Annotated in this window: 58 protein-coding genes and 4 pseudogenes (2 of these 62 running past the window's edge); 33 read left to right on the forward strand and 29 right to left on the reverse strand. The window is 73.0% G+C overall.

Going from position 1 to position 55,061, the window contains the following annotated elements; genetic code table 11:
* Together LN042_RS12055 and LN042_RS12060 are read right to left on the reverse strand one after the other, a co-directional pair.
* Nucleotides 1-1,459, reverse strand: partial view of a transketolase gene (locus tag LN042_RS12055; protein ID WP_230051143.1) — the 5' portion only. Its footprint begins 410 nt before the window's first position; only the first 1,459 of its 1,869 coding nucleotides appear in the window; it begins with the start codon at nt 1,457-1,459; its stop codon lies beyond the left edge, outside the window.
* A 238-nt stretch (nt 1,460-1,697) separates the two neighbouring features.
* Nucleotides 1,698-2,561 carry a universal stress protein gene (locus LN042_RS12060; RefSeq protein WP_230051144.1) on the reverse strand — a complete coding sequence of 288 codons (864 nt, stop codon included), beginning with the start codon at nt 2,559-2,561 and terminating at the stop codon, nt 1,698-1,700.
* Between the two features lie 233 nt (nt 2,562-2,794).
* Between LN042_RS12060 and LN042_RS12065 the strand changes: the two genes are divergently transcribed.
* Nucleotides 2,795-3,409 (forward strand): hypothetical protein, encoded by a 615-nt coding sequence (locus tag LN042_RS12065; RefSeq protein ID WP_230051145.1) that lies wholly within the window; start codon nt 2,795-2,797, stop codon nt 3,407-3,409.
* A 13-nt stretch (nt 3,410-3,422) separates the two neighbouring features.
* Here LN042_RS12065 and LN042_RS12070 read toward each other — a convergent pair whose 3' ends face one another.
* On the reverse strand, nt 3,423-4,589 hold the full coding sequence (locus LN042_RS12070) for a Rossmann-fold NAD(P)-binding domain-containing protein (protein ID WP_230051146.1): 1,167 nt from the start codon (nt 4,587-4,589) through the stop codon (nt 3,423-3,425).
* Between the two features lie 215 nt (nt 4,590-4,804).
* Between LN042_RS12070 and LN042_RS12075 the strand changes: the two genes are divergently transcribed.
* The 13 genes and pseudogenes from LN042_RS12075 to LN042_RS12135 all read left to right on the forward strand — a co-directional run bounded on the left by LN042_RS12075 (nt 4,805) and on the right by LN042_RS12135 (nt 17,208).
* Nucleotides 4,805-8,431: a hydantoinase B/oxoprolinase family protein gene (locus tag LN042_RS12075; protein ID WP_230051147.1), complete on the forward strand. Its 3,627-nt coding sequence runs from the start codon at nt 4,805-4,807 to the stop codon at nt 8,429-8,431.
* Nucleotides 8,432-8,878: 447 nt separating this feature from the next.
* Nucleotides 8,879-9,718: a histone protein gene (locus LN042_RS12080; protein ID WP_230051148.1), complete on the forward strand. Its 840-nt coding sequence runs from the start codon at nt 8,879-8,881 to the stop codon at nt 9,716-9,718.
* A 5-nt stretch (nt 9,719-9,723) separates the two neighbouring features.
* Nucleotides 9,724-10,980, forward strand: coding sequence for an SRPBCC family protein (locus LN042_RS12085; RefSeq protein WP_283843684.1), 1,257 nt, complete (start codon nt 9,724-9,726; stop codon nt 10,978-10,980).
* Nucleotides 10,981-10,985: 5 nt separating this feature from the next.
* The gene (gene gvpJ / locus LN042_RS12090; protein WP_230051150.1) at nt 10,986-11,447 is read left to right on the forward strand and encodes a gas vesicle protein GvpJ; all 462 of its coding nucleotides are present in this window, start codon (nt 10,986-10,988) and stop codon (nt 11,445-11,447) included.
* On the forward strand, nt 11,444-12,253 hold the full coding sequence (locus tag LN042_RS12095) for a GvpL/GvpF family gas vesicle protein (RefSeq protein ID WP_230051151.1): 810 nt from the start codon (nt 11,444-11,446) through the stop codon (nt 12,251-12,253). The genes gvpJ and LN042_RS12095 overlap by 4 nt, the downstream gene beginning before the upstream one ends.
* On the forward strand, nt 12,244-12,495 hold the full coding sequence (locus LN042_RS12100; protein WP_230051152.1) for a gas vesicle protein GvpG: 252 nt from the start codon (nt 12,244-12,246) through the stop codon (nt 12,493-12,495). The genes LN042_RS12095 and LN042_RS12100 overlap by 10 nt, the downstream gene beginning before the upstream one ends.
* A 3-nt stretch (nt 12,496-12,498) precedes the next feature.
* On the forward strand, nt 12,499-13,176 hold the full coding sequence (gene gvpO, locus LN042_RS37685) for a gas vesicle protein GvpO (protein WP_230051153.1): 678 nt from the start codon (nt 12,499-12,501) through the stop codon (nt 13,174-13,176).
* Nucleotides 13,176-13,508 (forward strand): annotated as a pseudogene (locus LN042_RS12110) (gas vesicle protein); the annotation flags it as partial. The gene gvpO and the pseudogene LN042_RS12110, both read left to right, overlap by 1 nt.
* A 242-nt stretch (nt 13,509-13,750) precedes the next feature.
* On the forward strand, nt 13,751-14,557 hold the full coding sequence (locus LN042_RS12115; RefSeq protein ID WP_230051154.1) for a GvpL/GvpF family gas vesicle protein: 807 nt from the start codon (nt 13,751-13,753) through the stop codon (nt 14,555-14,557).
* Between the two features lie 5 nt (nt 14,558-14,562).
* Entirely contained in the window at nt 14,563-14,763 is a 201-nt protein-coding gene (locus LN042_RS12120; RefSeq protein ID WP_230051155.1) for a gas vesicle protein, read from the forward strand.
* Between the two features lie 149 nt (nt 14,764-14,912).
* Nucleotides 14,913-15,170 carry a gas vesicle protein K gene (locus LN042_RS37990; RefSeq protein WP_249800958.1) on the forward strand — a complete coding sequence of 86 codons (258 nt, stop codon included), beginning with the start codon at nt 14,913-14,915 and terminating at the stop codon, nt 15,168-15,170.
* A gap of 153 nt (nt 15,171-15,323) precedes the next feature.
* Nucleotides 15,324-15,497, forward strand: coding sequence for a CsbD family protein (locus tag LN042_RS12130; RefSeq protein WP_230051157.1), 174 nt, complete (start codon nt 15,324-15,326; stop codon nt 15,495-15,497).
* Between the two features lie 760 nt (nt 15,498-16,257).
* Nucleotides 16,258-17,208 (forward strand): DUF3048 domain-containing protein, encoded by a 951-nt coding sequence (locus LN042_RS12135; protein ID WP_230051158.1) that lies wholly within the window; start codon nt 16,258-16,260, stop codon nt 17,206-17,208.
* Nucleotides 17,209-17,705: 497 nt separating this feature from the next.
* On the opposite strand, the gene LN042_RS12140 is transcribed toward LN042_RS12135, so the two are convergent.
* Together LN042_RS12140 and LN042_RS12145 are read right to left on the reverse strand one after the other, a co-directional pair.
* A complete protein-coding gene (locus LN042_RS12140; protein ID WP_230051159.1) occupies nt 17,706-18,470 on the reverse strand; it encodes a maleylpyruvate isomerase family mycothiol-dependent enzyme in 765 nt (254 codons plus the stop codon).
* A gap of 174 nt (nt 18,471-18,644) precedes the next feature.
* The gene (locus LN042_RS12145; protein WP_230051160.1) at nt 18,645-19,631 is read right to left on the reverse strand and encodes an SGNH/GDSL hydrolase family protein; all 987 of its coding nucleotides are present in this window, start codon (nt 19,629-19,631) and stop codon (nt 18,645-18,647) included.
* Nucleotides 19,632-20,140: 509 nt separating this feature from the next.
* Between LN042_RS12145 and LN042_RS12150 the strand changes: the two genes are divergently transcribed.
* Nucleotides 20,141-20,314: a hypothetical protein gene (locus tag LN042_RS12150; protein WP_230051161.1), complete on the forward strand. Its 174-nt coding sequence runs from the start codon at nt 20,141-20,143 to the stop codon at nt 20,312-20,314.
* 38 nt (nt 20,315-20,352) lie between these two features.
* On the opposite strand, the gene LN042_RS12155 is transcribed toward LN042_RS12150, so the two are convergent.
* Nucleotides 20,353-21,396 (reverse strand): NAD(P)-dependent alcohol dehydrogenase, encoded by a 1,044-nt coding sequence (locus tag LN042_RS12155; RefSeq protein WP_230051162.1) that lies wholly within the window; start codon nt 21,394-21,396, stop codon nt 20,353-20,355.
* Between the two features lie 250 nt (nt 21,397-21,646).
* Between LN042_RS12155 and LN042_RS12160 the strand changes: the two genes are divergently transcribed.
* Both LN042_RS12160 and nadE read left to right on the forward strand, forming a co-directional pair.
* On the forward strand, nt 21,647-22,567 hold the full coding sequence (locus tag LN042_RS12160) for an NADP-dependent oxidoreductase (protein WP_230051163.1): 921 nt from the start codon (nt 21,647-21,649) through the stop codon (nt 22,565-22,567).
* A 210-nt stretch (nt 22,568-22,777) separates the two neighbouring features.
* Nucleotides 22,778-23,608, forward strand: a complete 831-nt coding sequence (gene nadE, locus LN042_RS12165; RefSeq protein WP_308191795.1) for an NAD(+) synthase — start codon at nt 22,778-22,780, stop codon at nt 23,606-23,608.
* A 123-nt stretch (nt 23,609-23,731) separates the two neighbouring features.
* Here nadE and LN042_RS12170 read toward each other — a convergent pair whose 3' ends face one another.
* Nucleotides 23,732-24,154, reverse strand: coding sequence for a carboxymuconolactone decarboxylase family protein (locus LN042_RS12170; protein WP_230051164.1), 423 nt, complete (start codon nt 24,152-24,154; stop codon nt 23,732-23,734).
* Between the two features lie 294 nt (nt 24,155-24,448).
* Entirely contained in the window at nt 24,449-24,583 is a 135-nt protein-coding gene (locus tag LN042_RS37235) for a hypothetical protein (RefSeq protein ID WP_283843685.1), read from the reverse strand.
* 279 nt (nt 24,584-24,862) lie between these two features.
* Here LN042_RS37235 and LN042_RS12175 point away from each other — a divergent pair, with 279 nt between their 5' ends.
* A complete protein-coding gene (locus LN042_RS12175; RefSeq protein ID WP_230051165.1) occupies nt 24,863-25,294 on the forward strand; it encodes a nuclear transport factor 2 family protein in 432 nt (143 codons plus the stop codon).
* Here LN042_RS12175 and cpt read toward each other — a convergent pair whose 3' ends face one another.
* On the reverse strand, nt 25,295-25,831 hold the full coding sequence (gene cpt, locus LN042_RS12180; protein ID WP_230051166.1) for a chloramphenicol phosphotransferase CPT: 537 nt from the start codon (nt 25,829-25,831) through the stop codon (nt 25,295-25,297).
* A gap of 89 nt (nt 25,832-25,920) precedes the next feature.
* Nucleotides 25,921-26,865 (reverse strand): AraC family transcriptional regulator, encoded by a 945-nt coding sequence (locus LN042_RS12185; protein ID WP_230051167.1) that lies wholly within the window; start codon nt 26,863-26,865, stop codon nt 25,921-25,923.
* Nucleotides 26,866-26,947: 82 nt separating this feature from the next.
* Here LN042_RS12185 and LN042_RS12190 point away from each other — a divergent pair, with 82 nt between their 5' ends.
* The gene (locus tag LN042_RS12190) at nt 26,948-27,784 is read left to right on the forward strand and encodes an NmrA family NAD(P)-binding protein (RefSeq protein WP_230051168.1); all 837 of its coding nucleotides are present in this window, start codon (nt 26,948-26,950) and stop codon (nt 27,782-27,784) included.
* A gap of 309 nt (nt 27,785-28,093) precedes the next feature.
* Here LN042_RS12190 and LN042_RS12195 read toward each other — a convergent pair whose 3' ends face one another.
* The 3 genes and pseudogenes from LN042_RS12195 to LN042_RS37995 all read right to left on the reverse strand — a co-directional run.
* Nucleotides 28,094-28,483, reverse strand: coding sequence for a DUF2267 domain-containing protein (locus LN042_RS12195; protein ID WP_230051169.1), 390 nt, complete (start codon nt 28,481-28,483; stop codon nt 28,094-28,096).
* 51 nt (nt 28,484-28,534) lie between these two features.
* Nucleotides 28,535-28,939, reverse strand: coding sequence for a DUF2267 domain-containing protein (locus LN042_RS12200; protein ID WP_230051170.1), 405 nt, complete (start codon nt 28,937-28,939; stop codon nt 28,535-28,537).
* A 133-nt stretch (nt 28,940-29,072) separates the two neighbouring features.
* A pseudogene (locus tag LN042_RS37995) lies at nt 29,073-29,357 on the reverse strand (STAS domain-containing protein); the annotation flags it as partial.
* A 323-nt stretch (nt 29,358-29,680) separates the two neighbouring features.
* Between LN042_RS37995 and LN042_RS12205 the strand changes: the two are divergent.
* Together LN042_RS12205 and LN042_RS12210 are read left to right on the forward strand one after the other, a co-directional pair.
* Nucleotides 29,681-30,772, forward strand: a complete 1,092-nt coding sequence (locus LN042_RS12205; protein ID WP_230051171.1) for a baeRF2 domain-containing protein — start codon at nt 29,681-29,683, stop codon at nt 30,770-30,772.
* An 883-nt stretch (nt 30,773-31,655) separates the two neighbouring features.
* On the forward strand, nt 31,656-32,114 hold the full coding sequence (locus tag LN042_RS12210; protein ID WP_230051172.1) for a nuclear transport factor 2 family protein: 459 nt from the start codon (nt 31,656-31,658) through the stop codon (nt 32,112-32,114).
* A 48-nt stretch (nt 32,115-32,162) separates the two neighbouring features.
* Here the strand turns inward: LN042_RS12210 and LN042_RS12215 are convergent, their stop codons facing one another.
* Together LN042_RS12215 and LN042_RS12220 are read right to left on the reverse strand one after the other, a co-directional pair.
* Nucleotides 32,163-33,734 carry a multicopper oxidase family protein gene (locus LN042_RS12215; protein WP_230051173.1) on the reverse strand — a complete coding sequence of 524 codons (1,572 nt, stop codon included), beginning with the start codon at nt 33,732-33,734 and terminating at the stop codon, nt 32,163-32,165.
* Entirely contained in the window at nt 33,731-34,171 is a 441-nt protein-coding gene (locus LN042_RS12220; protein WP_230051174.1) for a hypothetical protein, read from the reverse strand. The genes LN042_RS12215 and LN042_RS12220 overlap by 4 nt, the downstream gene beginning before the upstream one ends.
* 86 nt (nt 34,172-34,257) lie before the next feature.
* On the opposite strand from LN042_RS12220, the gene LN042_RS12225 reads away from it, so the two are divergent.
* Nucleotides 34,258-34,704: a MarR family winged helix-turn-helix transcriptional regulator gene (locus LN042_RS12225; protein WP_230051175.1), complete on the forward strand. Its 447-nt coding sequence runs from the start codon at nt 34,258-34,260 to the stop codon at nt 34,702-34,704.
* A 73-nt stretch (nt 34,705-34,777) separates the two neighbouring features.
* Here LN042_RS12225 and LN042_RS12230 read toward each other — a convergent pair whose 3' ends face one another.
* Nucleotides 34,778-35,491, reverse strand: coding sequence for a rhomboid-like protein (locus LN042_RS12230; protein ID WP_230051176.1), 714 nt, complete (start codon nt 35,489-35,491; stop codon nt 34,778-34,780).
* A 379-nt stretch (nt 35,492-35,870) separates the two neighbouring features.
* On the opposite strand from LN042_RS12230, the gene LN042_RS12235 reads away from it, so the two are divergent.
* Complete coding sequence (locus tag LN042_RS12235; RefSeq protein ID WP_230051177.1) at nt 35,871-37,028, forward strand: DUF5954 family protein; 1,158 nt, start codon at nt 35,871-35,873, stop codon at nt 37,026-37,028.
* Nucleotides 37,029-37,048: 20 nt separating this feature from the next.
* Here the strand turns inward: LN042_RS12235 and LN042_RS12240 are convergent, their stop codons facing one another.
* A complete protein-coding gene (locus LN042_RS12240) occupies nt 37,049-37,501 on the reverse strand; it encodes a MarR family winged helix-turn-helix transcriptional regulator (protein ID WP_230051178.1) in 453 nt (150 codons plus the stop codon).
* Between the two features lie 115 nt (nt 37,502-37,616).
* Between LN042_RS12240 and LN042_RS12245 the strand changes: the two genes are divergently transcribed.
* Nucleotides 37,617-38,456, forward strand: a complete 840-nt coding sequence (locus LN042_RS12245) for an alpha/beta fold hydrolase (RefSeq protein WP_230051179.1) — start codon at nt 37,617-37,619, stop codon at nt 38,454-38,456.
* On the opposite strand, the gene LN042_RS12250 is transcribed toward LN042_RS12245, so the two are convergent.
* Nucleotides 38,428-38,688, reverse strand: a complete 261-nt coding sequence (locus LN042_RS12250) for an SDR family NAD(P)-dependent oxidoreductase (RefSeq protein WP_230051180.1) — start codon at nt 38,686-38,688, stop codon at nt 38,428-38,430. The genes LN042_RS12245 and LN042_RS12250 overlap by 29 nt on opposite strands.
* A gap of 281 nt (nt 38,689-38,969) precedes the next feature.
* Here LN042_RS12250 and LN042_RS12255 point away from each other — a divergent pair, with 281 nt between their 5' ends.
* Both LN042_RS12255 and LN042_RS12260 read left to right on the forward strand, forming a co-directional pair.
* Nucleotides 38,970-39,725 carry an MBL fold metallo-hydrolase gene (locus LN042_RS12255; RefSeq protein WP_230051181.1) on the forward strand — a complete coding sequence of 252 codons (756 nt, stop codon included), beginning with the start codon at nt 38,970-38,972 and terminating at the stop codon, nt 39,723-39,725.
* A gap of 368 nt (nt 39,726-40,093) precedes the next feature.
* Nucleotides 40,094-40,687 (forward strand): isochorismatase family protein, encoded by a 594-nt coding sequence (locus LN042_RS12260; protein WP_308191796.1) that lies wholly within the window; start codon nt 40,094-40,096, stop codon nt 40,685-40,687.
* A 184-nt stretch (nt 40,688-40,871) separates the two neighbouring features.
* On the opposite strand, the gene LN042_RS12265 is transcribed toward LN042_RS12260, so the two are convergent.
* The 3 genes from LN042_RS12265 to LN042_RS12275 form a co-directional block, all read right to left on the reverse strand.
* The gene (locus LN042_RS12265; RefSeq protein ID WP_230051183.1) at nt 40,872-41,681 is read right to left on the reverse strand and encodes a phosphatase PAP2 family protein; all 810 of its coding nucleotides are present in this window, start codon (nt 41,679-41,681) and stop codon (nt 40,872-40,874) included.
* A gap of 269 nt (nt 41,682-41,950) precedes the next feature.
* Complete coding sequence (locus LN042_RS12270) at nt 41,951-42,904, reverse strand: M56 family metallopeptidase (protein WP_230051184.1); 954 nt, start codon at nt 42,902-42,904, stop codon at nt 41,951-41,953.
* A gap of 3 nt (nt 42,905-42,907) precedes the next feature.
* Nucleotides 42,908-43,366, reverse strand: coding sequence for a BlaI/MecI/CopY family transcriptional regulator (locus LN042_RS12275; protein ID WP_372495719.1), 459 nt, complete (start codon nt 43,364-43,366; stop codon nt 42,908-42,910).
* A gap of 158 nt (nt 43,367-43,524) precedes the next feature.
* On the opposite strand from LN042_RS12275, the gene LN042_RS12280 reads away from it, so the two are divergent.
* Nucleotides 43,525-43,671 carry a hypothetical protein gene (locus LN042_RS12280; RefSeq protein ID WP_230051186.1) on the forward strand — a complete coding sequence of 49 codons (147 nt, stop codon included), beginning with the start codon at nt 43,525-43,527 and terminating at the stop codon, nt 43,669-43,671.
* A 106-nt stretch (nt 43,672-43,777) separates the two neighbouring features.
* Here the strand turns inward: LN042_RS12280 and tnpA are convergent.
* Nucleotides 43,778-44,194 (reverse strand): annotated as a pseudogene (tnpA, locus tag LN042_RS12285) (IS200/IS605 family transposase).
* Between the two features lie 26 nt (nt 44,195-44,220).
* On the opposite strand from tnpA, the pseudogene LN042_RS12290 reads away from it, so the two are divergent.
* Nucleotides 44,221-44,491, forward strand: a pseudogene (locus tag LN042_RS12290) (helix-turn-helix domain-containing protein); the annotation flags it as partial.
* A gap of 175 nt (nt 44,492-44,666) precedes the next feature.
* On the opposite strand, the gene LN042_RS12295 reads toward LN042_RS12290, so the two are convergent.
* Nucleotides 44,667-45,056 (reverse strand): DUF302 domain-containing protein, encoded by a 390-nt coding sequence (locus tag LN042_RS12295; RefSeq protein ID WP_230051187.1) that lies wholly within the window; start codon nt 45,054-45,056, stop codon nt 44,667-44,669.
* A gap of 81 nt (nt 45,057-45,137) precedes the next feature.
* Here LN042_RS12295 and LN042_RS12300 point away from each other — a divergent pair, with 81 nt between their 5' ends.
* Nucleotides 45,138-45,275 carry a hypothetical protein gene (locus tag LN042_RS12300; protein WP_230051188.1) on the forward strand — a complete coding sequence of 46 codons (138 nt, stop codon included), beginning with the start codon at nt 45,138-45,140 and terminating at the stop codon, nt 45,273-45,275.
* A 149-nt stretch (nt 45,276-45,424) separates the two neighbouring features.
* Here LN042_RS12300 and LN042_RS12305 read toward each other — a convergent pair whose 3' ends face one another.
* Nucleotides 45,425-46,510 carry a prephenate dehydrogenase gene (locus tag LN042_RS12305; RefSeq protein WP_230051189.1) on the reverse strand — a complete coding sequence of 362 codons (1,086 nt, stop codon included), beginning with the start codon at nt 46,508-46,510 and terminating at the stop codon, nt 45,425-45,427.
* On the reverse strand, nt 46,507-46,710 hold the full coding sequence (locus LN042_RS12310; protein WP_230051190.1) for a hypothetical protein: 204 nt from the start codon (nt 46,708-46,710) through the stop codon (nt 46,507-46,509). Before LN042_RS12310 ends, LN042_RS12305 begins: the two co-directional genes overlap by 4 nt.
* 862 nt (nt 46,711-47,572) lie before the next feature.
* Here LN042_RS12310 and LN042_RS37240 point away from each other — a divergent pair.
* A complete protein-coding gene (locus LN042_RS37240) occupies nt 47,573-48,382 on the forward strand; it encodes a transcriptional regulator (RefSeq protein ID WP_308191797.1) in 810 nt (269 codons plus the stop codon).
* Between the two features lie 518 nt (nt 48,383-48,900).
* On the opposite strand, the gene LN042_RS12330 is transcribed toward LN042_RS37240, so the two are convergent.
* Complete coding sequence (locus tag LN042_RS12330; RefSeq protein ID WP_230051193.1) at nt 48,901-49,719, reverse strand: inositol monophosphatase family protein; 819 nt, start codon at nt 49,717-49,719, stop codon at nt 48,901-48,903.
* Nucleotides 49,720-49,872: 153 nt separating this feature from the next.
* The gene (locus tag LN042_RS12335) at nt 49,873-50,034 is read right to left on the reverse strand and encodes a serine hydrolase (RefSeq protein ID WP_230051194.1); all 162 of its coding nucleotides are present in this window, start codon (nt 50,032-50,034) and stop codon (nt 49,873-49,875) included.
* Nucleotides 50,035-50,527: 493 nt separating this feature from the next.
* On the opposite strand from LN042_RS12335, the gene LN042_RS12340 reads away from it, so the two are divergent.
* Complete coding sequence (locus tag LN042_RS12340) at nt 50,528-51,478, forward strand: LysR family transcriptional regulator (protein WP_230051195.1); 951 nt, start codon at nt 50,528-50,530, stop codon at nt 51,476-51,478.
* Nucleotides 51,475-52,368, forward strand: a complete 894-nt coding sequence (locus LN042_RS12345; protein ID WP_230051196.1) for a serine hydrolase — start codon at nt 51,475-51,477, stop codon at nt 52,366-52,368. The genes LN042_RS12340 and LN042_RS12345 overlap by 4 nt, the downstream gene beginning before the upstream one ends.
* Nucleotides 52,369-52,598: 230 nt before the next feature.
* Here the strand turns inward: LN042_RS12345 and LN042_RS12350 are convergent, their stop codons facing one another.
* Nucleotides 52,599-53,318 (reverse strand): sirohydrochlorin chelatase, encoded by a 720-nt coding sequence (locus LN042_RS12350; RefSeq protein WP_230051197.1) that lies wholly within the window; start codon nt 53,316-53,318, stop codon nt 52,599-52,601.
* The gene (locus LN042_RS12355) at nt 53,315-54,433 is read right to left on the reverse strand and encodes a uroporphyrinogen-III synthase (RefSeq protein ID WP_230051198.1); all 1,119 of its coding nucleotides are present in this window, start codon (nt 54,431-54,433) and stop codon (nt 53,315-53,317) included. Before LN042_RS12355 ends, LN042_RS12350 begins: the two co-directional genes overlap by 4 nt.
* A gap of 191 nt (nt 54,434-54,624) precedes the next feature.
* Here LN042_RS12355 and LN042_RS12360 point away from each other — a divergent pair, with 191 nt between their 5' ends.
* Nucleotides 54,625-55,061: the 5' end (the start) of a molybdopterin oxidoreductase family protein gene (locus LN042_RS12360; RefSeq protein ID WP_230051199.1), read on the forward strand. 1,669 nt of this gene lie beyond the right edge of the window; 437 of the gene's 2,106 nt are visible here — the first part of the coding sequence; the start codon lies at nt 54,625-54,627; its stop codon lies beyond the right edge, outside the window.

The raw sequence follows: 55,061 nt of genomic DNA on the forward strand, positions 1-55,061 counted from the left end.
ACTCCTCGCCGGCGGCGTACAGGACGGGGTACGCGCCGCGGGTGGTGCGCAGGTAGGAGATGCCGGGCAGGTCGGCCATGGCGGCGGTGAGGGCGGCCGCGCAGGTGGCGTCGGCGGGGTAGAGGACGGTGGACCCGCGGACGGCGCGCATCATGGCGAGGTCTTCGAGGCCCATCTGCGAAGGCCCGTCGGCGCCGATCTCCACGCCGCTGTGGGTGCCGCACAGGGCCATGGTGATCTCGGAGACCGCGGCCATCCGGATGAAGTCGTGGGCGCGGGTGAGGAACGCGGCGAAGGTGGTGGCGTACGGGTGGTAGCCCCGCACGGCCAGGCCGACGGCACTGGCGACCATCTGCTGTTCGGCGATGTAGATCTGGAAGTACCGCTCGGGGTGGGCCTTCTCGAAGTCCTCGGCGTGCGTGGAGTTGCCGACCTCGGCGTCCAGGGCGACCACCTCGGGGCGGTCGCCGAGGGCCGCGAGGGCCTTGCCGAAGGCGACGCGGGTGGCGACCTTGTCGCCGACGTCGAAGCGCGGCAGCTCGACCACGGGCGCCGGGGGCACGGGGACGGGAGCGTCGGCGGGCGGCTGGGGGCCGCGCACCCGCAGGTCGCGCCGGCCGCCGAGTTCGGCGACGGCGCGCTCGGCCATGTCCGGGGGCAGCGGCTTGCCGTGCCAGCCGTCCTTGTCGGCGACCTCCGTGACGCCCTGGCCCTTGACGGTCCTGGCGACGATGACGGTGGGGGCGGTGCCGTCGGCGGCGGCGGTCAGGGCCTGGTCCACGGCGTTGAGGTCGTGCCCGTCGATGACCAGGGCGCGGCAACCGAAGGCCTCCACACGGCGGGCGTAGGCGTCGGTGTCCCACTGCAGTTCGGTGGGGCCGCTCTGGCCGAGGCGGTTGACGTCGATGATCGCGGTGAAATTGGCGAGGCCGTGCCGGCCGGCCTTGTCGAGGGCCTCCCAGACGGAGCCTTCCGTCATCTCGCTGTCCCCGCACAGCACCCAGACGCGGAAGTCCCGGTTCTCGAGGTCGCGGCCGGCCAGGGCGATGCCCACGGCGTAGGCGATGCCCTGGCCGAGGGAGCCGGTGGCCAGGTCGACCCAGGGCAGCACGGGCGTGGGGTGGCCCTGCAGCCGCCGGCCGAAGCGGCGGTAGGTCGTCATCAGCTCGTCGTCGGTGATGACGCCGGCGGCCCTGAACATCGCGTACAGCAGCGGGGAGGCGTGGCCCTTGGAGAAGATCAGGTGGTCGCCGGCCGGGTTGTCGGGTGCGTCCCAGTCGTAGCGCAGGTGGCGGGTCATCAGGACGGCCATCAGATCGGCCGCGGAGAGGCTGGAGGTGGGGTGCCCGGAGCCGGCCGAGGTGCTGGCGCGGACGGAGTCCACGCGCAGCTGCTGGGCGAGTTGGAAGACCTGGTTCAGGTCGCTGTCGGGGCCGAGGGCGGTGGACTGCACGGTCATCGTGAGCTGGCCTTTCACATCGGGGCGCCTGGGCTGCCGGGAGGGGTCCCCGTTCGCCGCCCGCGGCTATCGCGAGGTGGTGGGCATCCGCTCCGATGGCCGGTGCCCTGCCCGGTCAGCCGGCGGTTCGGTCCCGGTGAACACCCGATCGCGCCGGAGGCAGGGCCGGCCGGACCGCGAGGGCGAGCCCCGGGCGAACCGCCTGCCGCGTCCGGGTGCCGTTCCGATCGGACGCGCGTCAGCGGGTCGGCACGACGACCACCGGGCTGCGCACGTGGTGGAGGACGGCATGGGTCACCGGCCCCAGGTGCGCCCCCAGCGGGCCGCGCCGGTGGCGGGCGCCGACGACCAGCAGGTCGGTCCGGGCCGCCGCGTCGACGAGCGTGATCCCGGCGTGGCCGCGCAGCGACTCGGCCGCCACGGGAACGTCGGGGTAGCGGTCGAGCCAGGGCGCCAGGGCGTCGTCCAGCCGCTGCCGTTCGGTGGCGGCGAGCTGGTCCTCCAGACCGCCGATCGCGCCGAAGGACATGTGCTCGGTGCCGGCCGGTGGTGACCAGGCGTGGACCGCGGTGAGCGGGGCCTGGCGCAGGGCCGCGGCCTCGAAGGCGAAGCCGAGCACGCAGTCGCACGGACGGGCCGGATCGAGCCCCACCATGACGTCCCGGCCGGCGGTGTCCGGTTCCGGTTGCCCGTCCGCCGGGTTCCGTACCAGCACCACCGGGCAGGCCGCGCGGACGAGCACCTGCTGGCTCACCGAACCGACCAGGAAGCCGCGCAGCGCGCCCAGGCCGCGTGAACCCAGCACTAGCAGGGCGGCCCGGTCGCCCGCGGCCAGCAGCAGACCGACGGCGTCCTGCGCGGTGTGGTGCGCGCGCACCTCCAGCCCGGGGTGGGCGGTGCGGATCTGGTCCGCGCGCACGGCCAGTTGCTCGCGCCCCCAGCGCTCGGCCTGCCCGGTCCCGAGTGGGCGGCCGGGGGGCCAGGGCCAGGCCTGGAGGAGCTCCAACGGCAGACCCCGCAGACCCGCCTCGCGCGCGGCCCAGTCGGTGGCTGCCCGGCTCGCGTCCGAGCAGTCGTATCCGGCGATGATCGAGTCGTTCACGGGTGCGCCTCCAGAGCGGTCGTCCTTGTCGCCCAGGCTCCCCGGTCGCAGGAGCGGCACGGCGCTCATGGCCCGTACGACGACCGAGTCGCACCGGACGGACCAGGGCCGATCGGCTCAGCGGGTGGCGTCGCCGGCCTCCGTCTCGGTACGCGAGGTGGGCGGGCCGGCCATGGGCGAGGATGGGACCGTGCACGTTTGCCGCAGCGGGCGCGAGGCGACGGGAGCCGACCATGTCCGGCATCGATGTCAGGAAGTACCGCGCACTGATCGGTGAGTTGGCCGCACTGGTCCGGCTGGCGCGGACGGCGCTGGGCGGAGCGACCGCGGCGCTGATGGAGCCGGGCGGTGCCAGTGACGGCGTGCCGGCCGCCGAGAAGGCGCTGGCCGAACTGCGCGGGCGCGTCGAGGACGACGCCGCGACCACATCGGCGGAGCCGTCGGCGGTCGTGGTCGGCGTCCACGTGGGAACGGCGGTGGAGGGCCTCGGGCGGCTGGCCGAGCGGCTGCTGCAGGTGGCCTGGTCGCGCCGGGACAGCGAGCCGCTCCCGGAGCGGGTGGGGGTGCCGCTGCGAGGGCTGGCGGACACCGCCCTCGCCTTGCTGACCAGGTCAGCGGCGGTGCTGGAGGACGGCGGTGCCGTCGGTGTGGCGGACCTCCTGTCGGACCTGCACGACGTGGCGCGGCGGCAGCGACTGTTGTACGAGCTGCTGCTCCTCGATCCGTCGCCGGTCGCGTCCGGCGAGGCCGCCGACGTCGCGCTGCTGTCCTGCTACTACCAGCAGTGCGCGGAGCACGCCGCCGCCATCGCCCGCCACGCGGTGCTGTTCGGGCGCGGCCGCACCTGACGCCGCACCCGTGTCACGGCAGGCCGGCCACCGCGGCCTCGTCGAGGAGCAACTGCCAGGTGGCCGCGTGCCGCACCGACCGCCGGTGGGTCACCAGCATCGCGTCCTGGACGGGGTCGGCCGGGTCGAGCACGAGTGACCCGCCCCGGGTCAGGTGGGTGAGGAGGGCCACCGCGTTGTGCGCGTAGGCCAGTGAAGCGGTGACGGGCACCTGGACCGCGAGGTCGCCGGCGCCGATCACCGTGATCCCGTCACCCACCAGGGTCGTCCTGCCCGGCTCCGCGCCCTCGATGTCGGCGGTCCCCGCGTCGGCCGCGAGATCGACCAGCACCGAACCCGACGGCATCCGGGCGACGGCCGCCGTGTCCAGCACGCGCGGCGGCTCCCGACCCGGCGGCCGGACCTCGGTCAGGACCAGGTCGTGCCGGACCACGGCCTCGGCCAGCCCGTCACGCAGCGCGGACAGCTCGTGGTCGAGCAACTCCCGCAGCCCGGCGTCGTCAGCCACCGGATGGAACCCCGGCAGGTCCAGCAACTCGGCACCGAGGGCGAGCACCTCGGCGCGCTCGGCGCTGCGCGGCTCCACGACGCGGACCTGTGCGCCGAGTCGACGCGCGGTGTCGATCGCCTGGAGACCCGCATGGCCGGCACCCGCCACCAGCACCCGGACGGGCGCGAAGAGTGCGTCCGCGGCGCCCCAGGGCGGCAGGCAGCGCCCCAGCCGAACGGCCGCGAGCAGCACCGCCTGATAGCCGGTGATCCGGGCCTGGGACGCGGCCGCGTCCATGGGGTAGGCCGAGGGCAGCCCGGCCGGCGCCAGGTCGAGGCCGATCGAGTTGATCCCGTCGTCCGCCCAGCGCCGCACCAGTCGCGGGATCCGGGTCGGCCGGAGCAGCGCGACGAGCAACTGCCCCGGGTGCAGCTCCCGGGCGGGGTCGGCACCGGGCGCCTGGACGCCGAGCAGCACATCGGCGCGGTTCAGCAACTCGGTGTGCGCCACCGGCTCCGCACCGACGGCGGCGTACGCCTCGTCGTGGTGCCCGGCCCGGGCGCCGGCGCCGCGCTCCAGCAGCACCGTGAAGCCCAGCCGGCTCAGGTCCGGCACGAGGTCGGGCACCAGGGCCACGCGCCGCTCGCCCGGCGCGGTCTCGCGGAGCACACCCACTGTTGTCGCAGCCATCACCAGGTCACCACCCTGCACGACGGCCGTGCGGCGATTGCGCACGCACGCCTACACGACCAGTATGTTGCGTTTGCGACCCCTGACGGGGCGACCGGATACTCGACCGTAGGACGCTGCTCGGCGGCCGTGGCGCGGCTCGTTCCGCTTCCGCTGGGCGGTTCGGTCCGCTGGGCGGTTCGGTCCGTTGAGCGGTTCGGTGCAGGGAGCCGGGGATGGCGGGCAGGGGCTGGCAGTTCTGGGTGGACCGGGGCGGGACGTTCACCGACGTCGTCGCACTGGCCCCCGACGGCCGGCTGCTGACCCACAAGCTGCTCTCGCACGATCCGGCGCGCTACCGGGACCCGGCCGTAGCCGGGATCCGCGCCCTGCTGCCCGCGCACGGCGCCCGGATCGAGTCCGTGCGGATGGGCACCACGGTGGCCACCAACGCCCTGCTGGAGCGAACCGGCGAACCCACCGCCCTGGTGGTGACCCGGGGCTTCGCGGACTCGCTGCGGATCGGCTACCAGAACCGGCCGCAGATCTTCGCCCGCGCCATCGTGCTGCCACAGCCGCTCCACAGCCGGGTGATCGAGGTCGACGAGCGGATCACCGCCGACGGCACGGTGCTGCGCCCACCCGACCTGGAGCACCTCGCCGACGAGCTGCGCCGCTGCCTGCGCGACGGGATCCGCTCGGTGGCCGTGCTCTGCCTGCACAGCTACCTGCACCCCGCGCACGAGCGCGCGATCGGCGAACTGGCCCGGGAGTTGGGCTTTCCCCAGGTGGCGCTCTCCAGCGAGGCGAGCCCGCTGATGAAGCTGGTGCCGCGCGGTGACACCGCGGTGGTCGACGCCTACCTCTCGCCCGTCCTGAGGCGCTACGTGCGCGAGGTGGCAGCGGAGTTGACGGGCGTTCGGCTGATGTTCATGCAGTCCAACGGCGGACTCGCCGAAGCGGAGCACTTCCGGGGCAAGGACGCCATCCTCTCCGGCCCGGCCGGCGGCATCGTCGGCATGGTGCGGATGTCCCGACTCGCCGGCTTCGAGAAGGTGATCGGGTTCGACATGGGCGGCACCTCCACCGACGTGTCGCACTTCGCCGGCGAGTACGAGCGGGTGGTGACCACCGAGGTCGCGGGGGTCCGGCTGCGGGCGCCGATGCTGGCGATCCACACCGTGGCCGCCGGCGGCGGATCGGTGCTGCGCTTCGAGGGCGGACGCCTGCGGGTCGGCCCCGACTCGGCCGGCGCGGACCCGGGACCGGCCTGCTACCGGCGGGGCGGACCACTCACCGTCACCGATGCCAACCTGGCCCTCGGCCGGATCCAGGCCGCGCACTTCCCGCAGGTCTTCGGCACGAGCGGTGACCAGCCGCTCGACCTCGACCTGGTCCGGCGGCGCTTCGCCGAACTGGCGGCCGAGATCGCCGCGGACTCGGGCCGCGCCTGCAGCCTGGAACAGGCGGCGGAGGGCTTCCTGAGGATCGCGGTGGGGAACATCGCCAACGCGATCAAGCGCATCTCGGTGCAGCAGGGCCATGACGTCACCCGCTACGCGCTCACCACCTTCGGCGGCGCGGGCGGCCAGCACGCCTGCGCGGTGGCCGAGGCGCTCGGCATCCGCAGGGTGCTGGTGCCGCCCATGGCCGGAGTGCTCTCCGCGCTGGGCATCGGGCTGGCCGACACCACGGTGCTGCGTGAGCAGGCCGTGGAGCGGCCGCTCGGCCGCGACGCCGTGCCGCACGTGCGACGGCTGGCCGACGAGCTCGCGACGGCCGCGACGGCCGAGCTGCTAGGCCAGGAGATCCCGGCGGAGCGGATCCGGCTGGCCCACCGGGCCCGACTGGGCTACCGGGGGACCGACACCACCCTGCGGGTGGCGCTGGGCGAACCGGCCGACATGGCAGCCGAGTTCGAGGCGCAGCACCGGTCCACCTACTCCTTCCTGATGGACCGTCCGATCATGATCGAAGCCCTCGAAGTGGAGGCCACCGGCCTCACCGAGCAGCCGGACCTGGACGCCCTCGCAGCGACCGCCGCACCGCCCGGGCCCGCGTGCGACGCCGAGGTGCGTCTGTTCAGCGGCGGCGGCTGGCGCGGGGCACCGCTGCTGCGGCGCGAGCGGATGCGGCCGGGTGAGGCCGTCACCGGCCCGGCGATCATCGCCGAGGCCGGTGCCACCACCGTCGTGGACCAGGGCTGGCGGGCCACCGTGTCCCCGGTCGGGCAGTTGCTGCTCGAACAGGTCTCCGCCCCGGTGGAGCCCTCGGTGGCGGCCGCGGCCGACCCGGTGCTCCTGGAGGTTTTCAACAACCTCTTCATGGCGATCGCCCAACAGATGGGCGCCCGGCTGGAGTCGACCGCGCAGTCGGTCAACATCAAGGAACGGCTGGACTTCTCCTGCGCGCTCTTCGACCCGGACGGCAACCTGGTCGCCAACGCCCCGCACATCCCGGTCCACCTCGGATCGATGGGCACGACCGTCAAGGAGGTGCTGCGCAGCCGCGGTTCGAAGCTCCGGCCCGGCGACGCCTACGCCGTCAACGACCCCTACCACGGCGGCACCCACCTGCCCGACGTCACCGTGGTCACCCCGGTCTTCGGCCCGGACGGGCACGACCTCCTGTTCTTCGTCGCGTCCCGCGGCCACCACGCCGAGATCGGCGGTGTCACGCCGGGATCGATGCCCGCGACCAGCCGTGAGATCCACGAGGAGGGCGTGCTCTTCGACAACTGGCTGCTGGTCGCGGACGGCGAACTGCGCGAGGCCGAGACGCACCGGCTGCTCACCGGGGCGCGCCACCCGTCGCGCGACCCGGCCACCAATCTCGCCGACCTGCGCGCCCAGATCGCCGCCAACCGCAAGGGCGTCGACGAAGTCACCAAGATGATCGACCAGTTCGGCCTCGACGTGGTGCAGGCCTACATGCGCCACGTGCAGGACAACGCCGAGCGGGCGGTGCGCGAAGTGATCGGCAGGCTGTCCGACGGCGAGTACCGCTACCGGACCGACTCCGGCGCCGAGATCGCGGTGCGCGTCACGGTGGACCGCGAAGAACGCACCGCCACCATCGATTTCACCGGCACCTCGGCCCAGCTGGACAGCAACTTCAACGCCCCGTCGGCGGTGGTCACGGCCGCGGTGCTGTACGTCTTCCGCACCCTGGTAGCCGACGACATCCCGCTCAACGACGGCTGCCTGCGCCCCCTGCGGATCATCGTGCCGCCCGGCTCGTTCCTCGCGCCGCGCTACCCGGCCGCCGTCGCCGCCGGGAACGTCGAGACCTCCCAGGCCATCACCGGGGCGCTCTACGCGGCGCTCGCCGTCCAGGCCGAGGGCTCGGGAACGATGAACAACGTCAGCTTCGGCAACGAGGACCACCAGTACTACGAGACCATCGCGTCCGGCTCCGGTGCCGGCCCGGGGTTCGACGGTGCCGACGTGGTGCAGACCCACATGACCAACTCCCGCCTGACCGACCCCGAAGTCCTGGAATGGCGGCTGCCCGTGCTGCTGGAGGAATTCGCCGTCCGACCCGGCAGCGGCGGCGCCGGCCGCTGGCACGGCGGCGACGGCGCGGTGCGCCGGATCCGGTTCCGCCGGCCGGTGACCGTCAGCCTGCTGTCCGGGCACCGGCACCAGGCGCCCTACGGCATGGCAGGCGGAGCCCCGGGGGCACTGGGCAGGAACCGGGTGCGGCGCAAGGACGGCACGGTCGAGACGCTCGACGGCTGCGCCACCGCCGACCTCGCGGCCGGTGACGTGCTGGAGATCGAGACACCGGGCGGCGGCGGATACGGGGCGCCCGACCGCCCCAGCGGGGCAGGGGAGCCCGACCGCCCCAGCGGTGCCGGGTGAGCGACGTGCGGCAGCGGTGCCGGGCGAGCGACGTGCGGCAGGCCGATCCGTGCGGCTCGTGACCGGACGGCCGACTGGCCGTCTCCGCCGCGACGCACCTGCTGCAATCGCGTTGGCTGCCGGCTGCTCCTTCCGCACCAGGGCTCGCCCGCCTGACCGCCGGCGGACGACACGAACGGGCAGCCGGGGTCTTCGGCGGCGGCGGGGTCGGCGTGGCGACCACGAGCTGATCCCCAGCCGGGGCGTGGGTGCTCGGGTGCGGGCCCCACTCCCGCGCTCCGGGGCGGGAGTCCGGCCGGCGCGGCTCCGGCGGGGCTCGCCTCGCGGGATCCCGGCCCGGCGGAGCCTGGTCATGGTGTGTCGTCTGCGGCGGGGTGGGTAGACGGTGGCTTTGTTGAAGCGGCTCGGCAGGAGGAAACCGGTCCGTTGCCTTTCAGGGGAAGTGCCATGAATAACACGAAGCTTGCCGCTGCGGTGGCTGCGGGCTACCTGCTCGGGCGCTGGCATAAGGCCCGGTGGGCAATGGCCCTGGCCGGCATGGCAGCGGGGAAGAAGTTGACCACCGATCCCGGCGCGCTCCTCGGGGAGCTGATGGAGTCGTCGCCGCAACTGCGCCGCCTGACCGACGAGGTGCGGGGCGAACTGAAGGAAGCGGGCAAGAAGGCCGCCGTCGCGGCCGCGAGCAACCGGATGGGGGCGCTGACCGACCGGCTGCAGAAGCACACCGATGCGCTGCGCGAGGGAAAGGCCGACCAGGAGGAGGAGCCGGAGGGCGAGGACGAGTACGAGGAGAACGGCGAGCAGGAAGAGCCCGAGGCGGAGAACGGCGAGCAGGAGGAACCGGAGGAGGAGCAGGAAGAGCAGGAGCCTGAGGAGCAGGAGGAGGAGCCGGAGGAGGAGCCGAAGAAGCCGGCGGCACGGCGGCCATCACGTAGCAGGACGTCGTCCGCCGGAGGCGCCGCGAAGCGCGCTTCCTCCACCGCCAAGCGGTCCGAGGCCGCCGCGCCCAAGAGCACGGCGAAGTCCGGCGCGAAGGCGGGGACGAAGGCGGCTTCCAGCCGGGCGTCCAGCGGTGGCACCGCGAAGAAGGCGGCATCGCCGCGCAAGAGCACGGCGGCCGCGAAGAAGAGTGCGAGCAAGGCCCCGGCGAAGAAGGCGGCCTCGCCACGCAGGAGCGCGGCGGCCGCGAAGAAGACGGCGTCCCCGTCGTCCGGGCGGAAGACAGCGGGCACCGCGTCGGCACGCAAGAGCACCGGCACCCGGACGTCGGCCCGTAAGCGGGGGTGAGTCAGATGGCCAAGCAGTCCGATGACCGGAGTGCCGGACTGGGCGGCGTGCTCGAGGAGCTGCCCACCGACCGGTTGATGGAGCAGGGGCGCGAGTTGATATCGGCGCTCGGCGAGCGCGCGGTGTCGGTCGCGACCGACAAGGCCGGCGAGGTCACCGACCGGCTCGTCGACTACGTGGAGAACGGCGGCCTCGGGGGCGGCGGCGGAGGAGGCGGGGGCGGTATGGCGAAGGCCCTGCTGAGCACGGGTGCCGCCGGAGTGAAGCAGGCCGTGGCCGGCAAGTTCGGCGGCGGTGGCGGAGACGGCAGCGGTGGTGGCGGGGGCGGAGGCGGAGGTGGAAAGAAGACCAAGGCCACCAACATCGTGGAGCAGATCGAGGTCGGCGTCCCGGTCCGAGTCGCCTACAACCAGTGGACCCAGTTCCAGGACTTCCCGAAGTACACCAAGCGCCTGGAGCACGTCGAGCAGGAGTCCGACGAGAAGCTCAGTTGGAAGGCCGGGATCTTCCTGTCCCACCGCACCTGGGAGTCGACGATCATCAAGCAGGTCCCGGACGAGATGATCGTGTGGCAGTCGAAGGGGGAGAAGGGCTCCGTGGACGGCACGGTGACCTTCCATGAGGTCACGCCCACCCTCACCAAGATCCTCCTCGTGCTGGAGTACAAGCCGCAGGGCCTGTTCGAGCGGACCGGCAACCTGTGGCGCGCCCAGGGACGACGCGTGCGCCTGGAGCTCAAGCACTTCCGCCGCCACGTCATGACGCAGGTGATCCTCGACCCCGAAAGCGTCGAGGGCTGGCGCGGTGAGATCCGTGACGGGGAAGTCGTGCGCTCCCACGAGGACGCCCTCGAGGAGGAGAAGAACGAGGGCGACGAGGAGTCGCAGGAGCCCGAGGACGAGTACGACGAGGAAGAGCCGGAAGGCGAAGAGGACGAGGAAGAGCCGGAAGACGAAGAGGACGAGGAGGAAGAGGAAGAGGAGGAAGGGCCCGAGGACGAGTACGACGAGGAAGAGCCGGAGGGCGAAGAGGACTACGAGGGGGAAGAGCCCGAGGATGAGTACGAGGGCGGGGACGAGGAGCCCGAGGACGACGAGGACGACTACGAGGGTGGAGACGAGGAGCCCGAGGACGAGTACGAAGAGTCCGGCGACGACGATGAGTACGAGGAAGACGAAGACGAAGACGAGGAAGAAGACGAGGGCGATGAGGAGCCCGCCAGGCGGCGCGGCTCCCGGCGTGCACTCGCACGGAACAGGTGAGAGCAGTGACCGTTGCTCCACGTACCAGCCACTACCTTGATCGACCTTCCGCGAGCAGCCTGGCGGATGTCGTCGACCTCATTCTGGACAAGGGCCTGGTCATCGACATCAACTTGCGGGTGTCCCTGGTGGGGATCGAACTGCTGACTGTCGATGCGCGCATCGTGGTGGCCAGCGTGGACACCTACCTGCGGTTCGCCGAGGCCGTGAACCGGTTGGACCTCACGCAGGACAAGAGCGAGGGCCTGCCGGAGCTGATGCAGGACATGCAGCAGGGAGGTGCCCGGCACAAGACCCGCGGCGCCCTCGAGGGGGTGAAGGGGACGGTCAGCGACGTCATCGATCACGTCCGCGGCGGCGATGACGAGGACGAGGGCGAAGAACCGGAAGAGCAGCAGGAGGAGGCGCAGGAACGGCCCAGGCGGCGGTCGCGGTCCGCCGCGACGCGGAGGGAGCGTGACCGATGAATGCCACCGCGCTGCCGGAGCCGGTCACGCTGGGCTGCTACGTGTACGGGGTGGTTCCGATCGGTACCCGGGAGCCGAACGACGTCGAGGGCATCGGCGACCCGCCTGCGCCCGTCACCCTGGTGCGGCACCGCGAGATCGCCGCCGTGGTCAGCGAGGTTGACACGGGTCGGCCACTGGGGGCACCCGGTGACCTGCTCGGTCACGCCAGGGTCCTGGATTCACTGGCGGCCGCGAACGTCCCGGTCCTGCCCTTCCGCTTCGGCGCCGTGGTGCGCGACGTGGAGGCGGTCGCCGATGACCTGCTGGCCCCGCAGGAGCGGCAGTTCGCCGACGCGCTGGAGGACTTGACCGACCTCGCACAGTTCACCGTCCGCGGAACCTACCGGGAGGACAGGGTGCTGCGGGACATCCTCGCGGAGCGAGCGGACATCGCCCGGCTGCGGGAGCAGGTCGCCGGCCTGCCGGAGGATGCCGCCCGCTACCAGCAGATCCAACTCGGTGAGCTGATCTCCCAGGAACTCACCGCTCGCGGACAGGCCGACACCGCCCGTCTCCTGGACGTGCTGGCCCCGCTGGCCGCGCGGGCCTTCCACGCCGACGCCACTGCCGACCAGCCCCTCTACGCCTCCTTCCTCGTCCCCCACGACCGCTGGAAGGGGTTCGAGCACGCCACCGAGGACCTCGCCGCGGACTGGGGAGCGTGGATGGAGCTGCGCATGCTGGGCCCGCTGGCCCCGTACGACTTCGCCTCGCAACTCGTCGACGCGGACGTCGATGCGGAAGGAGACGGCTCATGGGACTGATCACCGGACTGCTGACCCTGCCACTCGCACCCGTCCGTGGCGTCGTGTGGGTGGCCGAGCAGGTGCACGAGCAGGCCGCGTGCGAGCTGAACGACCCGGCGGTCATCCGCCGCCGCCTGATGGCCGTCGAGGCCGCCAGGCAGGCCGGCACGATCAGCGAGGAAGACGCGGCCAGGCAGGAGGAGGAGCTGGTACGGCGCCTGTGGGCCGCCACGAGCAGCGCGGGGGGCCTGGAGGTGTGAACCGTGTCCGACTCCGAGCGCCGATCCCGTCGTCCGGCCGCCGAACGCTCGGCGAGCCGCCCGCCCCCCGACCAGCCGCGGCGCCGCGTGTCGCACGGCACCGAGGAGGACTCCGCGCGACCGCGCCGACGTGCGGAGGAGGAGGCGCCGCGACCGCGCCGACGTGCGGAGGAGGAGGCGCCGCGACCGCGCCGACGTGCGGAGGAGGAGGCGCCGCGACCGCGCCGACGTGCTGCTGAGGCCTCCGACCACCACGGCCAGGACGAGCCCCCACGGCGCCTGCGCCGGAGCGAGGGCGAGGACGCACCCGCAGCGCGCCCGGCCCGCCCTGAGCGCACCGCCCGCCGGACCGCACCCCAGGAGCGCCCGGCCCGCCCTGAGCGCACCGCCCACCGGAAGACCCCAACCAAGGTCGCGGGGATCGGTGCCGCCGAGGCCGCTGCCAAGGCCGCCGCCCAAGTCCAGACCCTCACCGGGCGCGGCCCCGAGGGCGTCACCGCTCTGGAGCGGACCGGCGACGGCTGGCGGATCGGCATCGAGGTCCTGGAGACCCGCCGCATCCCCGACTCCACCGACATCCTCGCCGTCTACGAGGTCATGCTCGACGAGGACGGCGACCTCGTCTCCTACCGTCGCGAAAGCCGCTACTACCGCGGCCGCGCCAACCGGGAGGAGCAGTAATGAGCGACCTGACTCCCCGGCGCGGCAGCGTCCTGTCGGCGCGGCCTGGAACCACCGCCCCGCCGCAGCCGGCCAATCTGGCCGACCTCCTCGAGCGCGTTCTGGACAAGGGCATCGTCATCGCCGGCGACATCCGCATCAACCTCCTGGACATCGAGCTGCTCACCATAAAGATCAGATTGCTGATCGCTTCGGTCGACCGGGCCCGGGAGATGGGCATCGACTGGTGGGAGCACGACCCGTCGCTGTCCTCCGGCCAGCGCGACCTCGCGGCGGAGAACCGGCGCCTGCGCGAACGCCTGGGTGAACTCGAGGCCGACCGCACCGCGACCAGGGCCGAGATCGACGCCGGAACCGACGCCGCCCCTGCCACCGGCTTCGACCCTGGCACCGATGCCGACGAGGCCCAGGAGGTCGACGACGCCGCCGAGACCGACGACGCCCCCGAGGCCGACCACACGGACACCGCGGAGGAAGCCGGGCGTGCCCCGAGGCGTGCGCGGCGCACCGCTGAACGCCCGTCCGCTGCCCGATCCCCTCGCACGTCCACCACCCGCCGCAGAGGCACCCAGTCATGACCGGTGACTCCTACACCTGGCTGTACGCGGTGGCACCCAGCGGCACCGACCTCGCCGTCCTGCGGGGCATGAGCGGTGTCGCCGGCGAGCACCCGCGCCTGATCACCGCAGCGGACCTCGCCGCGGTTGTGGGTTCGGTGCCGAGCTCGGACTTCGACGCGCCGGCCCTGCACGACCACCTCCAGGACCCGCACTGGCTCGAACACGCGGTGCGCGCGCACCACCAGGTCATCGACGCCCTCGCCCGCGGCTCGCGGACGCTGCCCCTGCGGTTCGCCACCCTCTACCGCGACGACCAGCGGGTGTCGGCCCTGCTCGACGAGCACCACCGGGAGTTCCGGACCGCCCTCGACCGTGTCGCCGGCCGCACGGAGTGGGGCGTGAAGGCCTATCTGGACTCGGCCCGTCTCCACGACGACAACCAGGGCGCCGACGGGCGGGACGGCACCGCGTCGACCGGCCGTCCCGGCACCGCCTACCTGCTGCGCCGGCGGGCCGCCCGCGACCGCAATGCGCAGGCCCTGGACGACGCGGTGGAGCGCGCCCGGCAGGTCCACCACGAGCTGACCGCCGTCGCGGAGGACAGCGCCGAGCACCCCCTGCAGACCCCGGAGGCGACCGGCATCCGCGATCCGATGGTCCTCAACGGCGCCTACCTGGTGGACCACCCCCGGGCGGAGGAGTTCGCCCAGGTGGTCGCGGGCCTCCAGGACGCCCACCGCCAGGTCCTGCGCATCGAGCTGACCGGGCCGTGGCCGCCGTACTCGTTCGTCGACCTTCCGCTTGCAACCGGCGGGAAGTGATCGCCGTGTCACAGCCTTCCGCGGCACTCCAGCAGCGCAACGTCGCCCTGGTCGACCTGCTCGACCGGGTGCTGGCCGGCGGCGTGGTGATCGCGGGCGAGATCACCCTCTCGATCGCCGACGTCGACCTGGTGCGGATCAGCTTGCGCGCCTTGATCGCGTCGGTCCGTTCCGTCACCCCCGACCCGGATCGGTCGCTGTCGTGAACGGCCGGTTCTGGGAGCCGCAGACCGGGACCTCCCGGCCGGACCCCACCGACGTGTTCCCGCCGCGGAAGCGGGCCCGGGCAGATCCGGGCGGTCGGGGCGAGCGGGGCGGTCGGGGCGAACGCCCGACGGCGGGGCGCCGCGTCGCACTGGATCCGGAGACGGTCGGGCGCGACCTGGCGTCCCTGGTCCTGGCGGTCGTCGAGCTGATCAGGCAGTTGATGGAACGCCAGGCGCTGCGGCGAATAGACCAGGGTGACCTCAGCGATGACCAGATCGAGGACATCGGAGTGACGCTGATGGCGCTCGAGGAGCGGATGACGGAGCTGCGGGAGCGGTTCGACCTCACGGCCGACGACCTCAACATCGACCTCGGCCCGCTCGGGCCGCTGCTGTCGTCCGATTAGCTGTCCCAGCGGTCCTGAATCCACCGACCGGGCAGTGCATACGCCCCCGGACCTGCCCGCCTCCGGGTGCCCTTTCGCGCTCGGATTTCGGTATGAAACACCTGATAAGGGGCAAACGCAACAGCGGACACTTGAGTACATGAGGAGGAAGTCGTGGGCGCAGGCAAGAAGATCGAGCACGCGGCCGAAGCCGCCAAGGGCAAGGTGAAGAAGGACACCGGCCAGGCCGTCGGCAACGAGAGCCTCGCTGCCAAGGGCAAAGCCGAACAGGTGAAGGGTGACACGCTCCAGGCCGGACAGAAGATGAAGGACGCCCTGAAGGACTGATCCGCCCTGACGGCAACTCGATTCCGCTTCCCGGCGCACCTGGCCGGGAGGCGGAATCGTTGCTCTCCCTGGCGTATGCCATGTCGGCATCAGAGCCGGCCCGCCCAGTCGTCGACCGTCCCGGGCTCAGGTCTCGGCGGCCAGCCGGTCGCGTTCCTCGTGCCTCGGCTGGCGGCACACCCGTACCCGTACGTACGGCGGCGACCACTGGGTGTGTGCTCGGCCTGTGGCTCGCCACCCTGGCGGGAAGATCGCCGCGGCCTGCCTGCTGCCGGGCCGGCGCGACCTCGGCGGCGGCCTGCCGCCGCAGCGCCCCGGACCGGCGACGGCGGGCGCGGAACCCGGTCGACCGCTGTGCCCGGCCTGGCGGCTGCAGCCGGCCACGCCGTCGGCCTGGGCGGCCAGGCTGATCGTCTTCGGATTCGTGCTCGGCGGCAGCACCAAGGGCCTGCAGCAGCTCACCGACGACACACCGCGGCGGTGCAGATCCTCCCACGGCTGGGCGGCGGGACCACCAGCACCATCGACTCCCGCCAGTCCACCTGCATGCATGACGTTCCTCGCACGGCCGTCGCGGTCCACGCGGTGCAGATCGGGCTGTGCCTGCGCGAGGAGCAGGCCGCGGGGCAACCGCCGGGGTTCACGTATCCGGCGGTTGCGTATACAAAGGGATGAGGGCCCCGGCGTGCGGGCCGCCGCCCGGTTCCTCCCGGCTGGCAACACCCAGCTGGCAACCCCCAGCTGTCAAGGGGTGACACCAATGCGCAGACGTCGACTGCTGCTCGCGGTGGCCGGTGCCGGAACCGCCGGGTTCGTCGCCCTCCAGGGCTGCGGCAGCAATGCGCCCAAGCCCCCGCCCCCGCCACCCTCCCCGTCGTCGACGGCACAGGCCCCGAACCCGCTCGACAACAACGGCACGGCGGGCAATCTGCTCGCCGTCAAGATCGACAACGTGGGCCGCAACATCCAGCAGATCCAACAGGGACTCGGCCAGGCCGACATCGTCTACTGGATACAGGTCGAGGGCGGACTCTCCCGGTTCCTCGCCGTCTACGACGCCAACCACCTGCCCGACAAGATCGGCCCGGTCCGCTCGGCCCGGCAGACCGACATCCCGCTCCTCCAGCAGTACGGGCGCCTCGACTTCGCCTACAGCGGCGCGATCAGCGGACTCCTCCCGCAGCTCAACCAGGCCGACGTGCAGAACGTCACCCCCTTCGACGACCCCGGCGCGTTCAGCAACCACGCCACGGACCCCACCTTCATCGACCCGCACCAGATCCTCGCCAAGTACCCGTCCGTGCCTGCTCGTTCCCCGGGCTTCACCTTCGGCGCCGCACCGAGCGGCGGCACCGCCCTCACCGACATGACCTGGCACCTGCCCGCCGCGTCGATCGGCGTCCACTTCAACGGCCGCAGCTACGACGTGTCCGTGGACGGCCACTCGGCGTGGTCCGGCACGGCGACCGTGGTCGTCCAGCACGTCAGCATCGTCCCCGGGCAGTTCACCGACTTCAACGCCGGGCACCCGGACAACGAGGTGTTCACCCAGAGCACCGGATCGGGCACGGCGGAGGTGCTGCGTGACGGCAGGACGTGGAGCACTCACTGGAGTCGGCCCGACGCCGCCGCCGGCACCACGTTCACCCTGCCCGACGGCAGCACCATGCCGTTCGCCACCGGTCCGGTCCTGGTGGTGATGGTGCCGTAACGAGCCCGGCCCGCCGCCCGCCGACGAATTCGGTGGCCCGCGCGTCACGGTCGGCTGCACCATGATCCGGCGCCGCGTCACTTCCGCCTCCTGATGCCCTCGCCTGGGCGAGCGAACTCACCGGACCCGCCCCGCAGACAGCTGGACCGTCGACCGCCCGGCCGGTGGTGACCATGCCGCCACGCACCTCCTGCGCGCCCCGCGGCCGCCAACCGAGCTGGTGCTGCGGCGATTTCTGACGGGCGATCGCACACCGGGGTACGAGTCACAGGTGCTGGCGGCCGTCGTGCTGCCCGTGCGGCCAGCCGCGCAGGGAGCCGGCCTCCCGGGACGGCGACACGGATCCCATGCGTGTCGCCGTCCCGGGGTCGAGTGCGCCGGGGACCAGCGCGCACAAGCCCGGCCGGGGCGTGCCAGTGCACGGGCGCTCATCCCGCTCACTGCCACGGAACGTGGCATGGCGATCAGCGCCGGGAGCTGCCGAGTGGTGCTGGACCTCAGAACGCGGAGTGCGCGAACCAGAGGTCGAGCAGCGCCCCGTCGCCGCCGGCACGGATGCCGGGGGCCGTGCGGTCGAGGCGCCCGTAGAGCAGGAGCAGCAGGTCGGCCGCCGGGGCCTGGACGGTGGCATCGGCGCGGTCGGCGTTGCTGGCCTCGGGGTCGATCCCGAAACCGTCGGGGCGCAGCCGGACCAGCCAGTCGCCGTCCCCATCGGTGCAGCTGAACCGGATGGTTCGGTCGGCGGCGCGCAGTTCGGCGGTGCCGGGGGCGAAGAGAGCGGCGAACGGCAGGTTCACCAGGAACTCCGCCACGCCGTCTGCCGCGAGCCGGCGGTCGATCACCGGGCTCAGCCCGAGGGCGAGTTCGGCGTCCACGCGGTGCACCAGGGTCTCGAAGAGCATCCGGCGGGCCCAGAACCGGGCATGCTGGTCGGCGCCCCAGGCCCACATCGGCGCGTCGGACTCGATGGTGGCGAACGCATCGGCGGCCTCGACGGCGCTGTCGGCCAGCCAGCCGGGCAGGGCCTTCGGGTCAGCGGGCAGCTTCAGGTCCACGTCCCGGCTGCGCGGCTGCTCCTGGATCCGCTGGCGCAGCAGCGTGGCGAACCAGCGCTGCACACTGCCGGCGTGCCGGACCAGATCGCTCAGCGCCCAGCCGGGGCAGGTCGGCACGGCGGTGGCCAGGTCGGCCGACCTGACGGCTTCGACGAACGCGGCAGTCTCGGCGGCAACGGCGGCGCGGTGGTCAATGGCGGTGGTCAATGCGGTGCCTCTCCGTCATACGCTGGTCTTTCTCCCTGCGCAGCGTCTCACGACGGCACCGGGCGACGGCAGACGGGTGGCGGTTCACCGTGGGTGCGGGTGCGGGTGCGGGTGCGGGTGTGGGTGTGGGTGTGGGTGCGGGTGCCGGCTCGCCGAGCGTCCCGCCGGCGCAGCTCAGGAGAGGAGCGCGGGTTTGACCCGCTCGGCCGCATGGGCCTGACCCTTCGCATTGGGGTGCACATAGGCGTAGCGCAGTGGGACGAGACTACTGAGAAGCCCGTCCACCCAGTTGTTGCCGTCGGCACGGTCGCAGGCGCTATGGCCGGCGGTCGACGGGTAGAGGTCGACGAAGGTGTCGCGGTGAGCGCCCGTCACCTTCTGGATGACGGCGTTGAGGCGCTCCAGAACGGCGGTACGCGCCCAGGCGAGGTCGCCGGTCGTGATGGTGCCGAACTCCAGCAAGTCGCCGTAGTGGCAGCGTGAGGCGTCCTCGGGGAACAGGTGCGGATAGCCGACGGTCACGATCCTGGCGTGCGGGGCCTTGGCGTGCAGTGCGGTGAGCATCGCGTCGTACTCCGTGCTGACCTGCTGCAGCCGGCCGCTCATGCCGGCGCCGAACTTGGCCTCGCACGGCGTTCCCTGGCCGAGGCTGACGGCCCCGAGCTCGAGGCAGCTCGTGAGGATGTCGATGAAGCCCAAGGTGTTGCCGCCGATGCCAACGGTGATCACCTTGGTCTGCGGGCTGAGGGCGTCGATCTGCGGCGGCACCGGCGCGAACGGCGCATCCGGATCGGTGCCCAACGGCGGCATCGGCCGCCCCGCCGGTACCTGCGAACTCCGGTACACCCCCGCGATCGTGGCACCGCTGCAGGTGACGTTGCGCAAGACGACCGCGGAGCCGAGGCTGTGGCGGAGCAGTTCCGGGTAGGACCCGGTGGTCCGGGCGCAGCCGTCGGGCGGCGCCTCGAACTCGTTGCCCGTCGCCTGGACGACGCCGGCGCTGTACGAGTCGCCGAGCGCCGTCCAGGTCAGGGGGCCGCTGCGGTCGGCGGGTCTGGTGGCGGTGCGGTCGGGCACGGCCTGGGCGGGCGGAACGGCGAGACCGACGGTGAGCAGACCAGCCGTGCCGGCCAGGGCCAGGCGGGACAGGAAACGAGCCACGGTCGCACCTCCAGAAAGCGCCGGGGAGAGTGCGGACCACCCCCTCCCACGAGGAGGATCGGCAGGAACCGTGACCCACTTGATAGCCCGGCCGGGTGAAATGACGGCACGTCACCTTCATCGGCGCGCGTCACCCTCCCCGTTCTCCGACGGAACCCCACCTCGTGGAGGAACGCGAGGTGCCCGGCGCCCCGGTCCCGGGGCGTCGGGAGCACCGCAGCAGCCGTTCGCAACCAGGCCGCGCCGTCCGGCAGCCGGTCGTCCCGTCGCCCTCTGGGAGGCCGCCGGGCACGGCCGCAACCAGGGGCACCGTCACCGCCGCAGGACCACCGGCTCGTCGCGGGCCGCCCGCAGCGCCCCGCCGAGGAGCTGACGGCCGGCTGCTCCACGCGGAGGGGATCAGCAGGGCCCTCGCGGAGGACGGCCGGCCGCCGGGGACGACCGGCTGCGGGAACGACCGGCACACCGCCGCCGCCCGCGCGGAGGTCCAGGTCCGGGAGTTCACCCTGATGCTCGCGCACGGCGGCTCGGCCGCCTGGTCGGCCGAGCGCACCACCGAGCGCCGTGCGGCGGCTCCCGCCCTGCTGCGCCCGATCCGCTCCTGCGGCTCCCCCGACGGGCAGTCAGGAGCGCGGTGGGCGGTGGAGGGACGGCGCCCGGCCCGGCCCGACCGCACGTCGTGAAGCGTCCGGTCGGTCGGGCAGGTGCGGCGCGGTCGGCGTCAGCCCAGCGTCGCGGTGTCGATCACGAACCGGTAGCGCACGTCGGAGGCGAGCATCCGGTCGTACGCCGCGTTGATCCCGTCGGCCGGGATCAGCTCGATCTCGGCGGTGACACCGTGCTCACCGCAGAACTCCAGCATCTCCTGGGTCTCCGCGATGCCGCCGATCATCGAACCGGCGTAGTTGCGGCCCATCGAGATCAACGAGAAGGCGTTGAGCGACAGCGGCTCCGGCGGGGCGCCGACGCTGACCATGGTGCCGCCGCTGGCGACCAGCGACAGGTAGGCGTCCAGGTCGAGCTTGGCGCTCACCGTGTTGAGGACGATGTCGAACTCACCGGCCAGCTGCTCGAAGGTCGCCGGGTCGCTGGTCGCGTAGAAGCGGTCCGCGCCCAGCTTCTTGCCGTCCTCCAGCTTCCGCAGCGACTGCGACAGCACCGTGACCTCGGCGCCCATCGCGTGGGCGAGCTTGACGCCCAGGTGGCCGAGCCCGCCCAGGCCGACCACCGCGACCTTCTTGCCCGGGCCGGCGCCGAAGCGGCGCAGCGGCGAGTAGGTGGTGATGCCGGCGCAGAGCAGCGGCGCGGCGGCGTCCAGCGGGAGGCTGTCCGGGATGCGGACGACGAAGTTCTCGTCGGTGACCACCTGGGTGGCGTAGCCGCCCTGGGTGATGGTGCCGTCCCGGTCGACCGAGCCGTAGGTGAAGACGGTCTCACCGAGGCAGTACTGCTCCTGGCCGCGGCGACAATTGACGCACTCCTGGCAGGAGTTGACCATGCAGCCGACGCCGACCCGGTCGCCGACGGCGTGCTTGGTGACCTCGGAACCGACGGCGGTGACGACGCCGGCTATCTCATGACCCGGGACGAGCGGGTAGGGCCGGTCGCCCCACTCGCCGCGCACGGTGTGGAGGTCGGAGTGGCAGATCCCGCTGTACTGGATCTCGATCTGGATGTCGCGCGGCCCGACCTCGCGGCGCTCGATGGTGAGCGGGACGAGCGGTTCGGTCGCGGACGTGGCGCCGTACGCCTTGATGCTGGGCACAGGTCCTCCGTTGTGACGAGTGTGGTGCTGCGTGGCTCGGGGTACTCGCGTTCGACATTACTACAGGTTGACCACTGTTCATTTTTTCAACATTTGCGGCAGGGGTCGCGCCGCCGTGTCGTGCCGGGCCCGGCGGCATAGCCTGACGAGCGGCGCCCTGACCCGGGCAGCACGCCGCCGCGGCGCCACCGTGCCCGATGCGGTCGACGGAGCGACAGATCAGCAGACCCGGCCACCTGGAGGTCCCTTCATGCGCGCGGTGAGCTACGACGCGTACGCCCCCGACAACTCCCGGCTGCGCTACGGCGAGCTGCCCGATCCCAAGGTGGCCCCCGGCCAGGTGCTCATCGCGGTGCGGGCGGCCGGGGTCAACCCGGTGGACTGGAAGCTCATGGCGGGCGGCCTGGACCCGCTGATGGACGCGGCCTTCCCCGTGATCCCCGGCTGGGACGTCGCCGGGGTCGTGGTCCGGACCGGCCCCGACGTGCCCGAGTTCGCACCCGGCGACGAGGTGATGTCCTACGCCCGCAAGGAGACGGTGCACGGTGGCACCTTCGCCGAGTACGTCGCGGTCGACGCGTCGGCGGTGGCCCGCAAGCCGGCCGGCCTCGACTGGGCGCAGGCCGCCGGGCTCCCGCTGGCGGGCCTGACCGCGCTGCGCACCCTGGACTGGCTGGCGGTCGACCGCGACGACGTCCTGCTGGTGCACGGTGCCGCCGGCGGAGTGGGCAGCCTCGCGGTGCAGCTCGCCGCGGCTCGCGGGGCGCAGGTGATCGGCACCGCGTCCGAGCGCAACCACGCTTTCGTCCGCGGCCTGGGCGCCGAACCGGTGGCTTACGGGGAGGGACTGGTCGAGCGGGTCCGGGCGCTGGTCCCCGGCGGAGTGTCGACCGTGGCGGACTTCGTCGGCGGGCAGCTGGAGACCAGCCTGGCGGTGCTGGCGCCGGGCGGCCGGCACGCATCGATCGCCGACCCCGCCGTCGAGCAGCACGGGGGTCACTGGGTCTGGGTCCGCCCGGACGGCGCCAAGCTGGCCGAACTGGCCGGCCTGGCCGACCTGGGCGCGCTCACCGTCGAGGTCTCCGCGACCTTCCCGCTGGAGAAGGCCGCCGAGGCCTTCGACGCCAGCCGCACCGGCCACACCCGCGGCAAGATCGTGATCGTTCCCTGAACGTCCGGCGCCCGGACCGAGTTGATCGGCGGTCGCTTCGCCGTGGCGCTCCGAGCCGCCACGCCGGCCCGCGGTGGACCGCTGAGGAGAAGGGGGCCCGGCGCCGCGTTCACGGGGCCACTAGAGTGCTCCCGTCCCCTGGCACGCGGCCGCGGCCCACTCCGACGGCGCGTGTCCACCCCCGCCCAGCGGCCCGACCGAGGAGCAACCGTGACCGAGCTGGCGTCCATATCCGTGCAGCGGGAGATCGCCCGGAGCCTCCAGGTGGGCGATTCCTTCGAGGCGCGGCAGGAGATCGAGCGACGGGTGGCCTTCCTCGCCGAGCAGCTGACCGCCACGGGCCTGCGTTCGCTGGTGCTGGGCATCAGTGGCGGCGTCGACTCCACCACCGCGGGCCGGCTGTGCCAGCTCGCGGTCGAGCGGGTGCGGGCCGGCGGCCGGGAGGCGGAGTTCTTCGCGATGCGCCTGCCGTACGGCACCCAGGCCGACGAGCAGGACGCGCAGCTGGCGCTGGACTTCATCCGGCCCGACCGGGTCCTCACCGTCGACGTGAAGCCCGCCAGCGACGCCGCGCTGGCTGCGGTGCTGGCCGGCGGCACGGTCTTCCGTGACGCCCACCAGCAGGACTTCGTCCACGGCAACATCAAGGCGCGCCAGCGCATGGTCGCCCAGTACGCCGTGGCGGGTGCCCACGACGGGCTGGTGGTGGGCACCGACCACGCCGCCGAGGCGGTCTCCGGCTTCTTCACCAAGTTCGGTGACGGCGCGGCCGATGTGATCCCCCTCACCGGCCTCACCAAGCGGCGGGTGCGGGCCGTCGCGGAGGCGCTGGGTGCGCCGGCCGCCCTGGTCTGGAAGACCCCGACCGCGGACCTGGAGACGCTGGCCCCCGGAAAGCCGGACGAGGAGGCGCTCGGCGTCAGCTACGACGAGATCGACGACTTCCTGGAGGGCAAGCCGGTCGGTGAGGCCTCCTTCGCGGCCATCGTCCGGCGGTACCGGCTCACCGAGCACAAGCGGCAGTTGCCGATCGCTCCCTGAACCGGTTGCCCGGCAGCCGGGTCGGGAGCCGGGTCGGCAGCCGGATGGGGAGCCGAGTAGGTCGGCAGCCGGGTCGGGAGCCGGACGGCATCCTCCGACCCGGCTGCCCCACGGAGGCACTGCCTACTGCGCCTCGACGGGCAGCAGGCCACGCTCGCCGAAGACCTTCTTCGCCACGAACGTCGCGTTCAGGGCCTTGGGGAAACCGCAGTACACGGCCGAGTGCAGCAGCGCCTCGACGATCTCCGTCGGCGTCAGCCCCACGTTGAGCGCCGCGTTGACGTGCACCTCCAGCTGGGGTTCGCAGCCGCCGAGCGCCGTCAGCATGCCCAGGGTGACCAACTGACGGTCCCGCGGCGCCAGGCCCGGGCGGCTGTAGATCTCGCCGAAACCCCACGCCACCACCTGGTGGCCCAGCTCCGGAGAGATGTCGGCGAGTGAGCTGATGACCTTCTCGCCGACCTCGCCGTCCACTGCACCGAGCACCTCCATACCCCGCTCGAAGCGGTCCTGGCGGGTCTGCGCGCCCACGTCCCCGACGGCCATGTCGTACTCCGTTCCCTCTGTCTGACCGATCCGCGATCCGACGTCCCGTCACACCGCGCCGGCCCATCGGTCCTGGTCAGGCACCTCCTGCCCAGTACGGAGACCATATGAGTTGGAGTGCACTCCAAGGCAACCCGAAATCCCCGGGGCCGCCGACCGGACACCGGTCATGGTCCGCCCGGCACGCGCCCTGCGGTCCCGGCCGTCGTCGGCAGCGGCCGCGTGGACTCCGTTCCGCTCCCCGCGCTCGCCCCACCACCGGGACACCGCGCCACCGGGCCGTGGCACCGGGCGTCAAGCCACCGGGGTGATCTCGTACATGCAGGGACCGTCGAGGTAGCGCATGGTGTCCAACACCCGGCAGCCGTAGTCGAAGAGCTCGCCGACCGGCGCCTCGTCGGAACGCGGCAGCACCTGCGCGGTCACCAAGTTCCAGCACTCCGTCGGCCTGGACCCGCTCGGCGGTCAGGTCGTCCAACTCGCCCTGGTGAACGTCGAAACGAGACTGTCTGCCGCCGAATGCCCAGCGTCGTTCGAAGGTTTGACGCCGCATGAGGTGACCGGTGCTCCTGGGTGGACGCCCATGGCCGGTCATCACGATTCGTGATCGCTGGGAGCTGTGGACTGCGTCTGGGTCACGGGCGCCGGGTCCGGTTGACTCTGGGGCGAGGACGGACGGGAAAGACACGCGGGAAAGGCGGAGCCCCCATGAACACCAGCCAGCCCAAGGACGTCGTGCGCCGCTACTTCGACGCGCTGGCCGCCGGCGACCAGCAGGCCGTCGAGGATTCCTGGGCGGAGGACGGCAGTTGCTGGTACGCCGGAGAACTGCCGATCTCCGGCCTCTGGCAGGGCCGGGAGCAGGTGATCAACGGCTTCCTCGCCACCGCCTACGCCCACCTCGACCCCGAGTGCGAGGTCGGCCTGCGGGTCACCAACCTGTTCGGTGAGGGCGAGCAGGTCTTCGTCGAATGGGACTCCTGGGCCACTGGCCGCACCGGTCGGCCCTACCGGCAGAAGAACAGCGGTGTCTTCACCGTACGTGAGGGCCGCATCACCAGCATGCGCGAGTACGCCGACACCCAGCACTGGTACGACGCCCTGGTCGCGCAGGCGCCCACCGGGCGGCCGGCCGGGTGATCAGTCGACCAGCGACGCGGCGATCGTCCGCGCGCACGGCAGGGACTCGGTGCGGGTGGTGTCCACCTCCAGGTCGTAGACCACGCCTTGGTGCACCACCCGGGCCTGTGACGCGGCCATTCCCGTGATCCGGTCGCCCCGGAGGAACTCCCGGCGGGTGGCAGCCTCGGGGTCGCACCGCACCCCGACCCACAGCACGGCCAGCCCGTCGAGCGCCTGCCGCCACCGCCGTTGGGACGCCGCCCCACCGAGGAACACGTCGTCGACGATGACCCGGGCACCCGCCCGGACCATCGCGGCGACGCCCGCCATCCAGGCCGCCTCCAGCCGGCGGAACTCCTCGCCGACGGCCACTCCACCGTCCGCCGCCACCTCGATGCCGGCGCCCGACGCCTGCAGCGAAGCGGGCAGCGAGTCGATGAACGAGTCGATGCCGAAGGCCAGGAACGGCACCGGCAGCACTGCCTGGAGGCCCTTGGAGATCCCGGTCTTGCCGGAACTCGAACCGCCGTTGAGCACGATGACCTGAGTTTTCACGGTGGCCACAGTAGACGCACCCGCCACGCCGCCCCCAAGCCCGGTGAGATTGCCGGCGCCACCACAACCGGCCCGCGGATGTCCCCGGTTCAGCTGACCTGCCGCCAGGCCGACGGACTCATGCCCCGGGCCCGCTTGAACGCCGCACTGAACGCGAAGGGATCCGCGTAGCCGACCTCGCGGGCCACGGCGGCGATGGTCGAGTCGGTGTCCCGCAGCAGATCCGCCGCCAGGGCCATCCGCCAGGTGGTGAGGTAGCCCAGCGGCGGCTCGCCCACCAGGTGGCTGAAGCGTGCGGCGAAGGCGGCGCGGGACATGCCGACTTCGGCGGCCAGCCCGGCGACCGTCCAGCGGCGGCCCGGATCCTCGTGCAGCAGGCGCAGGGCCTGGCCGATCGCCGGGTCCGCCAACGCGAGGCACGCACCGGGGCGGGTGGCCGCGGGCCCGGCGTACCAGGCGCGCAGGGCGATCAGCAGGACGACGTCGAGCAGTTGGCGCACGACGCCGTCCTGGCCGGGCTCGTCACGGGCGGTTTCGCCGGTGAGCAGCTCCAGCACCGCCCGCGTCCTGGGCCCGGCGGGCACCACGGCGAGCGGCGGGAGCATGCTCAACAGCCGCTCGCCCACGGTGCCGTGGAGGTCGTAGGTGCTCCTGAGCAGCACGGTGGCGCCCGGCAGACCGTCACCGTAGGTGCGTGGCGCCAGGTTGTGCAGGGTGGCCTGCACCGCCGGGCCGTCGCCGACGATCTGCTTCCGGCCGCCGCCGTGGATCACCAGCTGCGCGGCGGTGGCCGGATCGTCGGCGACGGTGTACCGGCCGACATCGCCGATCAGGGCGATGTCACCGGCGGTGAGCGAGGCGGCGGCGCCCGGAACATCGTCGAGTCGGATCGACGCCTGACCACCGAGCGTCGCCACCACCGTGAGCGCGGGCCCGTCGGCGTACGTCAACGACCATGGCGGGCGCTGGATCAGCTGCCTGACCGTCGCGTTCCTGGCCCGGGCCCGGTGGAGCAGATCGCTCAGCACGTCCATGGTGGCCAACGTTAGACGATCACACATGGATCAGCGACGGTCTCCCATGGATCGTCCAGGGGAAGCGGAGTTGGCTGGAGACATGGAAAAGATCCTCATCCTCGGCGGCACCGGAACGACCGGTCGCCGCATCGCCCGTCGGCTGACCGCCGCCGGCCACCGGGTCCGCACCGCTTCGCGCAAGGGTGCTGACGTCCGGTTCGACCTTGACCAGCCCACCAGTTGGGCGCCCGCACTGGAGGGCGTCGGTGCCGTCTACGTGCTGAAGCCCGACATGGCGGTGAACTCCGATCCCCGGGCGGGCGTCCGCGGGTTCGTGAGCGCGGCGGCGGCCGCGGGCGTGCGCCGGGTGGTGCTGCTGTCGGGCAACGCCGTCGGCGAGGCGGACGACAGCAACCCCCTCAAGGCAGTTGAGCAGACCGTGCGCACCTGCGGCGCCGAGTGGACGATCCTGCGGCCGGACTGGTTCGCGCAGAACTTCAGCGAGACCTTCTGGCGACTCGCGATCCTCGACGGCACGCTGGCGTTGCCGACCGGCGACGGGCACGTGCCGTTCGTGGACGCGGAGGACATCGCGGAGGTGGCCGCGGCGGCGCTCACCGACCAGAAGCACAGCGGGCGGACGTACCACCTGACCGGTCCGCGGGCGCTCAGCTTCGGTGAGGCGGTCGACATCATCGGACGCGCCAGCGGTCGGCAGGTCCAGCACGTCGACATCGAGCCCGAGGAGTTCATTCGGCACCAACTCGCCCGCGGAGTCCCGGAACAGGCTGCGCGCCTCCTCGCCGGCCTGCTGGTGGCGGTGCGGGACGGGCGCGGGGTCGGGGTCGCCGACGGTGTGGAGGAGGCGCTCGGGCGTCCAGCCCGGACCTTCGAAGCCTTCGCGGCGCAGGCCGCGGCGGCCGGAGCGTGGAGTTGAGCGCGCCGGTGCACCGGATCGGATGAGTCGGGCCGGCTGACTCGCCGTCCAGTGACCGGAATTGCCCGCACCCGCACCCGCGGCACCGGTCCTGGTCGGCTGGTCGGATCACCGCTGAGCCGGACGGTGAACGGCCCCACACGGCGGCGTCCTGAGGGCGGCAGGGCGTCGCCGGGCGTGGGCGGGTGCCGGCGCGGCTCGGAAGGCCGACGGTGCGACGGGGTCCGGAAGGCCGACGGAGCGGGCGGGTGCTTCGAAGGCCGACCGGGGCCCCTGGGTGCTCCGAGGGCCGGGGCCGGGCACCGGTGTTCAGGCGGCGGCCGTCAGGTCGGCGCGGCCGAACAGCAGCGCGTAGCCGCGCGGGAGGCGAGCCAGGAGGCGGTCGGTGAGGTGGTCGTCCGCGAGCGCGGTCAGGACCGAGGAGACGTCCCAACGAGCGCTGGTGAGGCTGGTGTCGAGGGTGCGGGCGACGGCTTCGACGAAGGCGGGTGCGGCGACCGGCTCGCGAAGCGGGAGCTGGGCGGCGAAGACGGCGCGGGCCCGGTCGGGGAGCACGGCCGCGAGCTCCCTGCGTTCGTCGCCGGTGAGTTGGGCGCCGAGGGCGGCCAGGACCGCGGTGAGGACGCGTTCGGCTTCCTCACCGGTGGTGTAGCGACCATTGGTGCGGACCTGCTTGAGCAGGCGGCGGTACCGGGTCATGGGGGTGGCCTTCCGGGCGGGCGCCGGCCGGTGGCGGCGGCGCCGAGCGGGTCAGGGGCGCTGGCCGGGCTGCGGGCGGCCGAACAGGAGGTCGTACCCGGGCGGTAGTTGGAGCAGCACGCGCTGGGTGAGTTGGTCGCCGGCGGCGTCGGCGACCGTGCTGAGGACGGCGCCGATGTCCCACAGGGCGGTGGCCTCGGTGGCGCCCTCGATCCAGGCCGCGGTGGCGCGCACGAACCGGTCGGGGCTGAGGGGTTCGGCGGCCGCGAGGGGGTTGAGCAGGATCAGGGCGAGGTGTTCGGGAAGGCGGGCGGCCAGGTCGGAGCGCACGGTGCCGAGCAGGTGGGCGCCGAGCAGGGCCAGGACGACGCGCGCCGCGCGTTCGGCCTCCTGGTGCGTGTCGTATTCGCCGCGTTCCTGGACTTGGTCCAGGAACGCTTCCCATCGCAGAGTCACCACGGTCTCCCTTCGCGCGGGCTTCCGGGGCGGCGCCGGCCACCGCGGGCAGCGGGCGCCGGTGACGGCCGGTGTGCTCGAGCAGCCGCACCGCTCGCGGGCCCGCGCCGCGCGGGCCCGGCCGCCCGTCCCGCCGGTCGGCGGGGTTGCGGGCCGCCACCAGGGCTCCGAGGCCCGAGCAATCCATCAATGTCACTCGTGACAAGTCGAGCACGACTTCCCGGTGCGCCGCCAGCGCGGCCGCGGGGGGCGCGGTGCGGCGTGGTGGCGCCGGCGGTGGCGAGCTCGGTGTCACCGCCGGCCCGCACCCGCGGCGGCCGGCGGGCGCGGGCCTTGCACGGCCTCCCCGCGATCCCCGGGCCGCCCTCGGCACCGAGGCGCTGCCGACCTGGTGGCGCCGCTCGTCGGCGTACTTCATGCCACGCCGACACCACCGACACCGGCAGACGGGCGAGGGCAAGGCCGCCACGGGCGGCTGAACGCGATCCGCCGGCCATGGAACCGACCGGAGCGTACCGCCAGCAGGGTGAAGATTCGGGCCCGCGGAGGGTGGCTCGCCTTCCGCCACCGCGCGTGCCCGGAACGGGTGCGTCCGGTCCCGAGCGGTCGGCTGACCCGCCCGTGTCGGCGGGCGCGGGCCGGGTATCCGCTGCGGCGAGCGGGCTCGTCACCCGCTCTGACCGAGAGCACACAGCGGCGCTCGAACGCCCGCCCCGCCGCTGTCAGCCGAGGAGCACCGCCGTGAAGCTGCAGTTTCTCAATCCGCTGTACGCCCCGGCCGATCCGGTGGCGTCCGTCTACCTGGACACCTCGCGCGACATCGACGACCCCGACCGGGCGATCGAACGGCGCTGGCGCCACCTGCGCGAGAGCCTGCTCGCCCACGACGCCGGCGAAGCCACCGTCGACGCCGTCGAGAGCGTCCTGGGCACCGATCGGGAGATCGCCGGGCCGCACGGGCAGGCGGTCTTCGCCGCCGCGGGCCGCCTGCTGCTCACCGAGTACCTCCCCGATCCGCCCGTCCGCGACAGCGCCTGCTTCGGTGCACTGCCCGACGCCCTGCCCCTCGTGCTCCAGCACGCCCCGGACCTCCCGTACGCCGCCGTGGCGATCCGCCGCGTCCACCTGCCGGAGGCCGCGGGAGGCGGCGAGGTGCTCGACATCGAGTACGACATCGGTCACTGGCCGATGGGCCGGGTCAACGCCGCCACGCCGGGCTGGCGGACCCCGGTGGACAGCTGGCCGCAGCAAGCCGAGCAGTTCCTCGCCGAACTGGCCGGCGCCGCGGAATCCGGCGGCACCGAGGAGATCCTGCTCGCCGGGGATCCCTGGGCAGCCAACACCATGATCAGGCTCGCACCGAACTGGCTGAAGAACCGCCTGGTCAGACTCAAGAACGGCCACCACCACTACCCGCAGCCGGGGCGGGCGGTCCTGGAGGACGAACTGGAGGCGGTGTTCACCGACCGGCTGCCGCAGCGGGACCGGCAGCAACTGGACGCGTTCCAGGCACAGCGGGCCCGCGACCCGGAGGCCTGCGAGGGCCTCACGGCGGCGGTCGCGGCCCTGCAGCGCGGCCAGGCCCGGACCGTGCTGATCAACCGCCCGGTGCAGCAGACCCCGCCGCTCTGGGTGGGCGGTGCACCCACCGACCTGGCCCGGTCGGCCGATGACCTACGGGCCTTCGGGATCGACTACTACTGGGAGCAGGACGCCGGGTCCGCGGTGACCCGAGCAGCGGCCGGAACACAGGCGGAACTCGTCGTCGTGCCGCGCGAGGAGCTCCCGTTCCCCGACGGGATCGCCGTGCTGCTGCGCCGCAGCGTCGACTGAGCCGGTACCGGGTGGGCGCCCGCGCGCGGCCCCGAGCCTGTAGCGGCCGGTCCTGGAGCCGCTCCTGGAGTCGTTGGCCCGGAACCGGGCGGGCGTCAGCCGTGGCAACGCTGAGATGCCGTCAGCGCACCTGCGGCCTAATGGAGTTGGTCGGATTCGTGGCCTGCCGATGCCTGCCACGGAGATGGTGGCGCCCGCTCCCGGTTGCCCCGCGCGGTCGGAACCAGCGGATCCAGGGCGCGGCCGACGGGGCTGATTCCGGTCAGGCCCCCGAGTGGGTCGCATACCTGCCGAAGTGCGGGCCCAGAGAATCGGCCGGGAGGCGGCGTTCGAGACTCAGCGAACAATCGTTCGATCCGCATAGGGCCGCTGGTCGCAGCGGGATCGGGCGTGACCGAGCGTGCCGCCGCGGTGGCGGACGGCGCCGGATCGGGGAGTGCACAACGGTCTCGGCCGAACGGACCGGTGTTTTCAAACCCGGTCCGTCCACCTACGGTTGCCTTGATGAACGAGATCCGCTTCGCCGTGGGCGAGTTCGCCGCCAACCGGTCCGGGTGCCACGGGCGCCCGGCGGCCTTCGGTGTGAGCAGACCCGTCGGCGTCGCGTTCGCGGGCTGAACCACCGTTCCGCCCGGGCGGTTCCCGACCGTCGATGTCGTCGCCCGTCCGAGCGAGGGCGGAGTCGGGAACGACCGCGTCGGGACGCTGTGCCCGGAATTGTCGTCGGCACCGGCGTGACCGATCGGCGGACGGTCGGTCGGGCCACCATCTTTCACCTGGAGATCGGAATGTCTCATCTGCTGGCCGTCGCGCCGCCCTGGTCCGGAGGGTCCGACCGGCGCGGCATTGCCATCAATCGGGGCGTCAACGGTGGGGAGGCACGATGATTGACCAAGACCTGCGTGACCGGCTCGCAGTGGTCGAGACCTGCACGCGGATGTGCTGGCACACCGACCAGCGCGAATGGGAGCAGCTGCTCGGCCGGGTCTTCGCGGAGAAGGTGCGCGTGGACTACACCAGCCTGAACGGCGGCGAGCCGGCCGAGCTGCCCGCCGACGCCCTGGTGGGCGCCTGGCGCGATCTGCTGGGAGCCCTGGACGCCACCCAGCACCTGCTCACCAACCACCTGGTCACCATCGAGGGCGACGCCGCCGTGGTCACCGCGAACTTCCAGGCCACCCATGTGCTCGCCAAGGCGGCCGACGGGCCGATGTGGACGCTGGGCGGCCGCTACCGCTTCGACCTGGTGCACAGTGAATCGGGTTGGCGGATCGCGGGGTTGGTGATGACCAAGGTCTGGCAGACCGGCAACCTCGCCCTGCTGGCGAGCGTTTCGCGCTGAGACGCGCCCCGGGTCCCCGGTGGCTGACCGGGGACCCGGCAGGCCGTCTCACGTGGTGGTGAACTCGGCCATCATCGCCATGTCCTCGTGCTCCAGGTTGTGGCAGTGCAGCAGGAACCGGCCCGCGTAGTCGGTGAAGCGGACGGCGACCTCAACTCCCTGGGCGGGGAGGACGTCCACGGTGTCCTTCCAGCCGGTGTCGTAGGGGCCCGGCGGGTTGCCGTTGCGGCTGACCACCTGGAACGGGTCCAGGTGCAGGTGGACGGGGTGGTGGAAGTCGGTGACGAACCGCCAGACCTCCACCTGGCCGAGCTTCGGCGAGGCCAGCGAGCGCCCGGGTCGGTACTCGTCGCCGTTGATGGTCCAGTTCTGCGCGGACTTCTGGAACACGAAGGTGCGGGTGGCCGCCGCCTTGGCCGGGTCGAGTCGCTCGATGGCGGACAGCTTGGCCGGCACCCGCGAGTCGTCCGGGCCGCCACCGCCGCCGACGTCGAAGCGCATCACCTCGGCGGTCGAGCCGCTGCCGAGCCGGTTGACCAGCCGCACGCTCGTCCCGGCCGGGTAGCGGGCGAAGTCGACCACCACGTCGAAGCGTTCGGCGGGTGCCAGTTCCAGCGCGTCGTGCGCCAGGGGGCGCTCCAGCAGTCCGCCGTCCGAGCCGATCTGCAGCAGACCGCCGCCGCCGGGCGGCTGGGGGTCGAGCGCCAGCCGGTAGCGGCGGGCGTTGGAGGCGTTGAGCACCCGCAGCCGGTAGCGGGCCCGGTCCACCCGGGTGACCGGCCAGGGCGCGCCGTTGACCAGGATGACGTCACCCAGGACGCCGTTCATGTAGGCGTCCGTCACACCCGGCCTGCCCTCGTCGGCGTCCAGTGCGGGGTAGGCGAAGGAGCCGTCGGCGGCGAACGCGCGGTCGGCGATCATCAGCGGCAGCTCGCGCGGACCGTGCGGCAGGCCGAGCGCGGCCTCCTCGTCGTCGCGGACCAGGTGGAAGCCGGCCAGACCGCGGTACACGTGCGGGCCGGTGAATCCCATGGTGTGGTCGTGGTACCAGAGCGTGGCGGCCCGCTGGTCCATCGGATAGGTGTAGTCGCGCTGCGGCTGGAAGGTGGCGCCGCTCATGCCGGGCATGCCCGCCATCCCGCTCATCGCCGCCGTGGCGTCGCCGCCACCCTGGGAGCTGATCAGGTCCAGTGGGTAGCCGTCGCTGTCGTGCGGGGTGTGGCCGCCGTGCAGGTGGACGGCGGTGGCGTGCGGCAGCGCGTTGCGATGGGTGACGACGGTGCGCCGCCCGGAGCGGGACTCGATGGTCGGGCCGGGAAAGGTGCCCTGGTAGCCCCAGACCTCGGTGTCATGACCGGGTAGGATCCGGGCCGCCGCCGGGCGGGCGGTGATCTCGTAGTAGTCGGTGGTGGCATCGCCGCGCACCGGCTGTAGGACCGCGGGTATCGGCAACTCGGCCTGGTAGCGCGGCGGTAGCGGCACCTTGCTGCTCAGCAGCAGACCGGGCTGCCCGCCGGGGATCAGCATGTCGAGCAGCGGCGGGGCGCCGATAGCAACCCCGGCACCGAGCACCGCCGCTCCGCCGGCCAGGAGTTGACGTCGTGTCAGGCCGCCGCTCATTTCGCCGCCGCCGGTTCGGCGGTGGCCGCCGCGGGAGCCATCGCCGCAGCGGCGGCCGGCTTGAACGTGAAGACGTCGGCGGCGAACTTCTCGGCCATCACGAAGATGCCCACCCCCAGGGGGATGTGGATCAGCAGCACGCGCGAGAAGCCGAGGCTGATCTGCGCCACGCAGCAGAGCAGCAGGATCCCGTACTGCACGGCGATCCGGTGCGGCAGGCCGGCCAGCCGCCAGGCCGGCACGGCGGCGATGACGCTGAGCAGCACCGCGGTGGCGAGGATCATGGCGGCGATCAGGTGGGCGTCGAGCAGCGGGTAGTACCCCTGCAGGAAGCCGCCGGCCAGGAACGGTTGGGTGAGTGCGAGCAGCGCCGTGAGGCCCGCGGTCACCCGGAGGGCGATCAGCGGCCAGCGCGGCGGGGCAGGGTTGAGCGGCATTGCGACCCCCGAATGGTGGCAGGAATACAGTCCCCACAGAGACAGTCTCAGATGAGATGATCTCGATGGGATCCTATACTGTTCCTATGACCGACGATCAGACGCCCCTTCCTCCGCTGGGACTGACCCTGCGACAAGCCCATCTGCGGGCCGCGCGGATGTTCGCCGAGGAGCTGCGTCCGCTGGAGTTGGAGAACGTCCACGCCGGCGTGCTGATCAACCTGGGCATGCTCGGCTCGCGGACGCAGCGCCAACTGATGGACAGCGTGGGTTCCGACAAGTCCGCGATGGTCCGTTACATCGACAGCCTGGAGTCCCGCGGCCTGGTCCACCGCCGTCCCCACCCCACCGACCGCCGGGCGCACGCCGTCGAGCTCACCGAGGCGGGCGAGGCGGCCCTGACGGAGGTGCTGGCCGCATCGGCGCGGACGGAGGAACGGCTGCTGAGGTGCCTGGAGCCGGGCGAGCGCGACCCGTTCCGCGAACTCCTGGGCCGCTTCACCTACCAGGCGCCGGAGCCGGTCCGCGAGTGACGGCAGCACGACGGGCGACGGCGGAGTGCGGCAGGCCGTGCGGGCGACCGGTTGCGGCTCCCACGTGGGCACCTCACCCGGGACGGCGCTCGCGCGACCTCCTGAGCAGTGGGTCGACCGCGAGCAGGGCGAACCCGAGCGCCGCCGAGAGCAGATGGCCGACGGTGCTGAACTCCGGCAGCGGCCCCGGCCAGTCGCCGCCGCCACCGAGCGGCCAGGCGAACACGAAGAGCACCCACGGCAGTCGGGCCCAGCGCGGCAGTCCCACCGTCGCGGCCGCCATCACGGTCTGCGCGCCGTAGCTGATGCCGTAGTCGTCGGCCTGCCGCACGGTCGGTGGGTACCAGCCGTGCCGCAGCGCCACCACGATCACCACGGCGGTCAGCAGGGTGGCCCCGATGTGCCCGAGGAGGAACGCGCCGACCGCGCGGAGCGCGCCCCAGCGCCGCTCCGCCCAGGCCAGGCAGCCGCAGACGCCGAGCCCCAGGGTGATGAAGGTGCCTCCGAAGCCGATCGAGGTCACGTCGACGAGGGTCCCGTCGAAGAATAGCGCGCTGCCGAGCAGGGCGGGCACCGGATGGTCGGTCAGGTTGTCCAGATTGGTGCTGAAGTAGCGCAGCAGCCCGGCGGATCGGTCGGCCGTCATGCCGTAGCTGACCCAGGCGTGGGTGACCAGGAGCAGGCAGACGTATGCGAAGGTCAGCGGTGAGCGACGCGGATACGCCCGGATGGCGCCGAGTGCGGGGCGGACTCGGGATCGTGGGCGCGGTCGGGCGGGCGAGGTCATGGCGGCGGACCGTCCAGGTCGGGTGCGGGGAGCAGGCCTTCAGGGCGCGCGGGCTGACCGTGCGCCCCGAAAAGCTACCGTCACACTCTCTCAGGCCCGGATCCAGGTCACCGACCGGGCAGGCGGTCGGACCCTCGCCGGCGGGCTGCTCGACCCCGTGGGCCGTCGACCGTTGTGCCGCCCCGGCCGGTCCGCGCGGCCGCGGCGATCACGCCCAGGGCGATGACGCCGGCCGCCAGTGACGGTCGCACCCGGAAACTCCCGATGATCGTGCACCTGTCGCGGGTGGCACGCCGGCACCCGGCGGTAGCGCCACCTTCGGGGGAAAAGCGGGGCGTTCGACTGCGGACCGGGGCAGGGCGGTCCCATCATGTCCGCCATGGTGAACTTCGCTGACAGCGCTCCTGGTTACCTGACCATCCGGGTGACCGCCCCGGACGGCCCGGTGGCGGAGCTCGCGGACGTCGAGGCATGGCAGGCGCGTGACGGATACCCGGACCTGCGCTCGGCGGGCACTCCGATGTACGCGGTGGGCCGGGAGCGCGAGGAGGGCGGCTGGCAGCTCGTGTCGTGCCTGGAGCTCACCCCTCAGGGAACGCGTGAGGTGATGGGCATGCTGGCCCGCCGGCAGGCGGCCGAGGCGGCGGAGGGCGGCGACGGCGAGGCGCAGCAGCGGTACCTGGCGATCGCCGAGCGGCTGGAATGGGAGAAGCTCGACGAGGTCGAGCTCGACGGGCGCTACCGGGTGATCCGGGTCGAGCGCTTCATCCGCAGCGGTCCGGACGGGCCCGAGCCGCCGCGCACCACCGACTTCGACGACCCGGACGACCCGAGGCTGCGCGGCCGGGCGAGCGGCCCCGATCCGGCGGAGGGCTTCGTGCTCGATCCCACCGTGCCGACCGGCATGTCCGAGGGCATCCTGAAGACCGACCTGATCCAACTCCTCCCGGGACGGGCCCGCAGTTCGGTCGCCACCTACCAGGACGCGGTGGCGGCCGGCCACACCCACCCCGGTGTGGTGCTGCTGCCCGCGGCCTTCTCGGTCGCCGAGCGGCAGTGGGGCAAGTGGGTTCCGGCCGGCATCGTGGACTGCCCCACCCCGTTCCGCGCCCGGGACGTGCTCTCGATGCACCTGCGGGTGGCGGACCCGGTCTACCGCGGGCTCTCCCAGGAACAGCGCGAGGCCTATGCGGCGGCGGCCGAACTGCTGGAGAGCACCGGCTGCAACGAACTCGCCGTCGAGGACCGGCTCCTGAGGATCATCCGGGTCGAACGGATGGTCCGGTTCGGCCCGGACGGGCCGGAGGGGCCGCGCCCGTCCGACCCGGATCCGGAGGACCCGGTGATGGTGGCGGACCAGAAGCTGCGGGCCCAGGGCATCGATCCGGACGACGATTCGCCCATCGTGCTGAACGGTCCGGCCAAGGAGTTCCAGCAGCTCTTCGAGGCCGAGATGGCGCGGCGCGGCGCGCCGAGCCGTGCGGGGGCGCCGCAGGACGAGGCGGCCGTGTCGCGGACCGGGCCGACCACGGACTGAAGGGAACGCAGGCGCTTGCCCTAGCTCGGGCGCTGCTCCTCGGCGGCACGCTGGATCGCCGCCGTGCAGCGGCCCAGCAGGGCGCGCAACTGCTCGCGTTCCGCGGCGGTCAGCTCATCGGCCATGGCCTGCTCGATGGCGCTGGCCCGGGCGTCCGCCAACTCCAGTGCGGCGCGGCCGGCTTCGGTGAGACGGGTCTCCAGCACGTTCCCGTGCCAGCGGTGGGGCGCGCGCTCGACCAACCCGCGGTCGGTGAGGTTCTTCAGCACCACGGCCATGGCCTGCGGCGTGACGTTGCAGGCACGGGCCAGTGCGGCGCCGCTGATCCCGGCGTTTCCGGCGAGCACGAAGAGCGTGGCGTACTGCGGCACGGTGAGCCCGGCGGGGTCCACCGCGGCCCGCTTCGCCGCCATCAGCTCCTGCTCGGTGCGGCGGATGTCGATTCCGAGGCGTTCGCTGACCGGCATTCCCATGAGCACAGATGGTACAAGCCGAGGCGAGTAGGCAGCTGGTTGACAAACATCAAAGCTTTGATGATGATCGAGGTCTTGTTGATCTTTCGTCTTGCCATGGGAAGGACGTGCCGCCGTGCCCGCTTCACAGACTTTGGACGTCCCGCACGCCCGGCTCGCCTACCGCAGCACCGGGACCGGCCCGCTCGCGGTCTACGCCCACGGCGCGCTCTCGAGTCGCGACCACGAACGGCGTTCGGGGTTCCTGGACTGGTCGCCGATCGCCGCCGCGGGCCTGCGCCTGGTCGAGTACGACGCCCGCGGCCACGGCGAATCCACCGGCCGCGCGGTCGAGGCCGACTACGCCTACCCGGCACTCGCCGACGACTTCCGGGCGCTCTGCGACCACCTCGCCCCCGGCGAGCGGGTCCACGCCGTCGGCTCCTCGATGGGTGCGGCCACCGTGCTCCACGCGGCCCTGGCGGAGCCCGAGCGCTTCGACCGGCTGGTGCTGGCCATGCCCGGTGTCGCCTGGCAGGCCCGGGAGAGCCGCCGCGAGGGCCTGCGCGCCGCCGCCCGGACCGTCGAGCAGCAGGGCAAGGCGTCGCTGGTCACCGCCATGCGCCTGGGCCGGCCGCCGATCCTCGCCGACACCGACTTCCCGCCCGTCTTCGACGTGCCGGACAGCCTGATGCCGACCGTACTGCGCGCGGCCGCCGCCGACGACCTGCCCGACCCGGAGGCGCTGCGCCAACTGCCGCACCCCACGCTGGTCCTGGCCTGGGACACCGACCCGAGCCACCCGGTCGCCACCGCCGAGGCCCTCGCCGAACTGCTCCCCGACGCCCGGGTGCACGTCTCCCGCGACCTCGCCGACATCCGCACCTGGGGCGCCCGCGCGGCGGAGCACCTGGCCGGCCAGGGCCGGGCCGGGGCACCGGCTGCCGCTACCGCCCCGGGACGGCACCTCCGTTGAACGGGCGGCGGGCGGGCAGCGACTCGTCGGCGGGGGCGGGGATCACGGCGCCGGCGTTGTTGACCAGCACGTCCACCGGGCCGAGCGGCGCGATCCGCCGGGCGGCCGCCTCGACCTGCCGAGCGTACGTCAGGTCGACACCGACCGGGACCACCCGGGCGGCGCCGACCGCGGCGTCGATCTCCTCGCGGGCCCGTTCCAGCACCTCGGTGCGCCGCCCCGGGATCACCACCCGGCGTCCGTCGCCGCCAGCCGGCGCGCGATCGCCTTGCCGATCCCCGTACCGCCGCCCGACACCACCGCGAGCCGCTCCGTCATCGTGCCCCCAGATCCGATCAGCCGATGATGATCGGGATCAACGGGGTCAAACGGTTCGCCGCCACGGCGCTCGAGGCGGTGAACAGGCGGCACTCGACGCGGTGAGCACGGCGCTCGAGGCGGTGAACAGGCGGCACTCGACGCGGTCAAGCGGCGCTGACGGCCGGGCATGCGCCGTGGTCCACAATGGTCGTCATGATCGAAGTAGCCGAGAACGTCTTCTGTTGCGAAGGTACCGCCGTCAACTGGATCATCCTGCGGGACGGCCGGGACCTGACGCTGATCGACGGCGGCTGGCCCGGGGACGCGCCGGCCGTCGAGGAGTCGATCCGCTCGCTGGGGTGCCGCCCGGAGGACGTCCAGGCGATGCTGCTGACCCACGCGCACGTCGACCACATGGGTGCCCTCAAGGACCTGCACCGCCGGTACGGCATCCCGGTGTACACGGGCGAGGTCGAAGTTCGGCACGCCCGGCGGGAGTTCCTCGAACAGGCCACGGTGGAGGACGTTCAGAAAGCGCCGCAGGAGCTGCTGCTGCCGTGGCTGGAGCGGGTCCTGAACGTCGGCGCGCTGGACGACCCCACCATCCCGGACGCCACTCCGATCCCGCCGGGCCCGCTGGACCTGCCCGGCGCGCCGGTCGCGGTGCCGGCCCCCGGGCACACCACCGGCCACCTCGCCTTCCACCTGCCCGGTTCGGCGGCGCTGGTCACCGGGGACGCGCTGGTGACCGGGCACGCGCTGTCGCCGATCGACGGCCCGCAGCTGATCCCGTGGTTCTTCACGCACGAGGAGGAGCAGGCCCACGCCACCCTCGCCGTCTTCGAGGCCCTGGACGTCGACCTGATCCTGCCCGGGCACGGACGACCCGCCAACCTGGCCATCGCCGAGGCCGTCGCCATCGCGCGGCGGAACGCGGCCCAGGCCGCCGCCGAGCGCGGGCTCGACTGAGACGGCGCGCGGGCCGGCGCCGGGGTGCGACCAGAACGCCGCCATGGCCGCGCCCGTCCCGAATGACGAAGTACTGCTGACCGGCGGCACGCTGACGCCCCCCGGTGCGGCGCGAGCCCGGGGTGGTGGTCGTGCCGGCCGCCGACCGGATCGGCGAGCGCGACCCCGGCCCGGTGGGGGCGGGAGCCGGGGAGCGCCGCCCGGTGACATCGTCCAGCCGGTGGTGCGCGGGGCGTGTGCGGGGCGTGCGTGACGACTGCTGGACGCCAGTCGGGTCCGTCGGTCGGGTGAATACCCGCCGGATGCCGCGCCTGCCCGGAACGGGTGGGGCACGAATGGAACACAGTTTCAGGGCGGAAGGGGCTGACGTGCACCGTGCACTGATCGTCGTTGACGTACAGAAGGACTTCTGCGAGGGCGGGAGCGTCCCGGTGAGGGGCGGCGCGGAGCGGGCCGGTGCGATCGCCGTGCTGGCCAACCGGGCCCGGGGCGCGCGGTACACGCACGTGGTGGCGACCCGTGATCACCACATCGATCCGGGCGGCCACTTCTCCGACCACCCGGACTTCCGCGACTCCTTCCCCGTGCACTGCGTGGCCGGCAGCGCCGGCAGCGAGTTCCACCCCGCGTTCCGGCCGGCGATCGCGTCGGGCGCGATCGACGAGGTCTTCTACAAGGGCGCGCACTCCGCCTCCAAGAGCGGGTTCGAGGGCGCCGCGGTGGACGGCACCGGGCTCGCCGACTGGCTGCACGCCCACCAGATCAGCAAGATCGACGTGGTCGGCATCGCCACCGACCACTGCGTGAAGGCGACCGCGTTGGACGGCGTCCGGGCCGGGTTCGCCGCCCGGGTGCTGCTCGACTACACGGCCGGCACCGCACCCGACAGCACCAAGGCCGCGATGGCCGAGATGCGGGACGCCGGTATCGAGCTGACCGGTGAGCCGGTGGTGCTCGCCTGACCGCCCGGATGGTCCCGCCCCGGCCCTGAGACGCTCGTCGCCTGAGAAGCACGTCGTCTGAGACGCTCGTCGCCCGAGAAGCCCCTCGCCCGAGAAGTCGTCGTCTGATAAGCACGTCGCCCGAGAAGTAAAGCGCCCTCCCCGGTGGTCTCCGGGGAGGGCGCTGTGTGCCGGGGGAGGGGCGTCAGCCGCGCGCTGGAAAGGCCGGGCGCCCGGTGAGCAGCCGCTGCACGCCGAAACCGAGGAACGCGATCGTCGCGCCCGCGACGGCGTCGGCCTCGAAGTGGTTGCCGGTGCAGACGATCACCGCGAACGTGGTCATCGGGAACAGCACGCCCAGCGCCCGCACCAGCCGGTTCTTGGCCAGCCGGAACATCACGATGCCGCACCACGAGGCCCAGGCCACGTGGATGGACGGCATCGCGGCGTACTGGTTGGAGACGGTGTCCACCGAACCGGACGCCCAGGAGCCCCAGGTGTGGTGCTTCACCACCGTGTCGATGAAGCCCGCGTCGGCCAGGAAGCGCGGCGGAGCCAGCGCGAAGAAGTAGAACCCGATCAGCGCGGAGCCCGAGGTGACGCAGAGCGCGGTGCGGGCGGCCCGGTAGTGGTGGGGGTGGCGCCAGTAGAGCCAGAGCAGCACGCCGATCAGGCCGACCATGTAGAGCGTGGCGTAGTAGTAGTTCATCCCGACGATCAGCCAGGTGGTGTGGTCGGCCGTGTGGTTGGCCCACTGCTCGAAGCTCAGGTGCAGGTGCTTCTCGAAGCTCAGCACCTCGCCCGCCCGCCGCAGCGCCGCGTCCCGGTTGCCGGGCACCGCGTTGCGCGTGGTGTTGTAGAGCATCCAGCCCACGACGATCAGCACCAGCTCGACCCACCACGCGGGTCGGCCGACCCGGATCCAGCCGGTGGGCAGCAGGCCGCGGCGTCCCGATCTACCGGCCGGGGCCACCGCCTCCGCGGTCGGTGGTCGGGTGGTGGGCGTGAGCGTCATGGCGGGTCCTGGTCGTCGGGGTGAGCGGCGAGGCGGACCTGCTCGGCGGGCAGGTCTGCCCGCCGAGCACCATCGGTGGCAGTATGAATCGCTCGTGGAGCCATTCGCGGGCCGTGCCCGGGCTGGGCACGAAAGGTCAATCTACAGCGTGTAGTAGTTCGTGTTCAGGGTCGCGTCGCTTTCTGGCAGGGAAGTGGTGGTCGGGCCCGCTGCGGAGCGGGGCGCCGGCCGGCTCGCGGAGCCGACGGTCGGCGCCTGCCGCCGTTCGGTCAGTCGTGGCCGCCGTCGGCGCCGGCGGCCCCCGGGTGCCGCTGGACGTACGCGTGCCGAGCCGCCCGGAACAGGTCGTCCGTGGTGTGCACGGCGAACCCCAGACTGACCAGGCACCCCAGCGCCAGCGTCGCGGCGGCGGCCAGCGGCGCCCGCCGGGTGGCCGGTGGCGGGGCGAGCAGTGCCCGCATCCGGCGCGGCACCGGACCGCCGGTGGCGGCGGGCAGCACCTCCGGTCCGGGATCGGTCTTGCGGGCCAGCGCGGCCCGGCCCACGGCACGGGCCATCGCGGCCCGGTCGCCGACCGCCCGGGCACCCTCCTCGTCGGCCCAGCGCTCGACGGCGAACGCGCCCTCCCGGGCCAGCGGGCGCAGCAGCGGGCAGGCGGCGGCACAGAGCTGGTAAGCCAGCAGGAAGCGGTGGTGGCGATGGCGGAGGTGGGCTCGCTCGTGAGCCATCAGCGCGGCCAGCTCGACCCCTGCCACCACCCGCAGCATCCCCGTGGACACCACCACCCGCCCAGGGGCGCCGGGCAGGGCGAACGCCTCGGGGACCGGATCGTCGAGCACCGCCAGGTCGCCGGAGACCGGCAGGGTGCGACAGCGGTGCCGGGCCCGCAGCAGCACCCGGCCGCGCCGCCAGGAGGCGCGCAGCACCAGAGCCACCCCGAGGAGCAGCAGCAGTCCGCACAGCCCCGCCCCCAGCCGGCTGACCGGCTCCTGGCTGCGCAGGTACCAGACCGACCAGAGCCCCCGGTCGGCCACCGCCCGGATCTGGCCGAACCCGGTGAACGCCAGCAGCGCCAGGGCGCCCAGCCAGGTGGTGGCGGCCGAGGCGCCTGCGGTGGCGAGAGCCCAGGCGGCCGGGCGGGGCGCCAACCGGGCGGCCAGCCGGGGAGCGGTGAGGGCCAGGGTGCCGCTGACTATGAGCGGGGCGAGGAAGCTGGGGCCCACCGATCAGCCCTTCGGAGTGCTGTGGCCGTCGATGTGGTCAGGGGTGTGGTGGCCTCGCGGGCGCCGGCCCGGCGCGTGGTGGCCAGGGTCACCGTGGGCGGCGAGCAGGCGCTGCACCAGCTCCTCGTCCTCGTCGGTGAGGTCCGAGACGAACCGGGCCAGCACCGCCCCGCGGTCCGACCCCCGCTGCAGCAGCGAGTGCATCTGGCTGGCGGTGTGCGCGGCCTCGTCACGCACCGGTGCGTAGGCATAGCCGCGGCCGACCCGCTCGCGGCGCAGGACGCCCTTGTCGTGCAGCCGGGACAGGATGGTCACCACCGTGGTGTAGGCGAGGTCGCCCGGTAGCAGGGCGTTCACCTGGGACGCGGTCAGCGGGCCGCCGGCCGCCCAGAGCACGGCCAGCACCACGCCCTCCAGCTGCCCGGCGGCCCGGCGCCGCCCCGGGGCCTGTCGCTCCGTCACTTCCGCCACCTCTCCCTGCCCGCCTCGCGGCCGGCCGTGCAGGGCCAGTATGGCCTGCCGCCGGGCCGCACCGGCAGTACCGGCGATGCCTGATCCGCGCCCCCACCGGTTCGAGCCCCGGGTCGTCGCGGCCGAGCTGATCGCCGTACGAATGGCGGATGGTTCCCGAAGCCACCGACCGCCCGGCCCTCCGTCAGTTGACCGGTGGCGAACCGGATGACATGGCGGCGCTGCTCGGCAAACCCGTCGTGATGCGCTCCTCCCCGCCAAGTCGGGGGAAGCGGTCGACCGGCTACCAGATCTGATCGCAGTGCACCAGGCTTCAGCCCGGCGGTGAAGCGATTCTGAACTCTGCTCTGACTGTGGCGGTTGCACTCTCCCGCGCTGTTGGGACCGGCCACGGTTGTGCGGTCAGATGGACCGGTTCTGCTGCTCGATGTACTGGCGGACCATGGACAGGGGTGCACCGCCGACGGACCCGGCGAAGTAGGAGCCAGACCAAAGGCGTTGTGCTCGCCAGTAGTGCTCGACCAGCTCGGGGTACTCCTGGCGCATCCGGCGGGAGCTGACGGCCTTTGAGGCTGTTGACCAGCTTGGACAGAGCCACCTTCGGTGGGAAGTTCACCAGCGGGTGGACGTGGTTCTTCTCGCCGTTGAACTCCACCAGCTCCACCTCGAAGTCCTGGCAGACGCCGTGCGTGATCTCTTCGAGCCGCGTCAGGTGTCGGTCGGCGAAGACGTTGTTCCGGTACTTCGTCAAAAAACCAAGTGTGCATGCAGGAGGAAAGCACAGTGTCGACCAGTACGAATGTCCTGATGCTCAGCCATAAAGTCATCATGGTACGGTGGCCGCCGTGCGGCTTCGGTACTGCTTCCGCCGGTATCCGAATGGCCCTCAGCGTTCCGCGTTGGCAAGGGCGTTCGGGTGCGCGCGTGGTCTACAACGACGCCCTTCGGGCTCGTGAGACTGCCCGCGCCGCGGGCGAGCCATTCCCGAAGACCGGCGAGCTGTCCAAGTCTCTGATCACCGAGGCGAAGCTGAATCCCGAGCGCGCCTGGCTCGGGGAAGTCTCGGCCGTGGTGCTGCAGCAACCCCTGCGAGACCTGGGCACCGCGTACCGGAGTTGACGGTGGCGCAGTCGTGCGATAGGGCGGTCTTCGGCGGGACGCGGTCGGCGGTGCCGACCGCGCTCGCGGGGTGCTTGTCGCGGGGCGACTGATATCCGTGCCGCAGAGGGAAAGGTCGCCCTGCCCGGGATGCGAAGGGCATCCCGGTGGGCGCGGGCCGGCGGGATGCCGCTCAGGCCTGGAGCGAGGCGAGTGCGGCCCGCAGCCGGCTCGCGGCTTCGTCGGCGACCTCGCTCAGCTCGGCGCGTTCGGCGACCTTCACCATCAGCTGCGGGTCCATCGCCTCGACCAGGGTGCCGCCTTCGGTCGACCGGACCACGACGTTGCACGGCAGCAGCAGCCCGATCCGGCGCTCCGCTGACAGCGCGCGGTGGGCGAGCAGTGGGTTGCAGGCGCCGAGGATGAGGTAGTCCTCCATCTCCTCGCCGAGCTTGGCCCGCATGGTGGCCTGCATGTCGATCTCGGTGAGTACACCGAAGCCCTGCTCGGCAAGGGCGGCGCGGACCCGCTCGACGGTCCGGCTGAACGGGGCGTTCAAGGTGATGGCGATGCCGTAGTCCAAGGAATCCTCCTGATCATCTGATAAATACCCCTACCGGTATCCATGACGCCAGGTTACACGCGCGGCACATGATTGCGGCCTATGCCAGTGCTGGTGCTGGTGCTGGAGGCGCTGCTGGTGACCCCGGCCGGCGTCGCCGCGTGGCTGGTCGCCCACCCCGTTGCCCAGGAGAAGGCCCGGCCTTCCCTCCGCTCGATTCGCAAGCAGAAGGAGTCCTGATGATCCCGCTGGTCAAGCCAAGTTCATTTGCTGGTGGTTGAACTGATGCTCCGTCAGTTCCTATCTGTCGGTGTCGAGTGCCTGTCCAACTGTCCTCGGGGCGCAGTTGAACACCGGGCCGCAGTCGCGGACAGCCGGGGCGCGGACCGTCAGCCGCCCACCGCCCACCCGCCGGCGCCCAGCTGCCGGGCGACCCGGGGGGCCTCCTCCCGCTGCACCAACAGGTCGACGAAACCCTCGGGCTGGTCCGGCCCCTGCTCGATCCGGACATCCTCGATGTTGACGCCGAGCTGCCCGACCGCTGCGAACACCCGGGCCAGCGCGCCCGGTTGGTTGGTGATGGCGACGCTCACCGCCGCGAGGTCGGCTGTCGGACCGCCGGCCTTGCGGTCGATGCGGGCCCGCCCCTGGTTGCCCTGTTCGAGCATGGCGTCCAGCCGGTCCGTCGCCCGCTTGCGCACCTCGGGATCCGGGCTGTCAAGCCCGCGCAGTGCCGTGACCGCCTGGCCGAGGTCGACGGCATAGGCGTCCAGCACGGCCGCCACCGCATCGGCGTTGGCCCGCAGGATCTCGCTCCAGAGCACGCGGTCGCCGGCCGCGATCCGCGTGACGTCGCGCAGCCCTTGCCCCGAGATCCGGATGCTGGCCTCCGCGGCTTGCGCGAGTCGGGCCGCCATCAGCGCGGAGACCAGGTGCGGGGCGTGCGAGGTGAGGGCGACGGCCTGGTCGTGGGCGACCGGGTCCATCACGACCGGGGTGGCGGAGCAGAGCGTGACCAGTTCCAAGGCCTGGTTGAGCACGGCCCGTTCGGTCCGGTCGGAGGGAGTGAGCACCCAAGGCCGGCCCTGGAACAGGTCGCCTCGGGCGGCCAGCGGGCCGGAGCGCTCGGTGCCCGCGAGCGGGTGGCCGCCGATGTAGCTCGACCGGTCGCCGCCGGTGGCCTCGATATCGTGCTGTGGGCGGGACTTCACGCTTCCGACGTCGGTGTACGCGAGGGCGGTGCCGCTGCGCTGGAGGCGCGTCAGCACCCCGGCGATGTGCGCCGGTGGCACGGCCAGGACGGCCAGATCCACCGGGCCGTCGGGTGGGAGCAGCGTGCCCGCGCCCATCGCCTCGGCGGTTCGCGCCGCCGTGCTGTCCACGTCGTCCAGGTGGACCGACACGCCGTGCGCGGCCAGTGCGAGGGCGATGGAGGTGCCGATCGCACCGGTCCCGACGACTACGGCGCTTCTCATCGGCGGCCACCGTTTGGGGTGAGGTCGATATTGACATGTCCGCGCTTATGGGTAAGCGGATCGTTCAGCGGCATGATCCCCTCCAGGAAGGTTGCTTGCGCGAGTGGCGGCGCGGCGGCGGTCCGCTGACGGCCCGAGTCCTCGATCATCCGGCGGTCGGCGCTGCCCGCCCGTGCTGCTGGTGGCGGACGTGCGGCCATTGCTCCCCGAGTCGGCCCTTCGGCGTGGCCGGCGCATGTCCCGGAAGTGGCCGCGCACCCTGGGGAGGCCCCCGGGTGCCATCGTGCCAGTGACGGCCGGGTCGGCGATACCCGTGGCGCGGCGGGCACGCCACCGTTTGCCGCACGGCGCCGGACGTGGGCGGAAGCTTCGGATCCTTCCCCGTGTGACCGCGGAAATGGCCTTCCCGTGGAATGTGGCAGTCCATGCCGTTCGTCGTTGCGAGCCTTGAGCTGACTTGTTTTCAGGAAATTCCCAGGTTGCTTACAAGGCCTGGTCGCTGACCGGCACTCAGCAACTCACCAGGTGAATCCGGTCCCACCCGTAGGACTGACGGCTCGACAGGAACGCCCACTACAGGTGACTATTGTGGCTGTTCGTGGGCATGGCGATCGGGCGGGGCCGACCAGCGGACCGGTGGGGCGAACGAGCATGTGCATTCCGGTCGGCCGGAGGAATGGATCTCCATTGCGGCAGGCAGCACGGCATGGCGGGGGAGAATCCAGCAATCCAGTGGGGCACCGGCCGACGGATGCCCGGCGCAGCCCGCGACAGCCAGGTTCCAAACCAACGGGGTGAGATGCTGTGAACCAGCCGGTAGCGTACGGGCAAGCGTCCGCGGTGGCGGGAGCTGATGTTGACATATCCGGTGACGAGGGGCGGAGAGCGGCGGAACGGCCACGGGCCATGGTCGTTCCCATCGCGTCACTGCGACCAGGAGATTCGCCCAGAACCGCCGGGTGGGACGCGGACCATGTCGCGAGGCTGGCGGAAATCGACGCGCCGCTGCAGCCGATCCTGGTCGAGCGCCACACGATGCGAGTGATCGACGGGGTGCATCGCGTGACGGCCGCTCTGCTGAAGGGCCGGCAGACGATCGAGGTCGAGTTCTTCGAGGGCAGTGCCGAGGACGCGTTCCTGCGTGCCGTCCAGGCGAACACCTCGCACGGCCTGCCCTTGTCGAACGCCGACCGGAGGGCGGCGGCTGAGCGGATCCTGCGGTCGCACCCGCAGCTGTCGGACCGTGCCATCGCCCGGGTGGCCGGGCTCGGCACCAACACGGTGGCCCGGTTGCGGCAGCGTTCGGCCGGGACGGCCGCGCAGCCCGAGGCCCGGATCGGCCGGGACGGCAAGGTGCGCCCGCTGAGCAGCGCGGAGGGGCGGTGGCGCGCCGCCGAACTCCTGCGGGAGCATCCGGACGCCTCGCTGCGCGAGGTGGCGCGACTGGCCGGGATCTCACCGGGGACGGTCGGCGACGTGCGCAGGCGCATGCAGGAGGGCCGGTCGCCCGTCGTCACGGGTACCAAGGTCTCCTCCAGGCGCGACGGTGACGGCGCCGCGGCCGGGCGGGCGGCCCGGCAGCGCCGGTCGCGCCAGGTGGGGGCGGCGCACCCGGACTACATCGCCGTCCTGGAGAAGCTGCTGCGCGACCCGGCCCTGCGACAGAAGGAGGAGGGCCGCCAACTGCTGCGGCTGCTGCGCCAGAACGCGATCGACACCCAGGAGTGGTCCGACCTGACCGCCGTGGTGCCGGCCCACTGCGGGGCGCTCGTGGTGGATCTGGCCCGCCAGTGCGCGGAGACCTGGCTGGAGTTCGCCCAGGAGCTCGACCAGCGGGTGCGCTCCACCGACCACTCGGCCCTCAGCGGCTGACCGGCGCACCACCGGTACCCGGATGGGTACCGCCGGCGTGCCGGCGTCCCGCGTGCCGGCGTCCTACCGGCCGGCGTCCCGCGGTCGTGCTGTCCCGCCACGGTGGCGTGGAACTCGACCGAGTCACGTGTCAGTTCCATGAACGCCTCCTCCAATGAGCCGCGCTGCTGGGCCAGTTCGTGCAGGCGCAGGCCGTTGGCACGGGTGAGGTCCCCGATCCGGGCCGGCTCCAGCCGAGGAACGGCTGCGGATCGCCCGCGAGTTGCACGACATCGTCGCGCACAGCCTGAGCCTGATCGCCGTTCGGGCCGGGGCGGCCCACTACGTGGATGACGCGGAGTCGGAGGGGGTGGCCTGGTCCGTCCGGCACAGGGAGGCGGCTGACCGCGGCTCCCGCCGAGCCCGCTCGACGAGCAGCCGACACGTCATGGGAACGGTACCCATCCTGGTGGGACGCGCCCGGGTACGGGTCGAACCAGGGTCTGGCATGCGCGCACGGGCGCAGCACCTCACGGAGCTCACCGCACCTCGTGGCGCTGCCGGTCGACCATGTCGAGGAGCGCCGCGTGGGTCTCGTGGTCGGCGGCGACGAGCAGGCCGCCCGCGCCGGTGTGCAGGGGCTGGCCGTGGATGCCGGTCACCACGCAACCGGCGGCCCGGCACAGGGCGATCCCGGCGGCGAAGTGCACGCTGTTGTCGTGGAGCCGGCCGTCGGTGACGTAGGCGGCCCGGCGGCCGGCGGCCACCCAGGTCACCGCCAGGGTGGTGGAGACCACCCGCGGGCGGAACCGCTCCACGAAGGCGGGCTCGGTGAGCAGCCGGGCCGCGCTGAAGCCGGGAGCGTTGGGGAAGGGCGGGTCGAGGTTGAGGTCGACCAGCCGCGAGTCGGCCGAGGGGACCAGCGGCTCGTCCTGGTCGCCGGTGCGCAGCCAGGCGCGCTCGCCGTCGGTCCAGAAGACCTCGTCGGTGAACGGGTCGGCGGCCGCGGCCGCGGTGGTCCCGGAGTCCGTCCGCAGGGCGACGTTCACCGCGACCAGCAGGTTGCGCACCGCGTAGTTGAGGGTGCCGCACAGCGGGTCGACCAGCCACCGGCGGGGCGCGTCCGCACTGCCGAGCTGTCCGACCTCCTCACCCGTCACGGCGTCGTCGGGACGGGCGGCTCGGAGCACATCGAGGATGGCCTGCTCGGCGGCCAGGTCCGCGGCCGTCGCGAAGTCCCCCGCGCCCTTGTCGAACCGGGCGAGCGACGCGCCGAACATCTCGCGCACCACGGCCGCCCCCGATCGTGCCGCGGCACGGGCCACCTCTGCGTCGGTTGCCGTCGTTGTGATCGTCATGACGGGAGCATAGGTGGTGGGCGGTCCACGGAACGAAGGAGCCCCAGGGCCCCGTCTTGCGTGGACCGGTCATGGGTCCAGCGAGTTGACGACCTGGCTGGTGGAGCCGTCATCAGTGGAGCGCGTCGAGGGCGGCCGCGGTGGCCTGGGCGATCAGGGCGTCGTCCGACTTGGCACACCGGGCTTGCCGCGGTCGGTCAGCACGGCGATGACGACGGGGGCGCGGCCGCCGTCCGGCCGGATGATCCCGATGTCGTTGCGGGTGCCGTAGCCGCCGTTGCCGGTCTTGTCGCCGACCTTCCAGCCGGCGGGCACGCACCGCCCGGATGTCCGGATGTACGGACCGCCGGTGGTGTGCCCACCGGCCAGTCGGTGAGCAGTTGCCGGCGGTCGCCGGCCAGGGTGCTGCCGAGGACGTAGCCGCGCAGGTCGGTGGCAATCACCCGGGGCGTGCTGGTGTCACGGGTGTCCCCGGGGGCCGCCTCGTTGAGGGTCGGTTCGGTCCGGTCGACGTTGGTGGTCCGGTCGCCGAGGTCGCGCAGCGCCTGCTGCACGGTGGCCGGGCCGCCAGCTCGGCGGTGACCAGGTTGGCGGCCGTGTTGTCGCTCTGCTCGATGGCGGCGATGGCCAGGTTCCGCACCTTCATGCCGTCGGCCACGTGCTCGGCGGTGACCGGTGCCCACGACAGCACGTCCTCCTGGCGGATCGCGGGTCAGGCAAGCGGTGTCAGCTGAACAGGTCGTAGGCGGCCGAGTCCAAGACCGTGATCACCAGGAGAGTGATAGCCCACTGCCTATGATGACCGGTCATGGACCTGCTGCGGCACCTTCGCTACTTCCGCGCCGTAGCCGAGGAGGGTCACGTCGGCCGGGCCGCGGAACGTCTGCGGATCGCCCAGCCCTCACTCTCCCAGCGGATCCGGCGCCTGGAAGGCGAGCTGGGCGTCACGCTCTTCGACCGCGGTCCGCGGGGTGTCGTCCTCACCCCGGCCGGCCGGTTGCTGCCGGCCGGTGCCGAGGAGGTGCTGGAATCCACCGCCCGCCTCCTCGGCACCGCGTCCGACCTGCGCACCGGCCGGGCCGGCACCCTGCGCGCGGCCCTGCCGCCCGACCTCGGCCCGGCCACGGTCGCCGCGCTGCTCACCCGGTTCCGGGTCGCCTCCCCGGGCGCCCGGCCGGAGGTGCGGGAGTTCCCGGTCACCGCGGTGAGCCGCGAACTCGCCCTGCGCACCGTGGACGTCGCGATGGTCCGCCACCCCTGCCCGGTCGCCGGGCTGGCCTTCGGACCGCTGCCGCACCAGCCGGTCGGTGTGCTGCTCGCCGCCGACGGGCCCCGGGTGGACCGCCCGGGGCTGGCGCCGGCCGAGCTGACCGGCCACCAGCTGGTGCTGTTCCCCCGCACCACCGCCCCGGCGCTGTACGACGAGATGCTCACCACACTGGCGCGGCACGGCTGCACACCGGCGGCCCTGGTCGACCAGCACCACGGCTCGGACGTCGCCCGTGCCCTGGTGCTCACCGGCGCCGCCGTCGCCCTGGTGCCCGGGACCACGCCACCACCCGGGACAGTCTGGCGCCCGCTGCGGGGCACCCCGCTGACCTGGCGCACCTCCACCGCCTGGCCCGCCGGCGGCGGTGGGCCCGCCGTCGGACGGTTCGCCGCGGCGGCCCAGCAGGTCCTCACCGACCCCGGCGGCCTGCCGGCCGAGCCGCCCAACCGCCCGCTCTTCGCCCGCCCCGCCACGGAGTTCCCCCTGTGAGAAGCGATACCAGTGACGCTCGCGCCCGCGCCCGGATCGCCGAGGCGTTCGCCGACGCCGGCGTGACCGGCCTGCTGCACGCCCGCGACCTCGACGGCGGCGCCGAACTCGCCCTCGGCGCGGACACCTTGGTCAGCACCGCCAGCGTCCACAAGCTCTGCGTGCTCACCACGCTGTTCCGCCAGGCCGCAGCCGGCCGGATCGACCTGACCCGCCAGCTCGACATCCCCGTCGGGGGCCGCACCGACGGCCCCACCGGGCTGGCCGCGATGCTGGACGCGGCACGGCTCTCGCTGCGCGACCTCGCCTACCTGAGCGTCGCCGTCAGCGACAACACCGCCGCCGACCTGATCTGGGACGAACTCGGCCTGGACGCCGTCAACAGCACCATGGCAGAGCTGGGCCTGACCAGGACCGTCGCCGTGCACAAGATCCGCGACCTGATCATGGCGCTGCGACTGGACACCGGCTGCGGCTCCCCGGTGGACCCGGCCGTAGTGGCCCGACTGCGCGTCCTCGACCCCGCCTTCACCAACCGCAGCACCGCCCGTGAGATGACCGCACTGCTCGCCGCCATCTGGCACGACCAGGCCTGCCCGGGCGAACACGGCGCCGCGCTGCGCCGGTTGCTCGCCCTCCAGGTCTGGCCGCACCGGCTGGCCTCCGGCTTCCCGTTCGACGACGTCCGGGTGAACGGCAAGACCGGCACCCTGCCGACGCTGCGCCATGAGGTCGGTGTCATCGAGTACCCGGACGGCGGGCGCTACGCCGTGGCGGTCTTCACCCGCGCCGCGGCCACCAACATCACCCTGCCCGCCGCCGACGCCGTGATCGGCACCGCGGCGCGGCTGGCCGTCGACGCCCTGCGGGAAGGCGGTGGAGTCCGCTAGGGCCGCGGACCGTCACGGAGGATCGAGCGTTCGCCGGGCCCCGCCGGGGTGGCGTCGTGCACCGGAGCCAACGGTGCGGCACGGAGGCCGGGAGCCGAGGCCCGGCTGGCGCGGACCATCGCCGCCCGGCTCCATGAGGCGGGGCAGACCCTGGAAGCCGCATGGGTCGGGGCAGACCCTGCAAGCCGTGGAGGAAGTACCGCGCTCGCACCGGGGTGGACCGCAAGGCGTCACAACGCCGGTGACAGCAGAGCCTCCTGGTAGCGGAGCACGACCAGCCGGGCGAGCGCGTCATGGGAGCCCAGCGGGGCGGAGGTGAGGCAGGCGCCGGAGGCGGCCGCGCGGCGGGCGAAGAAGCCGGGGCTCAGCAGGTAACCGGCGACGGCGACCTGCCGGTGCCCGGCCGCCCGCAGCGCGGCGACCGCCTCGGTGGGAGTGGGCCCGGCGCCGCACAGGTTCGCCGGAACCACGGGCGGGCTGCCGGGCAGGTGCTCGCGCAGCAGCGCGGCCATCGCGGCCGTGTCGGCGCCCGCAGCGGGGTCGGTGGAGCCGGCCGCCGCCAGCACCAGGGCCGACCGCGGCACCCGGGCCCGCCAGCCGGCCGCGTGCAGGCGGTCCGCCAGCGCCGCCGCCAGCAGCGGGTGCGGCCCCAGCGGGCGGGCGAGCCGGGCCCGGAGGTGGGGCGCCGCGGCCAACGCGGCGGGGATGTCGACCCGGTGGTGGTAGCCGGTGCCCAGCAGCAGCGGCACCAGCACCACCTCGCCGCGCAGCCGCGCCAGTGCCTCCGGAAGGGCGGGCCGGGCCAGATCCAGGAAGCAGCGTTCGACGCGCAGTCCGGGGCCCAGGGCCCGGACCCGGGTCAGCAGCGCCTCCATGGTCGCCGCGCCGGCGGCCACCCGGGTGCCATGGGCGACGGCGAGCAGGGTCGGGCGCCCGGACCCGGCCGTCACCCCGTCGCCAGCCGGTAGCCGCGCTTGGGCACCGTGCGGATCAGGTCGCCGTGCCGGCCCAGCGACTGCCGCAGCCGGGCGATCGCGGCCTCCACCGCGTGCTCGTCGGCCTCCGAGTCCGCCCAGGCGCGGCGCAGCAGGTCGGCACGGCTGAGCACCCAACCGGGGTGCTCCGCGAGGGCGCGCAGCAGCGCTGCGCTCTTGGGCGAGAGCCAGTGACTCTCGCCCGCCACCAGCAACGCGTTGCCCTGGAGCACCAGTTCGCGGCCGGCCACGGTCAGCACCTGCCGGCTCCGGGCAGGCAGCGCCTCGGTGAGGGTGCGCACCAGGGCACCGAGGCGGCCGCGCTCCGGCCAGATGACCGGGAGGCCGGCCGCCAGCAGCGGGCGGGCGCAGACCGGGCCGACGCAGACGGCGACGGTCTGACCGCGCAGCGCCTCCAGCACCGGCCCCTCCAAGCCATCGGCTCGCGCCGTGGCCAGGAAGGCGGTGATCGCGGAGGCACTGGTGAAGGTCAGGGCGTGGATCTCGCGGCGGGCGGTCTGCTCGACCAGTCGCCGCACCGGCCCCGCGTCGTCCGGTGGCGCCCAGCGGTAGACCGGCACCGGGATCACCTCGGCGCCGCGCTCGCGCAGTGCGGCGGCGAAGTCGTCGAGCGGGAGCCCGTGCTCCTGCACGGCGATCCGGCGGCCCGCGAGCGGCCGGGCCAGCAGCCACGTCAACAGTTCGCCGGTGGCTTCGGTCCGCGGCGACCAGGCCTCGTCCAGACCACTGGCGCGCACCGCGCCGGTCGCCTTCGGGCCGCGGGTCAGCACCAGCGCGTCGCGGCACGCGGCAGCCAGCTCGCCGCCCCGCCCCCAGCCGTCGGCCGCGCTCATCCAGCCGCGCCAGCCCAGGCCGGTGGTGGCCACCACGTAGTCCAGCGGCGCCCGCAGGCACTGCTCGGTGGCCCGGCGCAGCGCCAGGTCGTCCTCCAGCGGCAGGATGCGCAGCGTCGGCGCCTCCACCACGCGCGCGCCCCGCCGGGTGAGCAGCGCGACCAGCTCGTCGCGGCGCCGTGCGGCGGTGACGCCCACGGTGAACCCGGTCAGCGGGGGAAGTTCAGTGGGGCTCATGGACGCAGGTTCGACGCCGCCTGTTACCGGGAGGTTGCCCGGTTATCAAGTTGGCGTAAGCGAAACGCCCCTCCGTGTTACGGCCGATGTCGGCCGGCCCACCCCGTCCCGGTCACGGCGTGAGCAAGGTGTGCCGCGGGCGCAACACCCGGGACAAGGCCGGGTAACGCCCACCCGTCAGATTCGTCGCCATGACCACCACCACCCCGGCCGCGACGGCGACGCACTGCCCGTACTGTTCACTGCAGTGCGGCATGCTGCTCGCTCCGACGGCGATCGGCAGTGCGGTGCCGGTTCACGTGCGGGAGCGCGCGGACTTTCCCGTCAACCGCGGCGCGCTGTGCGGCAAGGGCCGCAGTGCCGCCGCGCTCCTGGGCCCCGGCACCCGGCTCAGCACACCGCTGGTACGCACCGACGGAGGCGAACTGCGCGCCGCCGGTTGGGATGAGGCGCTGGACCGGGTGGCGGCCGGTTTCGCCGCGATCCGGGCCGAGCACGGCGCGGACGCGGTCGGGGTGTTCGGCGGCGGCGGGCTGACCAATGAAAAGGCCTACCAGCTCGGCAAGTTCGCCCGGGTCGGGCTCGGCACGGCGACCATCGACTACAACGGCCGGTTCTGCATGTCCTC

Source organism: Kitasatospora humi, assembly GCF_020907985.1.
Classification (GTDB): Bacteria; Actinomycetota; Actinomycetes; order Streptomycetales; family Streptomycetaceae; genus Kitasatospora; species Kitasatospora humi.

Coding starts and splice junctions, on each gene's coding strand:
- LN042_RS12135 (WP_230051158.1), top strand. CDS start 16,258: ATGCGCAGACGTCGACTGCTGCTCGCGGTGGCCGGTGCCGGAACCGCC.
- LN042_RS12230 (WP_230051176.1), bottom strand. CDS start 35,491: ATGACCTCGCCCGCCCGACCGCGCCCACGATCCCGAGTCCGCCCCGCA.
- LN042_RS12100 (WP_230051152.1), top strand. CDS start 12,244: ATGGGACTGATCACCGGACTGCTGACCCTGCCACTCGCACCCGTCCGT.
- LN042_RS12070 (WP_230051146.1), bottom strand. CDS start 4,589: ATGGCTGCGACAACAGTGGGTGTGCTCCGCGAGACCGCGCCGGGCGAG.
- LN042_RS12235 (WP_230051177.1), top strand. CDS start 35,871: ATGGTGAACTTCGCTGACAGCGCTCCTGGTTACCTGACCATCCGGGTG.
- LN042_RS12150 (WP_230051161.1), top strand. CDS start 20,141: ATGCTCGCGCACGGCGGCTCGGCCGCCTGGTCGGCCGAGCGCACCACC.
- LN042_RS12220 (WP_230051174.1), bottom strand. CDS start 34,171: ATGCCGCTCAACCCTGCCCCGCCGCGCTGGCCGCTGATCGCCCTCCGG.
- LN042_RS12115 (WP_230051154.1), top strand. CDS start 13,751: ATGACCGGTGACTCCTACACCTGGCTGTACGCGGTGGCACCCAGCGGC.
- LN042_RS12175 (WP_230051165.1), top strand. CDS start 24,863: ATGAACACCAGCCAGCCCAAGGACGTCGTGCGCCGCTACTTCGACGCG.
- LN042_RS12065 (WP_230051145.1), top strand. CDS start 2,795: ATGTCCGGCATCGATGTCAGGAAGTACCGCGCACTGATCGGTGAGTTG.
- LN042_RS12300 (WP_230051188.1), top strand. CDS start 45,138: ATGCCAGTGCTGGTGCTGGTGCTGGAGGCGCTGCTGGTGACCCCGGCC.
- LN042_RS12355 (WP_230051198.1), bottom strand. CDS start 54,433: ATGAGCCCCACTGAACTTCCCCCGCTGACCGGGTTCACCGTGGGCGTC.
- LN042_RS12310 (WP_230051190.1), bottom strand. CDS start 46,710: ATGGCCGCACGTCCGCCACCAGCAGCACGGGCGGGCAGCGCCGACCGC.
- LN042_RS12255 (WP_230051181.1), top strand. CDS start 38,970: ATGATCGAAGTAGCCGAGAACGTCTTCTGTTGCGAAGGTACCGCCGTC.
- LN042_RS12225 (WP_230051175.1), top strand. CDS start 34,258: ATGACCGACGATCAGACGCCCCTTCCTCCGCTGGGACTGACCCTGCGA.
- LN042_RS12280 (WP_230051186.1), top strand. CDS start 43,525: ATGGTTCCCGAAGCCACCGACCGCCCGGCCCTCCGTCAGTTGACCGGT.
- LN042_RS12195 (WP_230051169.1), bottom strand. CDS start 28,483: ATGACCCGGTACCGCCGCCTGCTCAAGCAGGTCCGCACCAATGGTCGC.
- LN042_RS12330 (WP_230051193.1), bottom strand. CDS start 49,719: ATGACGATCACAACGACGGCAACCGACGCAGAGGTGGCCCGTGCCGCG.
- LN042_RS12080 (WP_230051148.1), top strand. CDS start 8,879: ATGAATAACACGAAGCTTGCCGCTGCGGTGGCTGCGGGCTACCTGCTC.
- LN042_RS12170 (WP_230051164.1), bottom strand. CDS start 24,154: ATGGCCGTCGGGGACGTGGGCGCGCAGACCCGCCAGGACCGCTTCGAG.
- LN042_RS12085 (WP_283843684.1), top strand. CDS start 9,724: ATGGCCAAGCAGTCCGATGACCGGAGTGCCGGACTGGGCGGCGTGCTC.
- LN042_RS12075 (WP_230051147.1), top strand. CDS start 4,805: ATGGCGGGCAGGGGCTGGCAGTTCTGGGTGGACCGGGGCGGGACGTTC.
- LN042_RS12215 (WP_230051173.1), bottom strand. CDS start 33,734: ATGAGCGGCGGCCTGACACGACGTCAACTCCTGGCCGGCGGAGCGGCG.
- LN042_RS12340 (WP_230051195.1), top strand. CDS start 50,528: ATGGACCTGCTGCGGCACCTTCGCTACTTCCGCGCCGTAGCCGAGGAG.
- LN042_RS12210 (WP_230051172.1), top strand. CDS start 31,656: ATGATTGACCAAGACCTGCGTGACCGGCTCGCAGTGGTCGAGACCTGC.
- LN042_RS12095 (WP_230051151.1), top strand. CDS start 11,444: ATGAATGCCACCGCGCTGCCGGAGCCGGTCACGCTGGGCTGCTACGTG.
- LN042_RS12305 (WP_230051189.1), bottom strand. CDS start 46,510: ATGAGAAGCGCCGTAGTCGTCGGGACCGGTGCGATCGGCACCTCCATC.
- LN042_RS12185 (WP_230051167.1), bottom strand. CDS start 26,865: ATGGACGTGCTGAGCGATCTGCTCCACCGGGCCCGGGCCAGGAACGCG.
- LN042_RS12160 (WP_230051163.1), top strand. CDS start 21,647: ATGCGCGCGGTGAGCTACGACGCGTACGCCCCCGACAACTCCCGGCTG.
- LN042_RS12265 (WP_230051183.1), bottom strand. CDS start 41,681: ATGACGCTCACGCCCACCACCCGACCACCGACCGCGGAGGCGGTGGCC.
- LN042_RS12190 (WP_230051168.1), top strand. CDS start 26,948: ATGGAAAAGATCCTCATCCTCGGCGGCACCGGAACGACCGGTCGCCGC.
- LN042_RS12240 (WP_230051178.1), bottom strand. CDS start 37,501: ATGGGAATGCCGGTCAGCGAACGCCTCGGAATCGACATCCGCCGCACC.